This window comes from Vreelandella gomseomensis (genome assembly GCF_031451645.1).
Lineage (GTDB): Bacteria > Pseudomonadota > Gammaproteobacteria > Pseudomonadales > Halomonadaceae > Vreelandella > Vreelandella gomseomensis.
In genome coordinates this window covers 113,873-170,433 of record NZ_JARWAI010000004.1, presented here as the reverse complement: position 1 = coordinate 170,433, position 56,561 = coordinate 113,873, and the positions used below count along the sequence as shown (strand labels likewise).

The window sequence follows — 56,561 nt, the reverse complement described above, 5'->3', positions numbered from 1 at the left end:
TATCGACGCGCAGTATATCCGCGACGCTGCCGTTTTCCATTTCCAGCATGCGGGCAATAGCGCGCATGACCAGATGGGTTTCTTCCTTGACGTCTCCCCGGGCGGCCTCGCCGTTTGACAGGTCAGAAACGGTCAGTCCTGAAATGAACACGTAGCGATCATCAATCACCATATGGCTGCCGGGAAAACTCGGGGTAGGGAGTGTGGGGTCGTTGGTATACGTCGTCATATTCATCCTTTTATTGCACTTCTGTACTCTTTACGACTCGTCTGCCCGGAGTAGGTTCACGGCGATTGGCGCTGTTAAAATGACGCCGTTTACACTAGGCTTGCCGCTTTTGGCGAGCGGGGGACTCCATGAAGGTAATGCAGATTAATGAGCCGGCACAGCGCGATGCCTGCCTGGCGAAACTGTGCGCAGAAGTTTATGGTCAAGCGGCCGGCCTGACGCCGCTCGTCGTGTTCACCGGTACCCGCAATGTGCTGTTGCCCCAAGAAGCCGCACGGCTGCTCGCCGCTGTGGATGGCGATGGCGTTCCCCAGGCGTTGGCGCTACTGGTGCTCGATGAGCAGGGGGAAGGCATGACGTTGACCCACGCATGCGATCTGAATGCCTCCGAGGCCAAGGCCTGGCTGGTGAGCGAGCTGACCCTCAAGGCACCGCTGAGAGTCGAGGTGGATGACGCCGAGCAGGAAGCTTTTTACCAGCGCTGTGCCATCAAGCGCTGGTTCGATGATGGCAATGGCAAACGCATTGGCCTGAGTGCGCGGCATCCGGCGCAGACGGCTGATGAGCTGGCAGCGACGCTTGCCATGGACGAAGCGCTGATCCTGCGCCGTTTCAAGCACGACCCGGCGGCGTTTGAAGACGCCAAGCAACGCTTTGTCGATGGCCTGGCGCAGTTTCCCGAGACGCTGTAACCGCCCCAGGGGCTATTTCTTGGCCAGCTCGCGCATGGCGGTTTCCAGGCCTTCCATGGTCATGGGGTACATGCGGTCGTCGATGATCTCGCGGATAAGCTGCGTCGAGTAGGTATACTCCCAGGCCCTTGGGGGCATGGGGTTAAGCCATGCCAGGCGGGGAAACGTTTCGCATAAACGCTTCAGCCACACGCCGCCCGCTTCGTCGTTAAAGTGCTCTACGCTACCGCCGGGGTGGGTGACCTCATAGGGCGACATGGCCGCGTCACCGACAATCACGACCTGGTAATCCCCGCCGTAGGTATGCAGGACGTCCATGGTGGGGATTCGTTCGCTGCTGCGGCGCATATTGTTCCGCCAAACCCCTTCGTAAAGGCAGTTGTGAAAGTAGTAGTGCTCAAGGTGCTTGAACTCGGAGCGGGCCGCCGAAAACAGCTCTTCACAGACGCGAATATGGTCGTCCATCGAGCCGCCCACATCCAAAAACAGCAGCACCTTCACCGCGTTGTGGCGTTCAGGGCGCATCTGCACGTTGAGCAGCCCGGCGTCCTTGGCGGTTTCGCGAATGGTGCTATCCACGTCGAATTCTTCGAGCGCGCCCTGGCGGGCAAACTTGCGCAGGCGGCGCAGCGCCATTTTGATATTACGCGTGCCCAGCTCCAGCGAGTCGTCGTAGTCGCGAAAGCGCCGCTCGTCCCATACCTTGGTGGCGCGCCGGTGGCGTGAACCGTCCTGACCGATGCGAATGCCTTCCGGGTTGTAGCCGTAGGCGCCAAAGGGGCTGGTGCCGCCGGTGCCAATCCATTTATTACCGCCTGCGTGGCGCTCTTTCTGCTCTTCCAGGCGTTTCTTGAACGTCTCAATGAGCTCTTCCAGGCCGCCCAGGGATTCGATCTTGGCTTTTTCTTCCTCCGTCAGCTGCTTCTCGAACTCACGGCGCAGCCAGTCGTCGGGGATCAGCGCTTCAATGGCGGCGTCCATGTCCTCGAGGCCTTTAAACCAGGCAGCGAAGGCCCGGTCAAAGCGGTCTAAATGGCGCTCGTCCTTGACCATCACCGTTCGGGCCACCTGATAAAACGCTTCCATATCGGCAAATACCACGCCGCGCTCGACCACGGCGTGAAGGTCCAGCAGCTCGCGCAGCGAGACCGGCACGCCTGAGCGTTTTAATGTTTCAAACAAGCCGATGAACATGGCTTAGCGGCCTCTGCCTTTCTGGCGGCGCATCATGAACGCCAGGCGCTCCAGCAGTTGGGTATCCTGCTCGTTTTTGACCAGGGCACCGGCCATGGGCGGCAGTGCTTTTGACGGGTCGCGGTCATACAGCGCTTCCTGAGCCAGTTCATCCGCCATCAACAGTTTCAGCCAGTCCACCAGTTCCGAGGTTGAAGGCTTTTTCTTGAGTCCCGGGGCGTCACGCAGGTCGAAAAAGACTTCCAGGGCTTCGCTGACCAGCCGGGGAGCGATGTCCGGAAAGTGCACATCGACAATGGCCTGCATGGTCTCGCGGTCGGGGAATTCGATGTAGTGAAAAAAGCAGCGGCGCAGGAACGCATCCGGCAGCTCCTTTTCGTTGTTGGAGGTGATGACGATGATCGGGCGATACTCGGCGCGGATGGTTTCGCCGGTCTCGTAAACGTGAAACTCCATCCGATCCAGCTCCTGGAGCAGGTCGTTGGGGAATTCGATATCGGCCTTGTCGATCTCGTCGATCAGCAACACCACCCGCTCGCCGGTACTGAACGCTTCCCAAAGCTTGCCGGGCTTGATGTAGTTGGCGACATTCTCTACGCCTTCAACACCCAACTGCGAGTCACGCAGGCGGCTCACGGCATCGTACTCATAAAGCCCCTGGGCCGCCTTGGTGCTGGATTTGATATGCCAGGTGATCAACTGGGTACCGAGCGATTCGGCGAGTTCTTCGGCCAGCAGGGTTTTGCCGGTGCCCGGTTCGCCCTTGATCAACAGTGGACGCTCTAGCATCACGGCGGCGTTCACCGCTTGCTTGAGCGCATCGGTTGCGATGTAGGAAGAGGTGGAGTCAAACGCCATGGGAGAGCCTCGGCTTGTCGAAAGCAGGGTTATAAAAGGGTAAACGGATTCAAACAAGTGTACGTGAGGGGCACCCCAAGGCCAATGGCTGGTTTAGCGTAATTGGTAAAGTTACACTTGCTTGAGTAACTTAGTGAGTCGGCAACTGTCATAGTTGCCATAATAGGGACAATGACAGCGTCTAACGAGAGGTTACGCCATGCATGCCAACGTAAAGCAACTGCGTTTACAAACCAAGGCGCTCTTAGCGGCGACACAGCGTGGAGAAACCGTCGACATCACTTATCGCGGCAAGCCTTGTGCTCGACTGGTGGGTCTCGATGAGAGCGGTCAGGAAAAGCGTCCAGCCCGTAACCCTGCCTTCGGGTTATGGGCGGATCAGGACTCCTCGAACGGCAACGATGTTGAGTCACAGGTTCGGCGTCTACGTGCGCCGCGTACGTTCGAGGTGGGTGAGTGATGCTGGTCGACACCGACGTACTGATCTGGAATCTGCGCGGTAATACGGCGGCGGCGGAATGCCTGGATGATTTACCGGGCTTCTCGCTGTCCGCAGTGAGTTATATGGAGTTAGTGCAGGGCATGCGCAACAAGCAGGAACTCAATCAACTGCGTCAAGCGCTGCATTATTGGCAGGCAAAAATAGTCCATTTGGACGAAGGCACCTCGTCGCGTGCCACCTTCCTGGTCGAAAGTTATGCGCTTAGACATAACATGCAAATGGCGGATGCGCTCATCGCCGCGACGGCTATGGAGCTGGGCGTGCCCTTACTAACCGCTAATGATCGTCATTACCGCCATATCGATGGTTTGGCGTTAGACATCTTTCGTCCAGCTTAAATGGGTTAACTCTCATCCGACTCTATCGGTCACCCCTGCCAATTCGGCGGCACGATGCCTTGGCGCTGCATTTGCCGGTAGATCGTGGGCCGTGAAACCCCTAGCGCGCGAGCCACGGCGCTTATATTCCAGTGCTGTGCCTTAAGCATTTCCAGCAATGTGTGATCGGTGTCGCCATGAGCGTCTGCAGGCTTGTGAGAGCTTTGCTGGGTAATGCGTTGGCTAAGGCATTGCTCGGGCAGATCGTGAACGGTGATTTCGTCGCTTTCCGAGGTGGCCAGGGCAAACGCCAGCGCATTTTTTAGCTGGCGGATATTGCCCGGCCAGGCGTAGGCGAGCAGGGCGCTGATGGCATCGGCCCTTAGCCTGGGTGAGGGGCTACCGCGTTCCCTGACCACGTCGTTAAACACCTGGCGAATCACGTAGAGCTTATCGGCACGTTCACGCAGCGCGGGCAGGCGCAGTTGAGCCCCGTTTAGGCGGTAGTAGAGGTCTTCGCGGAACTCGCCCTGCTGAATCATCGCATCGATATTGCGGTGGGTGGCGGTAATGACCCGAATATCGACCTTCACGGGCGTATTGGCACCCAGCGGCATGACCTCCCGTTCTGCCAGTACGCGCAGCAGCCGGGTTTGTAGGGCCAGCGGCATATCGCCGATTTCATCCAGAAACAGCGTGCCGCCGTGGGCCTGGGGAATTAGCCCGCGCATGCCTTTGGCGCGCCCGCCGGTAAAGGCGCCGGGTTCGTAACCAAACAGCTCGCTTTCAATCAGCGCTTCGGGGATAGCGGCACAGTTCACCGCAATAAACGGATAGTTTGCACGGTTACCGCTTTCGTGGAGGGCGCGGGCAATGACCTCTTTGCCGGTGCCGGTTTCTCCGCTAATCAGTACATTGACGCTGGTTTCATTACGCAGCCGTTCAGCGAGTTTCTGTACCTTGCGCATGGCAGGGTCATCCGCGCCTAAGCGTGCCAGCGATTCTGGCAGTGAGGCACTGGCCGGTTTGGCCGGCTGGCTCGAGCGGGGGCGCTTGGGTTCCAACAGGCTGATAAAATATATGGTGTTGCTGGCGCGGGCCCGGAAGGCGCGAATCTGGTCGTCGGTGGCGCTGTTGATGCTCAAGACATCGGTAATTTCGCACTCGAATAATTCGCCTAGCATGGGCGTAGGATCCGCCGACCAGGGTGGCCAGCGACGCTGGTGTTCGGCGATCAACTCACGGCCTATCGCATTGGCGGCAATCACTTGCCCGTTCTCTTCAATGGCGATGAGCCCGCGTCCGTTAACGTGTACAAACTCCCGCGAGGTATCCAGACGCACCATCAGACAGTCTCGATAGCGCTGTAAAAAGTAAGCGTCTTCAATCATGCGTGCGTAGAGCGTCACCAGCGAGAGACTGAAATTCTGGCTTTCACGCTGAGTAGGCGATTGCAGTGCGGATATATCCAGCACGGCCATTACATTGCCCTGGGGGTCGGCGATGGGTGCGGCGGTGCAGGTGAGCGAAATATGCGAGGCGTCGAAGTGTTCCTGGCGGTGACAGATGATGGCCTGGCGGTCGTGCAGGCAGGTGCCTACGGCGCAGGTGCCTGCAAAGCGCTCGTCCCAGTCAGCGCCCAAGTAGAGCCCGGCCTTGCGCAATTGCTGATCCTGGCGTGGATCGCCGCGAAACTCGACCGTGATACCGCGTTGGTCGGTTAGCAGCAGGACATAGCCAAGCTGGGAAATTTGTCCATAAAGCTGCTCTACCCCCGCCCGGGCTACGTGCAGCAATTCATCCACCGATTCACGGTGTTCCAGCAATGTCTGTTGTGGCACGACGCGCGCGGGCCGTGGTTGGGTCGGGTCCAACTGGTATTCGTTCAAGCAGCGCAGCCAAGAATGGCGAATCATTTCCTGGGCGGGTGTATAAGGCGAATCCAGGCCTTCGCCGAGCTGAAACACATGCTCAATATGCTGGCGCTGAACGGATCGTAGCTGCGCAGGCAGGGGCGAGTCGGTCGGCATGGTATTCCTCACGTCGCGCTTTGTTGTTGTCCTTCCAGACTATGCGCTTTGGGTAAGGTGTCAACGCGCCTGAATTACCCCGTTAGTCGCGGGTTACACCTGTAACGTCCGGGTGTAAAGGGTGTGACAGGTGTACACCGTTGTGGTGTTTTATGACGGCCTATTATATGTCTATTTATCAGTATCTTAGATGGTCTTTAAGTGACTTGGCACGGCGGGTGCTTAGGAATTGTTGAATCATGGCTGATTCAACAATAACAAACCTGATCTGGAGTACCGATATGACACAGCCAACCGCCACGGCCATTGTTCAAGCATGGCTGACTAACTTTGACACCGCCCTGCAAGCCAAGAATATTCAACAAGTCATCTCGCTGTTTGGTGATGAGTGCTATTGGCGCGATTTCCTTACCTTTACCTGGAATTTAAAAACCTGTGAAGGTAAAGACGAGATTCAGGCCATGCTGAACGCTACGTTGGATAATACGCGCCCGGCCAACTGGCAACTCGAAGGCGAAGCAACCCAAAATGGCGATATCGTTGAGGCGTGGTTCACCTTTGAGACTGCGGTCGCCAGCGGCAAAGGCTACCTGCGGCTGAAAGAGGGGAAGTGCTGGACATTGCTCACCACGATGCAGTCCCTGCACGACTTCCCTGAACCCCGTAATCACAACCGCCCCAAAGGCGCTGAGCACGGCGCCAATAAGCAGCGTGAAACCTGGCTGGAAGCACGACAGCGCGAAGAAGCGGAACTTGGTTACACACAGCAGCCTTACTGCGTGATTATTGGAGGCGGCCAGGGCGGTATTGGTCTAGGCGCGCGGCTAAAGCAGATGGGCGTGCCGACCATTATTATCGAGCGCAACGAACGTGCCGGGGACTCCTGGCGAAATCGTTATAAGTCGCTCTGCCTGCATGATCCCGTCTGGTACGACCACCTTCCCTATATTCCTTTCCCTGAAAACTGGCCGGTGTTTGCCCCCAAAGACAAGGTGGGCGATTGGCTGGAGATGTACACAAAGGTGATGGAGCTCAATTATTGGAGTTCCACTGAGTGTCAGAATGCACACTTCGACGAAACCGCAGGCGAGTGGGTGGTGAACGTGAAGCGCAACGGCGAAGCGATCACTTTGCGACCCAAGCAGCTCGTCATGGCCACCGGGATGTCGGGGATGCCCAATGTGCCGACATTTACCGGTGCAGAAAGCTTTGAAGGCGAGCAGCAGCACTCCAGTCAGCACCCAGGGCCGGATGCTTACGCGGGCAAGAAGTGCGTGATTGTAGGCTCGAATAACTCCGCCCACGATATTGCCGCGGCACTTTGGGAGCACGACGCCGATGTCACCATGCTGCAACGCTCATCCACCCACGTCGTTAAGTCGGATTCGTTGATGGAAGAGGTGTTGGGGCCGCTCTACTCCGAGGAGGCGGTGGCCAGTGGCTTGACCCATGACAAGGCTGATCTGATTTTTGCTTCGATTCCCTACAAGGTGCTGCCGGACTTTCAGCGCCCGGCGTTTGAGGCGATCAAACAGCGCGACGCCGAGTTTTATCAGAAGCTAGAAGATGCGGGCTTTATGCTCGATTTTGGTGACGACGACTCGGGTCTGTTCTTGAAGTACCTGCGCCGGGGCTCGGGTTACTACATCGATGTGGGCGCCTGTGATCTGGTGGCCAACGGCGATATCAAGCTGCGCAGCGGCGTAGGGATAGAGCGCATCAACCCGCACTCCATCACGCTTACCGATGGCAGTGAGCTAGCGGCAGATTTGATCGTTTATGCCACCGGCTATGGCTCCATGAACGGCTGGGCAGCCAGACTTATCTCCCAGGAGGTGGCGGATAAAGTCGGCAAGTGCTGGGGCTTGGGCTCCGACACCACCAAAGACCCCGGCCCCTGGGAGGGTGAGCTGCGCAACATGTGGAAACCCACCCAGCAGGAGGCACTGTGGTTCCATGGTGGCAATCTGCACCAGTCGCGGCACTACTCACACTATTTGGCGCTGCAGTTAAAGGCACGAATGGAGGGGCTGGAAACGCCTGTCTACGGTCTGCAGCCGGTTCACCATACGTCTTAAAACAGGAAGGGTAACCCATGAGTCAGTCAAGCATGCAGGCAGCGGTATGGTATGCAGCAAAAGATTTACGCGTTGAGCAAGTGCCGGTTCCCACTATCAGCGACCCCCATGAAGTGAAGGTGAAAGTGGCTGCCTGTGGTATTTGCGGCAGTGATCTGCACGAGTATGCCGCCGGGCCCATTTTTATTCCGGTAGGTAAGCCGCACCCGATCAGTGGCGAGCAGGCGCCGATCATTATGGGCCATGAGTTCGCTGGGGAAGTGGTAGAGGTCGGCGAGAAAGTCACGCGGGTGAAGGTAGGCGACCGCGTGGCCATTGAGCCGATTCTCTCGCCCAACAAGGATGGCGCTTACCAGATGGAGCGCTATAACCTGACGCCCTTGCTCGGTTTTCATGGTCTATCCGGCGGTGGCGGTGGCTTTTCCGAGTTTACCGTGATGGGTGAGCATATGGTGCACAAACTACCGGATGATCTCAGCTTCGAGCAGGGTGCACTGGTCGAGCCTGCGGCGGTCGCGCTGCATGCGGTGCGTCAAAGCTGCCTGAAAGCGGGGGATAGTGCGGCCGTGTTTGGTGCTGGGCCGATTGGCTTGATGACCATCGAGGCGCTTAAGGCCGCAGGGGCCGCGCAGATTTATGCAGTGGAAGTGGCGCCGTCTCGCAAGGCCAAAGCTGAAGCGCTAGGTGCCACTGTGGTTGATCCGCAGCAAGAGGATGTCGTCGCCAAATTACAAGCCTTGAGCGGTGACGGGGTGGACGTGGCGTTTGAAGTGACCGGCATTCCTACCGTGCTGAATCAGGCGCTGCACAGCACCCACGAAGGGGGTGAAGTGGTAGTGGTGAGTATCTGGGAAGGAGAGGCCAGCTTTCAGCCTAATGATCTGGTCATCAAAGAGCGCACCATGAAGGGCATTATTGCCTATCGCCATGTTTACCCCGCGGTAATGGCATTGATGCAGCGGGGCTACTTCCGCGCCGAGGATATGGTCACTCAGCGTATTCCACTGGCGGATATCGTGGAGGAGAGCTTTGAGACGCTGCTAAGCGATAAAGCCCAGGTAAAAAACATCGTGACACCTTAGCCACTTTGGGGATTGCCAAGCGCTCACAAACTCGCATGATGCTTTGTGATGCACGAAGGCTAAAAATTGCGCAATGGTGGTGCAGTTTATTTGCTGCAGTGCGAGCGAGAGTAATGAGAATCAAGCAATATTATATTAAATCACTGTTTTATTTGGTTTTTTAAAAAGGTGGCACGCAGATCGCAACACATACGGCAAAGGGTGACTGAATAGAGAAACAACAGCTCAGGCAGTTTGCTTCTCTTCCTTCTTCACCTACATCGCTGCTGACTTTCAGCGATACACCGAGTGAGCTGGCGTGCTCCACCTGGGTCCCCTTCGGGGGACTTTTTTTATGCCTGTCGTTTAGCGGAAACGCCATATTTCGTCCTTGTTTTTATAAAAAAATTTTACCCGACGTTTGGAAACGCTGTTCGTACCTGCCAACGCCCAGCTTTCGCTGGGCGATTTCGTAGGCATTCACCCATCAGCGGGTCAGGTTGGTGGGCCGCTGGTCGGTCACCACGATATTGTCCTCGATCCGAATGCCGCCGCAGGGCAGGCAGTGATCGACCAGCGTCCAGTTGATGGGTAGTCCCTGCTGGCGCAGCGGGGTCAGCAGCATGGGTATAAAATACAGACCGGGTTCGATGGTCACGACCATGTCGCGTTCGAGCGTGCGGGTAAGGCGCAATGCTGGATGCGCGCTGGGTGGCGGGGCCGGGGAGCCGTCCGGCTGGTGTAGCCCGGCGACATCGTGCACCTGTAGACCCAGCGAGTGGCCAAGGCCATGGGGGCAGAAGGCGCGGGTGACGCCCTCGGCCACCGCCTGGTCACTGCTGCCCCGAAACAGGTCGTGGGTGACGAGAATGTCGCCCAGCTGACGGTGCATCTGCTCGTGCAGGTCGACGAAGTCAGCGCCTGTCGCAACGCCGCTGACCAGTCCATCCTTCAGCCCGTGCAGGGCGTGAACCAATTCAGCGAAAAACGCGGGGGCATCCGGTCCGGCATGGGTGCGGGTAATGTCCGCGCAGTAGCCGCGAAAGCGTCGCCCCGCATCCACCAGCAGGCTGTGGCGCTGCTTGGGTGGGCTCAGGTCGTAGTGTTGATAGTGAAGCACGCCCGCGTGGTCGTTCAGGCCGATAATGTTCTGGTAGGGCACGGCGGATTCGCGCTGACGGCTGCCGGCCAGGTAGGCGAGCTGGATATCCAGCTCGCCCGAGGCGCCAAGGAACGCCGCCTGGGCGGCTTCGTGGCCGGCCATGGCAAGCCGGTTGGCTTCGCGCAGACAGGCGATCTCGTAGGCGGATTTGGTGATGCGCAGCTCGTCGAGACCGTGCACTAGCGCGTCCGGGTTGCGCTGGGCATGCTGGTGGGCGTCGGGCAACTGTGTGGTATCGCCGATTATGGCGGCGTGGCCTTCCAGCGCTGGCTGACGCTTGTCGCTGCAGAGGTGAATATCAAACTCGGATACCCATGGCTCTTCCGGTAGCTGGGTGGGCAGGTGCCAAAAGTCGGTCGGCGCATAAAGGTAAAGCTGGGGCCGCTGATGGGGGCGAATGACCAGCCAGCTATGCTGTACGTCGGCCAGCGGCACCCAGTGCATGAAGTGGCCGTAGGTCTGAAAAGCCGGCGTCTGGTCGTCGCCAAAGAAGGCGTTGGCGTGGCCGCTGTAGATCGCCAGGCAATCGAGCCTGTGTTCTTCGAGCAAGGCCGCATAGTCGCGTTGCAAGCGTGACAGGTGCTCTTGCTGCAGCTGATGGAGTTGCGTTGACATGCAGGATTCCTAGTAAGTACGAGCCGGTGTAAGTTCGTTCCAGAAGCTATCCAGTTCCGCGTGGTGTTGGCCTTGATGGCGATACAGGCGCAGTTCCATGGGCACGTCCCAACGGCTATCGCCCGCACGCACCAGGCTGCCCTGGCGTAGCTCGGTGGCCACGTTGCGTTCGGGTAGCCAGCTCATCCCGTAGCCGAGCAGCACCAGTTCCTTGATACCCGCCGCATAGAGGTTTTCGCTCTGGGCGTTTAAATAGCTGCTCTGGGGTAATCGCGCCAGGTGGGCGGTCACCGCTGAACCCAGCAGGCCTCGTTGTGGATAGGCGAGCCAGGGAAGTGGCTGCTGGCGGCTGCCTGGCAATAACGCTCTTGGCGCCGAGTGATCGTCAACACCGGTCACCGGAATCAGGCGTTCATGGCCGATCACACGGTAGGTGCAGGAACTGGTGTCGATGTCCAGGTCGCAGCGCCCAATCGGCCAGTAGCAAATCGCCAGGTCGCATTCGCCGCGCTGGAGCGCCTGGAAATAGTCGCTGGCCACCCAGCCAGTGGCGCGCAGATAGGGTTGAACACGCTCCTGCCAGCCGGTTGTGGCCAGCCACTCGGGTAGAAATTGCCCCAACAGGCTCTGTGGGGCGGCCACCATGATGCGTCGTTTCTGCCCCGCGCTGATTTCCCGAACGCGGTCTCGCGTCAGGCGAACGCGGTCAGTTACCTGCTCGCACAGCAGCAAGAACTCGTCTCCCGCCGGGGTCAAGGAAAGCGGCAGTGTTTGCCGGTTGATCAGCGTCACGCCCATTTCCTCTTCCAGCAGCTTGATACGCCGGGAAAAAGTAGGTTGGGTGACGTTCTGTTCATCGGCAGCGCGGGAGAAGTGTCGCGTTCTGGCCAGGGCGATAAAGTCTTCTAGCCAGCGAATTTCCATGCCTTACCTCTCCGTGCATAGCGCCATCTAAGGTCCGACGACCGCCTCATAGGCGGCCTTCTTCAACAGCGTGGCATGCAACACGCGTGCCGTCATCCTGTGTCTGCAGGATAGGAATTTCCTGTTTGCAGCGCGCATTGGCATGGGGGCAACGGCCATGAAACACACAGCCGCTGGGCAGATTCACCGGTGTAGGTACTTCGCCGGAGAGCCGGATGTGCTGGGGGCGGTCGTCTTCAAGGCGTGGAATCGCCGACAGCAACGCCTGAGTATAAGGATGGCGTGGCTTGGCGAATAATGTCGAGGTGGTAGCAATTTCGCATACCGTGCCCAGGTACATGACGGCAACGCGGGTCCCGAAATGCTCGACGACTGCCAGGTCGTGGGTGATGAACAGATAGGTCAGGTTGCGCTCTTGCTGGGCTTCCATCAGCAGGTTGAGTACCTGCGCCTGAATGGAGACGTCCAGCGCGGAAATGGGCTCATCGGCGACGATAAACTCGGGGTCAACGGCCAGGGCGCGGGCAATGGCAATACGCTGACGCTGGCCGCCGGAAAATTCGTGGCCGAAGCGCTTGCCCCAGTCCGGGTCAATGCCCACCGACCGCATGACGTCTTCAACCTTCTGTTCAATTTTTTCACGGTCCCAGTCGGGGTGGTGAAGACGCAGCGGCTCCTCCAGCGTTTGCTGGATGGTCATGCGCGGGTTGAGCGATGCATAGGGATTCTGGAAGATCATCTGCATGCGCTTGCGGTAGGGCAGCAGCTGCCGCGAGCTCAGGTTGTCAATGCGCTCGCCTGCGTAGCGAACTTCACCCTCGGAAGGGGTGATCAACCCCATCACCATGCGCGCGACGGTGGACTTGCCGCAGCCGGACTCGCCCACTACGCAGAGTGCTTCGCCGCGCTTGATATCGAGATCCACGCCGTTGATGGCGTGCACGTATTCCTGGTGGCGAACCAGCTTGCCACCCTTGAAGCGAAGCTGTTCAAGAAAATCGCCCGACAACGAAAAGCGCTTTTTCAAGCCGCGAATCTGCAGCAGCGAGTCGGCGCTTTTTTCGTTCTGACCGGGCTTATGGTCGTCATGGCTGGCCGCGATGGCCTCGGCGGGCGAACTCATGAGGTTTCCTCCTTCACGCGGCGGTCTTCGAGCATTTCAGCGACCATGTGACAGGCCACGCGGGTGTTGCCGGACTCGACAAAGCCTGGAACCTGCTCGGTGCAGGCGGGGCGGGGCTTTCCGTCTGCGCGATTGATAAAGTTACAGCGCGGGTGAAACGCGCACCCGCTGGGCAGGTTTGAAAGCGATGGCATGCTGCCGCGGATTTGATTGAGCTTTTCGCCGGGGGTGGCCATCTGCGGCAGGGCGTTGATCAGCCCTTGGGTGTAGGGGTGTTGCGGGTCGTTGATGATCTCCCGCGTGGGCCCTTGTTCGATCACACGGCCGGCGTACATGACCAGCATGCGTTGAGTCACCTGGCTGACCACACCCAGGTCGTGGGTGATCAGAATCAAGCCGACGTTGTGCTGCTCGCAGAGCTCCAGAAGCAACGCCATGATTTCGGCCTGAATGGTCACGTCCAGCGCGGTGGTCGGCTCGTCGGCGATGATGATATCCGGGTCCAGCAGTAGCGCGATGGCGATGATCACCCGCTGGCGCATGCCGCCGGAAAGCTCGTGGGGGTACTGATCCAGGCGGGTTTCCGGCGATGGGATCTGTACCTGGCGCAGTTTATCCAGACAAATCGCGCGCGCCTCCTTGCCGGAAATACGCCGGTGAGCCTTCAGGCACTCGACCATCTGTTCACCGATGGAGAGCACCGGGTTCAGCGTCATCATCGGGTCCTGGAAAATCATCGAGATGCGGTTGCCACGTACCTTGCGCAGGCCACGCTCGGACATGGTGTTGAGCGTCTTGCCCTCGAAGTTGATGCTGCCCCCGGCAATAAAGCCAGGCTTGGCAATCAGGTTGAGCAGTGAAAACGCGGCCACGGATTTACCGGCGCCAGATTCGCCGACAATGCCTAAGCGCTCGCCACGTTCAAGAGTAAAGTTCACGTCGCGCAGTGCGCGCACTTCGCCCTGGCGCAGGCCGAAGCGCACGTCCAGATTTGTCACTTCCAGTAGTGCCATGGTGTCCTCAGCCTTTGTAGAGTCGCGGGTTCATAACGTCACGGAGCCAGTCGCCCAGCAGGTTGATGGACAAGACCAGTACCACCAGTAACGCCCCGGGAATGAGCGTGATCCACCACGAACCCGACTGGATATAGTCGAACCCGGATTTGATCAGCGAACCAAGCGACGGGTGGGTTTCGGGCATACCCAGGCCGAGAAACGACAGGGCGGCTTCTGAAATGATGGCGTTGGCAATCTGTACCGTCGAAATGACGAAGATCGGCGACAGGGTGTTGGGCAGCACATGGCGGAACATGATGCGTTTGCTTCTGAGTCCCATTACGCGGGCGGCGTCGACGTATTCCTTGTTCTTCTCGGCGAGCACCGAGGCGCGCACGGTACGCGCATATTGGGGCCACTCGGCAAGGCCGATAATCAGCACCAGCAGCGGCACAGCATAGGCGCTGAAGGTCTCACCACCGAAAATGGCCTTGACCAGCGCGCCGACGATAATCGCGACCATCAGGGTCGAGAACGACAGCTGGATATCGGCGAGACGCATCAGGAAAGCATCGATACGGCCACCCAGATAGCCGGCGAGCAGGCCAAAACAGACGCCGATCAGCGCCTGAAGAGCCACGGCGCCAAAACCGATAATCAGCGACACGCGCGCGCCGTACAGAATCGTCGAGAGCATATCCCGGCCCTGGGCGTCGGTGCCCAGCAGGTACTGGGCGTCGCTACCCTCGACCCAGAACGGCGGCAGTTCCGAGGCGAGAATATCGATTTGTGCCAGGTCATAGGGGTTCATGGGCGAAAGCCACGGCGCGAGTATGGCGACGGCGACCAGCGCGATGAATACCACCAGACTGACCTGAGCGACCATGTCGCGTTTGAAGCTGTAAAACAGATACGAGTCGCGGAAGCGTTCCCAGCGGCTGGGAAGCGCGGAAGAAGATGCATTCATGCGGGCTTTCCGGTGAGTTTGATGGTGGGGTTAACCAGGCCATAAATCAGGTCGACGATCGTATTGGTGATCACGAATATCAGGCCCACGATCATGAGATAGGTCACGATGAGCGGAATATCAGAACGCTCGATGGCATCCAGGAACATCAGCCCCATGCCGGGCCACTGGAAGACGGTTTCGGTCAGGATGGTGTAGGCGACCAGCGTACCAATCTGCACGCCGCCGACGGTGATGACCGGTAGCATGGTATTTTTCAAGGCGTGCAGAAAATAGATGCGACGCATGGAAATGCCCTTGGCCCGCGCAAACTTGACGTAGTCCGACTGCATCACCTCGAGCATTTCGGCACGGATCAGGCGAATAAACAGCGGCAGCATGATGGAGGCCAGTGAAACGGCGGGGAGCACCAGGTAGGTCAGCCCCTCCAGGCTTGCAAAGTTGGTTTCCCAGGTGCCAAACACGGGGACCGGATCACCTCGGCCGTAAGCAGGCATGCCACCCTCGGTGGATATCACGCCGTTGAGCCAACTGCCCCAGGCAGTATCGACGGGAAAAGGGGTCCAACTGACGCCGATGGCAAACAGTTGAATCAGCATGATCGCGGTAAGAAATACCGGGATCGAGATGCCGACAATCGAGACGCCCATGAAAAAGCGGGAAAGCCAGGCGCGAGGTTTGATGGCGCTATAAACGCCAATCGGCACCGACAGGGTGATGATCAAAAAGGTAGCCGCGGCCACGAGCTCCAGCGTCGCCGGTAGGTGGCGCGCAATGACCTCGGTGGTAGGCTGGTTGAAGACGTACGAATAGCCGAAATCGAACTGCGCTGCGTTGATTGCAAAGCGCGCGTACTGCACCAGGAAAGGGTCGTTGAGCCCAAGCTCTTCACGCAGTTCGGCACGCTGGCTCTCCGGTACCGACTGGCCGACCATCTGCTGAATCGGGTCGCCCAGGTTATCTTGTATAGCGAAGGCAATGATGCTGATGACAAACATCACCAGCAGCGCATGGAAAAGGCGCTTAACCAAAAAGGCGATCATGAGAACGTTTCCGTCAGTAAAACAGGTAGGGCTCGCCCCGAAGCGGATAACCTCGGGGCGAGCTTGTCGGATGACGCTGGGTTAATGCACTGGAGGCCTTATTCGGCGTCCATGACCAGATCACCCAGGTAGGGGAAGTTCATCACGTTGACCACCGGCTCGATGTTGACGTGATTGGCCGACGCCCAGGCCAGGTCCTGCCAGTGCAGCGGGAGAATCGCGGCTTCGTCGTACAGTGTTTGCTCGACTTCCTGAAGCATGGCCGCACGCTTGGCGCGATCCACTTCCACGTTGGCCTCGGCCACCAGTGCATCAAGCTCTGGATTGCAGTAGTTACCTGCATTGTACTGTCCGGCGCCGGTGTCCGGATCCGGGCAGGCCGTCAAGTATTCGTGGAAATTGGCGCTGTCTTCGGTGTCTGCGTGCCAGCCAATCAGCATCATGTCGGCGGCGCGGTCATCGTACTCGCCCCAGTATTGTGCTTTGGGAAGCGTGCTCAGATCCACGTTGACGTTGATGCGAGCCAGCATCGCTGCCACGGCCTGGGCAATCTTGGCATCGTTCACGTAGCGGTTGTTGGGCGCCATCATGGTGATGTCAAAGCCGTCGGCGTAGCCCGCTTCTTCCATCAGGGCCTTAGCGCGTTCTAGATCGTAGCGTTTCTCAAGATCTTCGACGTGGCCGGCGTAACCTTCCGGTGAGAACTGCGCAGCGGGCGTGGCAAAGCCTTTCATCAATCGGTCGGCAATCGCTTCCTGGTTAACCGCATAGGCAAATGCCTGACGCACACGCGGATCCTGGAATGCTTCGACGCGATCCTGGTTCATGTGGAAGAAGATGATTCGCGTGCCCGACATCGTTACGAGCTGGGCGTCTTCGCTTTCGCGAACGCGTTCCAGGTCATTGGGCGGTACCGGGGCGATGAAATCAACGTCGCCGGAAAGCAGTGCCGCCACGCGGGTAGCGTTTTCACTGATGGGCGTGAGGATTATGTTATCGACATTGCCCGGTGATTCGGTGTCCCAATAGTTAGGGTTGCGCTCGAACTCGGTACGAACACCCTGCTGACGATCGGCGACGGTATAAGGGCCGGTGCCTGAAACGTTACGTGAGGCAAAGGAGTTGCCGTTTTTGACGATTTCGTCTTTCGGGTCACCGTCCTCGGCTTCTCCTGAATAGAAGGCGCTATCCATGGGGAAGACGTAAGTCGCCAGGTTCAACAGCAGCGGGTAGGGTGTCTTGGTGGTGATTTCTACCGTGTAGTCGTCAACGGCAGTGACGCTTTCGATGGGGTCAAAAATCGCTTTGAAGTCAGGACTGCGCTGGAGACGCTCGATAGTCCAGACGACATCGTCGGCAGTGAAGGCGTTTCCGCTGTGAAATTCAACCCCTTCGCGAAGCGACATACGCATGGTGGTGTCGTCGATGCGTTCCCAGTCAGAGGCCAGGCGCGGCTCGAATTCAAGCGCATCATTCCAGCGCACGAGCGGGTCGTGGGTCATGTGCGACAGCTGCAGGATCCCGCCCGACAGCTGTTCGTGAATATCCAGCGATACCGGGTCGGCATCGTAGGCCATACGCAGCGTGTTCTCGGCCTGTGCGGCAGTGGACAGTAGGGCTGTGCTGGCAAGCGTTGCGCCAATCACGGAAGCTAGTAGCGTTTTTTTAAACGTCATCATTATTCCTAATCGTTGTTCCCAAGAAGGATTATTGTTTGTTCGCTTTGCTGCTCTGCCACGCACCCTTGATGCTTCAGGCGGCGCATAACGGCAACAAAACAGACACGGTCAGCTCGAAAGCTATGCGTCTAACATAGTGAGAGGCGATAGCCTTCCACAATCGAAATAATGACTGGCCTCATTCATCTGCCGAATGAGGCGGGTTGTGCGGGAGGCGCAGGGGTGGGGAATACGACTAAAGAAGGGGCGGGCAGGCGCGACAGTGAAAGCGTCGAGAATCAACCGAACCGCTGGTGAAGCCAAGCATTGATGGTATCGGATTCATACATCCATTCTTCGCGGCCATCCGCGTGGCGGATCTTCAGGCAGGGCACCTTGACGCGGCCGCCGCCTTCCTGCAGCGCTTTTTTATGCTCGGGGTCAAGCTGGGCGTCGCGTTTTTCGATGGAAAGCCCCAGCCGGGCCATTTCCTTGCGCACCTTGATGCAGAACGGGCATGTGCGGAATTGATACAGTGCCAGGTCTTTGCAGGCTTCATCGACCTGGGCCTGCTCTTCTGGGGTGCGCGTGACCGACTGGGGCGTCGAGAGCTTTTCCGACACCATCATGATAGGAGCCAGTATGACGCGGAGGCCGCGGAAAAAGTAGCGAATCAAGGTGCGCATCAAGGTAACCCTCGTCGTGTGGATGCTTACCCGCAGGGTAAGACGGTGGAAAAAGTCAGCGTCCGGGCTGAGCGGGCATCGTGCAATATCTCACAGACGTTGTCACTTGAGGATCGTTCCCCGGGTGCGTTACCGCGTCGCATCACGCGGTCCAGCAAGCCGGTTCGTGAATACGTTTTGCGCGTGGGTGGATTAGCCACGTATCAAGACAGGTGAGCGAAAAGACGGAGCGTGCTAGGCTTGCGGGCTGTTTTGAGGCATGTTGAGAGGCGTAGCGATGCACCTGCATATTATCGGAATTTGCGGCACTTTCATGGGCAGCCTGGCGCTGCTGGCCCGCGAGTTGGGGCATCAGGTGAGCGGTTCTGATGCCAACGTCTACCCGCCGATGAGCACCCAGCTTGAAGAAGCGGGCATCCGTTTGATGGAGGGGTATCGCGGCAGCCATCTTCAGCCGGCTCCCGATCTGGTGGTGGTGGGTAATGCGCTATCCCGCGGCAACGCTGAGGTGGAGGCGCTCCTGAATAGCGGCATCGCCTACACCTCCGGCGCACAGTGGCTGGCCGAGGACGTGCTGCCGGGGCGGCGGGTGATCGCCGTGGCCGGCACCCATGGCAAAACCACCACCGCGAGCCTGCTTGCCTGGCTGCTGGAAAGCGCAGGGCTATCGCCGGGGTTCCTGATTGGCGGCGTGCCGCGCAACTTTAATATCTCGGCCCGGCTGGGGTCGGCTGACGCGCCTTTCGTGGTGGAAGCTGACGAGTACGATACGGCATTTTTCGATAAGCGCTCCAAGTTCGTTCACTATCGCCCGCATATCGCCGTGCTCAACAACCTGGAATACGACCACGCGGATATTTTCCCTGACCTGGCGGCCATTGAGCGTCAATTTCATCATCTGGTGCGTACCGTGCCAAGCCAGGGGCGTTTGCTGGTGGCTGATGGCCAGCCCGCACTGGAACGCGTGCTGGCCCAAGGAGTGTGGACCCCGGTGGATTACCTGGGCGACCACCCGGACAGCGCCTGGCAACTGCGCCTCGAGCGTCCGGATGCCAGCCGTTTTCAGGTGATTTATCGCGACCCGGAAAGCAAGCGTGAAGAAGACGGCGTGGTCGAGTGGGCGTTGACCGGCGAGTACAATGCCCGCAACGCGCTGGCCGCCCTGGCCGCGGCCTGGCACTGCGGCGTTGATATGGCGCGGGGCTGTGCTGCCCTGGCGCGCTTCGAAACGCCGCGCCGCCGTCAGGAAGTCCTTGGCGAGGTCAACGGGATCCAGGTAATCGATGATTTTGCCCATCATCCCACGGCCATTGCCGCGACCCTTCAGGGCCTGCGGGCCGCGACCCCCAGGGGGCGGCTGCTGGCGGTCATCGAGCCGCGTTCCAATACCATGCGGCTGGGCACCATGCACGAACGCCTGGCGGAAAGCGTGGCCGAGGCTGATGCGGTGTTCTGGTTTCAGCCGCCCTCTGTGGATTGGTCCATGGAAACGCTGGTCGACGCCCAGGCGCACGCAACCCTGTTTGACGATATCGACCGTCTGGTCGAGTCCGTGGCCATGCAAGCGTCACCCCAGGACCGTATCGTGGTGATGTCCAACGGCAGCTTTGAAGGCGTGCACGAGCGCCTGCTAAGCGCCTTGGCCGCCAAGGAGGAGGTGTGATGACGAACGCAAAAGGCACGGCCTTCAAGCCGCCGGTGACCGTGGCGCTGACCGGGGCCTCGGGTGCCCAGTACGGCCTGAGGCTGATCGAGCTGCTGGTGGCGGCCGAGCACGAGGTGTGGGTAATGATTTCCAAGGCGGCGCATATGGTGATCGCCACCGAAACTGAGGTTCGGCTGCCGGCTCAGCCCGAGCGACTCGCGGAGGCGTTGGGCGAGCGAACCGGCGCGGCGCCTGGGCAGATACGCTGCTTCGGGCGCGAGGACTGGATGGCGCCGGTCGCCTCGGGGTCAGGGGCGGCGTCCGCCATGGTGATCTGCCCGTGCTCTACAGGGTCGCTCTCGGCGGTGGCGACGGGCGCCAGCAACAACCTGATCGAGCGCGCCGCCGATGTGGCCATCAAGGAGCGCCGCACCCTGGTCATGGTGCCCCGCGAAAGCCCGTTTTCGCCGATCCACCTGGAGCACATGCTGACCCTCAGCCGGCTGGGCGTGGTCATTCTGCCTGCCGCCCCGGGGTTCTATCACCGCCCGCAACGCATTGATGACCTGATTGATTTTATTGTCGCGCGGATTCTCAATCAGTTAGGAATTGACCACCAACTGATGCCCCGCTGGGGAGAGGATCAGGCGCCTACTTCAACTACCAAGGATGGATAGCCAATGATGTCATGGGCCACGCTCTCGGTTTTTGTGCCGACGTTTTTGCTGGTCTCGTTAACGCCGGGGATGTGTATGACGCTGGCGATGGTGCTGGGCATGACCCAGGGGGTCAAGCGCACGCTATGGATGATGATCGGTGAATTGATTGGGGTCGGTCTGGTGGCCGCGGCCGCCGGCGCCGGGGTGGCCGCTCTGATGCTGCGCCAGCCGGGGCTGTTTATCGCCTTCAAGTGGGTGGGCGGTGCTTACCTGGCCTACCTGGGCATCATGATGTGGCGTTCCCGTGGGCGCATGGCCATTCCAAGCGAGCTCGATACCGGGCCACCGGCAGGACGCTGGCAGCTGGCTATCCAGGGGTTCGTCACGGCGGTCGCCAATCCCAAGGGGTGGGCGTTCTTCATGGTCTTGCTGCCGCCTTTTCTGGATAGCGGTCGTCCACTCGGCCAACAGCTTGCCGTGCTGATCGGGGTTATTTTGACCATCGAGTTTGCCAGCATGCTGGTTTACGCCACCGGCGGTAAAACGCTGCGCCGCGTGCTGGGTAAAAGCGGCAACGTGCGGCTGTTGAACCGTATCGCGGGGACCTTGATGATCGGCGTTGGCATCTGGCTGGCGCTTGGTTAGCGCCCCGCCTGGGCATTGCCCCGGTTTTCCAGGCGCTGCAGGTAGTGCTCGAAACTTTCCTTGGGGCAAGGCAGGCAGGCCGCAATGCGGGCTTCGAGCTGGCCGGTTTCAACCAGCACGCGCCGAGATAAAGCGCGCTGAAGGCGATCACGAACCAGCAGTGCGCCGCTTTCGCTGGTGTCGGGCAGCACCAGCCAGAAAGTCGCGCTGTCGGCGCGTCCTAGCAGGTCGTGATCGCGGCAGCAGCTGTAGACCTCGGTACACAGGGCGTTCAGCAGGGCCTGGGCAGCACGCGAACCGAACTGTTCTTCGGCCATGTCACGCTGGGGGAGGTGAATCACCAGGACGGCCAGGCGCTGGTTGAGCATGTCGGCACGCTGATGTTCACTGTGTAGGCGCTCCTTCAGCGTATCGAGATGGTAGGCATCGCACTCGCTGTCATTGGGGTCGGTGGCGCGCAAAAGCGCCCGGCGTCGGGCATGCTCCCAGCGCGGCAGCGCCAGCAGCAGTATCAGGGCGACATAGCCCATGATCAGCGTCGGCGGGGCCTGGTCAAGCGAGGGCAGCAGCCACCAAAGTGGAATCAGTACAAGGTGCAGGGCCACGGCGGCGGCCAGCGGCAGCAGCAGAAAAGCAGCGGTCATCGGCAGGCCCACCCATAGCAGCGGCGTCTCGGGCTGATAGTAGAGCGCGGCAATCACGCTGCCGTAAGCACACGCCAGCAGTACCACCCGGGGCAGGTGAGACCGGATATCCTGGCCCAGATGGAGCAGGTAGGCCGTCAACAGCAACAGGCTCATGAAACACGGCACCACCAGATCGCGATACTCGCCCATGGCGTACAGCCAGATGGCATAGCTGCTCATCAAGGCGATGCTTGCCAGGTAGGCAAGTGTCATCAGCTGCCTGGGGAAGTGGTGCGGCGTCATGGCTGCTCCCGAACCACGCTTGTTTGCCACCGACAGAGTGATGCGAGCGTCGAGGCATTCAGCGGTACGTCCATCAATTCGACAGGATCGATGCTGATGTTGTCAGGCAGGGCGTTGAGCACCGACCGATAGCGCTCCTGAGCCTCGGGCGCGGAGCGCGACAGCATCAAGGTAGCCAGCGTGGTGCCGTCAAGTCGGTAGACGTTCTCGAAGTCGTGGGTCAGCTCGCAGAGTTTCTTGGCGGTGGGCCACAGCTGGTGGCGTTTCATGCGCAGGATCAGCAGCTCGCCGTAAATGCCTTCGCGGGCGCAGCGCGTCTGTTCGCGCTGAATATCGCGAACCAGCTGTTCGCCGGCCCACAGGTTCAAGCCGGGGATCAGCCGCAGTCGCTGGCGAATGGCGCCGTTCATGTCGATGAGCTGCTGGGCGCGTGCCAATGCCAGCACGCATAGAATGGTCAGCGAGATGATCATCAGCAGCCAGGCCGGCGTCGAAAGCTGCGGCGCGATCAGTATCGCGCTGAGCAGACCGGCACTGATGTTGAAGGCAGCTACCCAGCTCATTTGCGGCAGCATGAACAGCGCAGCCCACGCCCAGATCAACAGGCCATGGCGTTCCGGGGCGACGGCGATCAGCCCCAGCAGCAGAGCGCCTGGAAGTAACTGCCACGGTCGACCGCGCGAATAGCGATGGCTGAAGTCGAGCAGCAGGGCAGTGATGAACAGCCAGCCTACCGAAAGCCACAGTACCAGTGCCGCAGGCGGGGATGCCGCCGGTGTCCATAAGGCAAGTGCCACGGCGGCTGCCAGCAAGTTGATCCTCAGCAGTCGTATTTTGTATTTATTTGGCATGGTGGCTTACTATCAACCCTATGAGTGACGCGTCGCGTGATGGTGAGCACAAAAGGTGTAAAATGATCATCATTGACGTGACAAACAGTGTTAAATAGCCCTCTAGTATAGCGCTAAAGCGGCTTAGTATACTGCCCCACTGGTAACCCGATTGTCACGCTGCTGAACGGATGACCACCGAGCAACCCATGGAGATCGCATGAGCGTTACAACATCGTTAGACGACGATGCAAAGCTGTCCCTGCAGGCCGGCGACGTCGCGGCCTATATGCAAGCGTTGGGCAAAGCCGCCCGCCAGGCGGCGAGCCAATTGCGCCGCGCTGACTCAGGCCAGAAAAATCGCGCCCTGATCGCCATGGCGAGTCACCTGGATGCCGCCCGTCCGGATCTGCTGGCGGCCAACGCCGGTGACCTGGCTCGCGGTCAGGAAAACGGCCTGGACGCGGCGCTTCTCGACCGCCTGGCCTTGAGCGATGCGCGTATCGACGCCATGATCGAAGGACTTGAGCAAGTGGCGGCGCTACCCGACCCGGTGGGCGAAATCAACGATATGCGCTATCGCCCGAGCGGTATTCAAGTGGGCAAGATGCGTGTTCCGCTGGGGGTGATCGGAATTATCTACGAGTCGCGTCCCAACGTGACCATGGAAGCCGCCAGTCTGTGCCTCAAGGCGGGTAATGCGTGTGTCTTGAGGGGGGGATCCGAAGCACGAGACTCCAATGCGGCGATCAGCCTTTGCATTCAAGCGGGGTTGGTTGACGCGGGCCTGCCGCCAGGCAGCGTGCAGGTGGTCGCCACCAGCGACCGTGAGGCAGTCGGGGCGATGATCACCATGCCGGAGTATATCGATGTGATCATTCCGCGAGGTGGCAAGTCGCTGATCGAGCGCATTTCCCGCGAGGCCAAGGTGCCGGTCATCAAGCACCTGGACGGCGTTTGTCACGTCTATGTGCATAGCCTGGCGGATCCAGCGAAGGCATTGGCGATTGCCGTCAACGCCAAGACGCACCGGTACGGCACCTGCAACACCATGGAAACGCTGCTGGTCGATGCGGCCGTTGCCGATCTGCTGCTGCCGGAGCTGGCGCGCCGCTATGCCGAGCACGACGTCGAGCTGCGCGGCTGCGCGCAAACCCAGGCGTTGCTGCCCCAGGCGTTGCCGGCCAGCGAAGAGGACTGGGGCGCCGAATACCTGGCGCCGATACTCGCGATCAAGGTGGTGAACGATATCGACGAAGCCATCGCGCATATCGAGCGCTACGGGTCGCACCACACCGATGCGATTGTGACCGAAGACTACTCGCTGGCCCGCCGATTCATGGCCGAGGTAGACTCGAGCTCCGTCGTCGTCAATGCCTCGACCCGTTTTGCAGATGGCTTTGAGTACGGTCTGGGCGCGGAAATCGGCATCTCCACGGATAAGCTGCACGCCCGAGGGCCGGTAGGTCTTGAAGGCTTGACCACCCAGAAGTATGTGGTCATGGGTGACGGCCAGGTGCGTGAATGACCCGACCGGCTCGCATTGCCATGCTCGGCGGCACCTTTGATCCCGTCCATAACGGTCATCTGCGCAGCGCGTTGGAACTGCGCGATGCGCTAGGGCTGGACGCCGTGCATATGATACCGGCCCCTCAGCCGCCGCTGCGTGACACCCCCCAGGTATCGCCCCGCCAGCGCCTGGCGCTGCTCGAGACGGCAATTGCCGATACGCCGGGCCTTAAGGCCGATGCTCGCGAGCTGGAGCGTGACGGTCCTTCCTACAGCGTGGACACGCTGCGTTCGCTGCGTGACGAATACGGCGAGCAGGCGCGACTGGTCATGGCGATTGGCTGGGACGCGTTCCTGCGCCTTGATCAATGGCGTGCCCCCGAGCAGCTGTTTGCTTATGCCCATCTGGTGGTGATTGCACGTCCCGGCCATGAAGAGACACCGTCATCGTCACTTGTGGAACTGCTGGGCGAACGCGAAGTCGATAGCGTGTCCCGGTTGATGGCCAAGCCTCATGGTCGCCTATTGCATGTAACGCTACCCTCGGCGATGGCCATTTCAGCGACCCATATCCGTCAGTGGCTGGGCGAGGGCAAGAGTATTCGCTATCTGGTGCCCGAGGCGGTTGAAAACGCCATTTTACATGAAGGGCTGTATCAGCGCTGGCAGTCCGTCTATTAGTCGTTACAATGGCCCGCTTCATAAGCGCATTACACGGGGTTTTCGTTAGGAGATATGCACATCGATACATTAAAGAGCGTAGCGCTTGATGCGCTGGAAGAACTGAAGGCCCGCGATATCGCTCAGTTAGACGTCGCCGGACTGACCGACGTTGCCGACATCATGTTGATTGCGAGCGGCACCTCAACTCGCCACGTGGCGGCCCTTGCCCAGAACGTGGTTGAAAGGGCCAAAGCGGCCGGGCTGGCGCCTCGTGGCGTCGAAGGCGGCGACAACGCCGACTGGGTGCTGGTCGATCTGAGCGACGTGATTGTTCATATCATGCTGCCTGAGGCCCGTGCTCTGTATGACCTGGAACGTCTGTGGGCCGACCTGCCCAGCGACACTGGCCTGCGCGAGCTTTCCGAGACTGACGAGCAGGCCAGCATGTCATGAAGATCCGCCTGTTGGCGGTGGGCACCAAGATGCCCGCCTGGGTGGAAGAGGGTGTCGACACCTACCGCAAGCGCTTGCCCAGGGACTTCAGTCTGGAGATCGAAGAGATAGCGCTTGGCCAGCGGGGCAAGAATGCCGATATTGCCAGGGCGCGCGAGCAGGAAGCGGAACGCATCCGCTGTAAGCTGCGCGGCAACGAACATGTGGTCGCGCTGGAGGTAAACGGCCATGCCTGGACCACCGAGCAGCTCGCCAGGCAAGCCGACGGCTGGCGGCTGCAGGGCCAGGATGTCGTGCTGCTGGTCGGCGGCCCCGACGGGCTCGACTCCGGCCTGTCGGCGGTGGCGCAACAGCGCTGGTCGCTATCGCCGCTGACCTTGCCGCATCCGCTGGTTCGCATCATGCTCGCCGAGCAGCTTTATCGCGCCTGGACGCTGCTGGTCGGTCACCCCTACCATCGCTGATGGTTTCGCCGCCATATGCGATTGGGCGCCCGCCATTGAATGAATGAGAGTCAGTCACCGCTATGCCACAGCGCGCCGACAAGCTTAAGAACACCGAGCAGGAACTGCGGATTTTTCGTGCGCGTGCGCTACTGGCCATGGTGGTCGTCGTTGCCTTGACGAGCCTGCTGGTGGGGCGGCTGGCGTACTTGCAGGTGGTTCAGCACGATGTCTACAGCACTCGGTCCGAAAAGAATCGTGTGCGCGTCGAGCCCCTGCCACCAAACCGGGGGCTGATATACGACCGCAACGGCGAGCTGCTGGCCGAAAACCGCCCGACCTATAACTTGACGCTGGTACGCGAGCGCGCCGACGACGTCGACGAAACCCTCGAGCTGCTGGTTGAGCTTCTCGACCTCAACGACGAAGAAACCAGTACCTTCTATGAGCGGTCCCAACAGTGGCAGCGCCCCTTTCAGCCGGTGCTGCTGGCCAGTGATCTGAGCGAGGAGCAAATCGCCCGTGTGGCTATCAACCGTCACCGGCTCCCGGGCGTTGAGGTGGAAGCCCAACTGCTGCGCTATTACCCGGATGCTGAAATCATGGCCCACACGCTGGGTTACGTGGGACGTATCAACGCCGAAGAACTCGCCAACCTGGATGCCACCCGCTACGCCGGTACGCACTTTATCGGTAAGACGGGTGTCGAGCGTTTCTACGAAGACGACCTTCACGGTCAGGCGGGCCTGCGCAAGGTGGAAACCAACGCCCGGGGGCGCGTTTTGCGTGAATTGGGGCGCATCGACCCGGTGCCGGGCAAGGATCTGACGCTGACGTTGGACAAATCCTTGCAGCGGTTGGCCTACGAACTGATGGACGGTCGTCGCGGCTCAATTGTCGCTATCGAGCCCGATAGTGGTGAGATACTGGCCATGGTGTCCACGCCCGGGTTCGACAGCAATCAGTTCGTCACCGGCATCGACAGGGCCTCATACCAGGCCCTCCAGGAAAATCTCGATCTGCCGTTGTTCAATCGTGCCATTCGCGGGCATTATCCCCCGGGTTCCACCATCAAACCGTTTCTCGCGCTGGGCGGGCTTGCTGAGGGGGCGATCACGCCAGATACCACCATCAACGACCCCGGCTATTACCAGTTACCCAATGATTCACGCCGCTATCGCAACTGGCTGCGCTGGGGCCATGGTCGAGTGGATCTGGAGCGTTCGCTGGCAGTGTCCAACAACACCTATTACTACTCGCTGGCCCATGAGATGGGCATCGATAGCCTCCATGAGCAGATGAGCAACTTTGGCTTTGGCCGGCGCGTTGCCCACGATGTGCAGGGCGAAAGCTCAGGATTGATGCCGTCCCGCGAGTGGAAGCGTGAGCGCTTCAACCAGCCTTGGTACCCGGGGGAGACGCTGTCGGTGGGCATCGGTCAAGGTTACTGGCAGGTCACCCCGCTGCAGTTAGCGACCGCTACCGCTACGCTTGCCAATCGCGGAGAGTGGGTCAAGCCGCGCATTGCTCGCCAGATTGGCGACTCAACTCTTGAGCGGGATTTGCCTGATACGCCAGAGGATATCAATCTGGCCCAGGAGGATTGGTGGGACAGCGTCTTTAGCGGCATGGAGAAAGTGGTAAGCGGAAGTGAAGGCACCGCTCGGCGAACCGGGCGGGGGCTGGAGTACCGTATGGGCGGCAAGTCGGGTACCGCCCAGGTGTTCTCCCTCGGCCAGGATCAGCGTTACGACGCCGATGAGCTGGAAGAGCGCCTGCGGGATCATGCCCTGTTCATTGCCTTTGCCCCCATCGAAGACCCGCAGATTGCCGTGGCGGTGATTGTCGAAAATGCCGGGGGCGGCAGTACCCATGCGGCGCACCTGGCCAGGGCCATGACCGATGAGTGGCTGCTCGACGACGAGGCCCCGGAAGTCGACGAAGTACGCGAGACCCTGGAAACCGACACCAGCAACGTGGAGGGTAACTGATCATGCCATGGCAGGCCTTGGCCCGTTCAATGCGCGGTCGACCGGTGCGCCCCAGCGGCGGTATTCCCAAGCGGCGTAGTATCTGGGAGCGCATTCATCTGGATCCCTGGCTGCTCGGCCTGCTGCTGGTGCTGATGGGGGGCGGACTGCTGGTGATCTACAGCGCCTCGGGGCAGAGCATGAATGTGGTCATTGCCCAGGCCATTCGCTTTGCCGTCGCGCTATTTGCCATGCTGGTCGTGGCGCAGTTTTCGCCGATTTTCTTTTTGCGCTGGGCGCCCGTGGTTTACGGCATCGGGGTGCTGATGCTGCTGGCGGTGGAGCTGGTGGGTGATATCGGCATGGGCGCTCAGCGCTGGCTGGAGATTCCCGGTGTCATCCGCTTTCAGCCGTCGGAGATGATGAAACTGGCGGTGCCGATCATGGTGGCGGCGTACCTGTACCGCTGCGAGCTGCCACCCAAGTTGAAGGATATCGTGATCTGCGCGGTGATTATTGGTCTGCCCGTGTCGCTCATCGCCGCCCAGCCGGATTTGGGAACCTCGTTGCTTGTGGCCAGTGCGGCGATTATCGTCGTGTTGCTGGCCGGCTTGTCCTGGCGGCTGATCGGCCTTGTCGTTGCCCTGCTGGCGGCGGGGTGTCCGCTGCTGTGGATGAACCTGCATAACTACCAGCGGCAGCGCGTGCTGACCTTTCTCAACCCTGAAAGTGACCCGCTGGGGGCGGGCTGGAACATCATCCAGTCGACGACGGCAATTGGCAGCGGTGGTGTGTTCGGCAAGGGCTGGCTGCAGGGCACCCAGTCCCAGCTGGAGTTCCTACCCGAGCCGCATACCGATTTCATCGTCGCGGTGCTCGGAGAAGAGCTGGGTCTCATTGGCATGGTGGTGGTGATTTTTCTTTACCTGCTGATTGTCGGGCGTGGACTTTGGCTGGCCAGCCAGTCGCAGAATACTTTCGGTCGTTTGGTCGCCGGCAGTATTATTCTGACGTTTTTTATCTATGTATTCGTCAATATCGGTATGGTGAGCGGCATACTGCCCGTGGTGGGAGTTCCTTTGCCGCTGGTCAGCTTCGGGGGAACCTCGAGCGTGACCTTGCTGGTGGGGTTCGGTATTCTCATGTCGATTCATGCGCATCGTCGGCTACTTCCACGCTAGCGATGGCGCAAGCATAACAGTGCGCATTCCACAGGAGCAGCGAGCGAATGAGTAAAGCCATAAGGATGGCAGGTGTCGGCATACTGGGCGCCTTGATTGGCAGCCTGACGCTTCCCCTCATGGCTGAGGAGGGCAGTGGCGTTTTTAATCCCGACGACTACCCTCAGGCGCAGCGTCTCGTGAAAGGGCTTGAAGCCAAGGGAGTGCCTGCGGAATGGGCAAATCACCAGCTGCGCCAGGCCAAGCTTCGTCAGTCGGTGCTGGATGCCATGGCAGGGGCAGCCGAGCGGCACCTCGCGTGGCATGAGTATCGGGACATCTTCATTACCGACCAGCGCATTGAAGAAGGCGTGGCGTTCCAGCAGGCCCATGACGATGCGCTGGCCAAGGCCGAAGCCGTGTATGGCGTCCCGCGTGACATCATCACCGCCATTATCGGCGTCGAAACCTATTACGGGCGCTATCGCGGCAGCCACCCGGTGCTGGACTCACTGGCGACGCTGGCCTTCGAGCACCCGACGCGAGGCGAGTTTTTTACCCGTGAGCTTGCCGCCTTCCTACAGATCGCTCATGAGCAGCAGGTCGACCCCGCTACGCTATCGGGCTCCTACGCCGGCGCCATGGGCTATCCGCAGTTCATTCCGACAAGCTATCAGGCCTATGCCGTGGACTTCGACGACGACGGCCTGCGCGATCTGTGGAATAACCCGGTCGACGCGATCGGTAGCGTGGCCAACTATTTTGCGGAGCACGGCTGGCAGGAAGACGGCGCTATTTACTATTCCGCCGAAGGGCCGGCGTCAGCGCCTGAGGGTCTTGCGGTGAACCAGATCACGCCGCCCGGCACCTCGTTGAACACGTTGAAAAAAGCGGGCATCACGCCGGGTATGTCGCTGGAGGAGGGAGTGGCGGTATCGCCGCTGGTGCTAACCCAAGACGACGGTACACTTTCCTATCGGCTTGGTTTGCATAATTTTTACGTGATTACTCGCTACAATCACAGCCATCTTTATGCCATGGCGGTGACCGAACTGGCCGAGGCAATAGGGGATGCAACATCACAGGCACAGGGTGAGAGTGACTTATGAAGCATGACGCTAGTGTCTATCAGCGCCTTGGCGGCGCCGTCTTGGTGCTGGCACTGATCAGCGGCTGTGCCAGCCAGCAGCCGAGTGGGGTGGGCCAGTCGAGCGGCGACCGTTCCGCAGGAGCAATGGAGACAAAACAGAGTAATGACCGGGATACGGCCGGTGGGCGGTACGCGATGAGTGGTGATGCCTATCCACTCGATCCGCCGGATGTCTCTGACGTGCCGGATGCTCAACCTCGTGATGAACCTTATTCCCGTGCGGGCAATCGTCCAACCTACGAAGTATGGGGCAAGACCTACCATGTACTGCCGGATGCGGATGGCTACAGCAAGCGCGGACTGGCCTCATGGTACGGTAAGAAATTTCACGGCTATGCCACCTCGAACGGTGAAATCTACGACATGTACAAGATGTCGGCGGCGCACCGTTCCCTCCCGCTGCCCACCTACGCCCGAGTGACCAACCAGCGCAATGGACAGTCAGTGATCGTCAGGGTCAACGACCGCGGGCCTTTCCACAGCGACCGTGAAATTGATCTGTCCTATGCCGCCGCAGCGCGTCTGGATATCCTGGACGAAGGTACCGGCGAGGTAAAGGTGGAAGCGATTAATCCTGCTCAATGGCGGGCGCAGCGTTCAGGCGGCCGCTTGTCGGCACCAGAGCCTGAAACGTCCCCAACGCAGGCATCCCCGGCGCGCAGCAGCGAAGCTGAATCGGGGGCGGAAAACGACGCCTCAACGGTGTATCTGCAAATTGCCGCGCTGGGTGACGCCCGGACCGCCGAGCAGCTGCAAGCACGCTTGAGCGACGAACTAGCACATCAGGTAAGGGTTCAGGCCCGTGATGATGTGTATCGTGTTCAGGTGGGCCCGGTTGCGGCCGACCAGGAGGCTGAAGCCCGTAAAGCATTGCACGATGCGGGCTTTACCGATGTGTTTATCGTGCGATAATTGCGCACCATTTTTTATGTCGACGCGTACTGCGGGTCGTGTCCTTTTCAAGTTAACGAGACTGTTACCATGAGTGTGTTGAATACCCTTTTTTCTTCCGCCCGACTGTGCGTTTTGGCCGCCGCGCTGGTGATCACTCCTTCCGTCGATGCCCAGGAGGTGCCGCAGCCGCAAACCCTCATACCGGCGCCTCCCCAGTTGGCTGCCAAATCATGGATCCTGATGGATGCTGACAGCGGTGAGGTGCTGGCCGAGCATGAAGCTGATAAGCGCCTGCCACCGGCCAGTTTGACCAAGCTGATGACCGCCTATCTGGTGGAGCGCGAACTTGACCGCGGCAGCATTGCCCTCGACGACCAGGTTAGCATCAGCGAGAACGCCTGGCGCACTGGGGGCTCCAAGATGTTTGTGGAAGTCGGCGATCAGGTGGCCGTTGAAGACTTGCTGCACGGTATCGTCATCGTCTCCGGGAACGATGCCAGCGTGGCCATGGCCGAGCACCTGGCAGGAGGTGAAGCGCCGTTCGCTGATTTGATGAACCAGCACGCGGCGCGTCTGGGAATGAACAACTCGAACTTCGAAAACCCCACCGGGCTTCCAGGAGAAAACCATTACTCCTCGGCGCGTGACATGGCGTTGCTGACACAGCACATTGTCAACGACTACCCCGAGCATTACGCGATCTATTCCCAGCGTAGCTTTACCTACGGTGGCATCGAACAGCCCAACCGTAATCGCCTGCTATGGCGTGACCCTTCGGTTGACGGCTTGAAGACTGGCTGGACGTCAGAGGCTGGTTATTGCCTGGTGTCGTCGGCCAAGCGTGACGATATGCGGCTGATCTCGGTGGTCATGGGCACCGATTCTGAAGAAGCCCGCGCCCAGGAAACCCAGAAGCTACTCAGTTACGGCTTCCGCTTTTTTGAAACCATGAACCTCTACGACCGTGGCGCCGTGCTGGCAACGCCGCGGGTCTGGGGTGGTGATATCAACGAAGTCCGCGTCGGTGTCGATGAGAAAGTCACCATGACGTTGCCGCGCAACCGCAGCGACGAGCTGCGTGCGCGATTGAACCTTAACGCCGATCTCCAGGCACCCCTGACTGTGGGCGACGAAGTCGGCACGCTGGAGATTCACATGGGTGACCGCGTCGTTGGTGAACGGCGCCTGGTTGCCCTGGAAGACGTCGAAGAAGGCGGCTTTTTCAAGAAGCTTCTTGATCAGGTGCGGCGTTTCTTCTCCAACCTGATCAGTGATTTTACTGACTAGGTAGCGACTGTCTTACTGTCGTGGATAGACCTACCATTTGCCAAATCAGTGAGTGTGACATGTCAACAAAAGGTGGACAGAAAGGCTTTCGCGACCTGCGTCAGCCGGCGACGCAAGAGCCGCCCAAGATCAACTTCCCGTGCCCCTACCCGATCAAGGTGGTGGGGGATGCCACCGAGGATTTTCCGGCGCGGGTCTGTCAGGTGATCATTCGCCATGCGCCTGATTTCGATGAAACGACCATGCAGGTCATTGATAGTCGCAACGGGCGTTTTCAATCGGTGCGTGTCACCATTACGGCCACCGGGGAGCAGCAGCTAAGCCAGCTGTTCGACGAGCTGAAAGCCACTGGCCTTGTGCACATGGTGGTGTAATGGCCGCCCCGCCCATCGAGCTGCACGTGCTGGGTCGAAAGCCCTATCTGCCGGTCTGGCAGGCAATGCGCTCGTTGACCGACCAGCGCGACGCCGATACGCCCGACCAGTTCTGGCTGGTCGAGCACGACCCGGTGTTTACCCAGGGACAAGCCGGCAAGCCCGAGCATATCCTGATGCCGGGTGATATTCCGGTGGTGCAGACCGACCGGGGCGGACAGGTGACCTACCATGGCCCCGGTCAGGTGGTGCTGTACCCGCTGCTGGATGTTCGTCGGACGAAGCTCGGTGTACGCACGCTGGTCACCGCCCTCGAAGACGCCGTGATCGAGGTGCTGGCAAGTTACGGCGTGACGGCGAGGGCGCGGCCTGATGCGCCGGGGGTCTATGTGAGTGATGATGCCGGCGAGGCCAAGATCGCCTCACTGGGGTTACGCATTCGCCGCGGGGCGAGCTTCCACGGTGTGGCGCTCAATGTGGACGGGGATCTGTCGCCTTTTGCCTGCATCAATCCTTGCGGCTACGCGGGCATGCCGATGACGCGTCTGGCGGACTGGGTATCGCTGCCAGGTGATCATCAGGTAGGTGAGCAGCTTGCCAAGGCGCTGGCGGGGAAGCTAAAGCGGTCGTTAGTAGCGGGCGTTGAACGGCCACCGCTAACCGAGTAGCGGTGGCAGGGCAATGCAGTTATCCGACGTTGAGCGCCGGGATCAAGTTGGGATCCGGTTCCTGACCAGGCACCTTGGCCGGTGACGCCAGCCCCAGGTTGTTCTTTTCAAACACCCGGTCGGCACGGTAGCTCGAGCGAACCAGCGGGCCCGACGGCACTTCCATGAAGCCTTTCTCAAGGCCGATTTCGCGGTAGCGATCAAATTCCTCAGGTGTCACCCAGCGCTCCACCGGCAGGTGGTTCTTGGTCGGGCGCAGGTATTGTCCCAGCGTCACGATATCGACGCCGATCTCGCGGAGGTCGTCAAACGTCTGCAGGATCTCTTCGTCGGTTTCACCCAGGCCGAGCATCAGGCTGGTCTTGGTGATCACGCCGGGACGATGGCGTTTTGCATGGGCCAGCACATCCAGCGTCTTGCGGTAGCCCGCCCGGGGGTCGCGCACCCGGCTGGTCAGCCGCTCCACCGTTTCGACGTTCTGGGCAAAGACTTCAAGACCGGAATCGGCTACTTGCTCGATCGCTGCTGGCGCACCGTCGAAATCCGGGGTCAGTGCTTCCACCACCACGTGAGGCGTACGCGCCTTGATGGCGCGAATGCAGTTGGCGTAGTGGCCGGCGCCGCCGTCGTCCAGATCGTCGCGGTCGACCGAGGTCAGCACGATGTAGCGAAGGCCCATCAGCTCAACCGATTTCGCCGTGTTTTCAGGCTCCTCGTGATCAAGCCAGCCTTGCGGGTTGCCGGTGTCGACCGCGCAGAAACGGCAGGCACGCGTACATACCGACCCCATCAGCATGATCGTCGCCGTGCCGTTGCTCCAGCACTCGCCCATGTTCGGGCAGTGGGATTCGGCGCACACCGTGCTCAGCCGGTGGGTGGCGACGTTCTTCTTGACCGCCTCAAAGCGCTCGCCACCGGGGATCTGAGCGCGCAGCCATTTAGGCTTGCGATCTAAAGAAGGGGCCTCAGCCTCGGCCTTGCGCTGCTTCATGCCATCTTTGATCACCGTCATGCCGTGCTCGTTGCGGAATTTTTCACCGCTGGGGACACGTGGCGAGGTGTTATTGCTCATAGCGAGAGAGCCTCTCTACTGGGCGGCAGACAACGTCATCTGGCGGGTAAGCCTTGTCTGACGGCATGCCGATTGATACGCAGGTAGTAAGGCTTAATGTAACATAATTTGCCTTTTGCACGACACCGCCGCCTAGTTGCCTGTCATCGGCAGGCAGGCGACTCCATGACTGGGCAGCGGGCTCGGCGGTGACCGAAAATGTTCACGGTGCTCGGCCAGGTGATTACGCACAAAACGCAGGAAGAGCTCGGTGACCGGCGAGGGGTAGCGCTCGCGAGCATACACCGTGCACCAGGAGCGGCGAATGGGAAAATCGGGCAGTGCCAATTCGGTGAGTAATCCCTGCTCGATTTCCAGCTTGACCGCCAGGCGGGGCAGTACGGCGACGCCCAGCTGCGCCATGACCCCTTGCTTGATGGCTTCGTTGGTGCCCATCTCGATGCAGTGGGCAAGCGCAACGTCCTTGTGGCCGGCGAGCTGCTCGAACGCATTGCGCACCCCAGAGCCGGGTTCGCGCATCAGCACGTAGTGGCGGGCAAAATCGCTCAGAGAGGGGTTGGGCATCGAGAGTAGCGGGTGATGGGGCCATACCACGGCAATCAGCTCGTTCTCCAGAATAGGCATCACCACCAGGCGGTCATCCTCGGGCACCATGGCCATGATCACCAGGTCATCGCGCTGTTCGCCCAGGCGCTCGAGGGCCTGGCGGCGGTTGCAGACATGCAGCCGCACGTTGATGTCCGGATAGTGGGCGCGGAATCTGGCCAGCAGGTAGGGCACCACGTATTGGGCGGAGGACACCGCAGTCAAGTTCAGCTCGCCTGAAAGCTTGCCGTTCTGTTCGCCCAGGGTCATCTGCAGACGCGAGAGCTGGCCGAAAATTTCTCGTGTGGAGTCCGAGAGGGTCTCGGCGGCAGGCAGTACATGCAGCGTTTTGCCGCTGTATTTGAACAAGGGTTGCCCCAGGGCCTGTTCCAGCTGGCGAATCTGGGCGCTGACTGCGGGCTGGGTCAGCCCCAGCTCTGCTGCTGCGCGGGAGTAGGAGCGCTGCACGAGCACCGCCTGAAAGACCTGGAGCTGGCGAAACGTGAGGCGGTTTAGCAACGACATGGCGATCCTTGATCCATTGAGGGCGGCATAAAAGGCGACTGCTCGGTGAGAACGTTTTCGACGGCCGATGGTTCAGGGCTGTGGCAACCGAGCACCGGCCATAGGTTATACCAATGAGTCTGCAATAGGCATCGACGTGTCGCAGCGAGTGTCCTAAACTATATTGCGTTGCAGCATCATTGCTTTCGGGTTCGATGCTTCCGCATTAACCCAATGGGAGACTCTATGAACTTCTTCGCTAACCCTCTAATGCCAACTCAAGCTCGCCCGTCGGCAAGCCAAGAGGACGCGACGGCATCCGTGAGCGATGCCATGGCCTCGCTGTTCGACCCTTTCGGGTTTGGTCGTGCCGCCTTTGACTACTGGCGAGACAGCGTTGAACGTAGCGTGCTTTACCTGGATGTGATGCGCGAGCGCGGCAATCAATACCTGGCCCACATGGAACAGACCAAGCCCAGCGTGTTGGGGTTTGAAACCGAAGTGCTGGTGGATGGCCGCACCTTGCCCCAGCCCACCAACTACGAACTATTGCGCGTCATACCGCCCAAGGGGGTAGAAACTGATCCGCTTAGTCGCCCCTTTGTGGTGGTGGATCCGCGTGCCGGGCACGGGCCGGGTATCGGCGGCTTCAAACCCGACAGCGAATTGGGAGTGGCGTTGAGGGCAGGTCATCCCTGTTACTTCATCGGTTTCCTGCCGTTTCCTGAACCGGGGCAGACCGTCGAGGATGTGGTCGAGTCGGAAGTGGCGTTTCTGCGCCATGTGATCGAGCGCCACCCCGAAACCACGGAAAAGCCCATGGTCGTCGGCAACTGTCAGGCCGGGTGGCAGCTGATGATGGCGGCCGCCCTGGAGCCTGATGTCTTCGGCCCGATTCTGATCGCCGGTGCCCCGCTGTCCTACTGGGCAGGCGAGCACGGCAAGGCACCGATGCGCTATACCGGCGGAATGACCGGCGGCAGCTGGGTGACGGCATTGACCAGTGATCTGGGCAATGGCCTGTTCGACGGCGCCTGGCTGGTGCAGAACTTCGAGCGCCTCAATCCGGCTAATACCTATTGGAAGAAGCAGTACCACCTGTTTGCCAACGTGGATACCGAGTCTAATCGCTACCTCGAATTCGAGCGCTGGTGGGGCGGCCATGTGGTGCTGGGCGGCGAAGAAATCCAGTACATCGTCGATAACCTGTTTGTCGGCAATCGCCTGTCGACCGCCCAACTGGTAACCCGCGACGGTCGCCGCATCGATCTACGCAACGTGCGTTCACCGGTGGTGGTGTTCTGCTCGCGCGGCGACGATATTACCCCGCCGCCCCAAGCGCTGGGCTGGATTCGCGATCTGTACGAAGACGAAAACGATATTATCGCCAACGAGCAGACCATCGTTTACTGTCAGCACGATACTACCGGTCACCTGGGCATCTTCGTGTCGAGCAGCGTGTCGCGCAAGGAACATACCGAGTTCACGGCCAACATGGACTACATCGATGTGATGCCGCCGGGACTCTATGAGACCACGATCACCCATGCCGATGATCACGACGAAGGCGAGCTGATCGAGCGCGACTACCTGCTTGAGTTTACCCCCCGCGATTTCGACGAGCTGGACCGTGAGGTCATGCACAAGCCGGAGGACGACCGCCGGTTTGCTACGGTGGCGCGCATTTCCGAAATCAATCTTGGCCTGTACCGTTTGTATATGCAGCCCTGGTTGCAGGCGGTCATGACGCCGGAAGCCGCCCGCTTGATTCGTCGTATGCACCCCATCCGGTTGGGTTACAAGCTACTGTCGGACCGCAACCCCATGACCGTGCCGTTGCCGGTCATGGCCGACCGGATTCGCCTATCGCGTCACCCAGTGGGCGAGGACAACCTGTTCAAGGCCGTGGAAACCATGACGTCGGATCAAATCGTCACCGGGCTCAACGCCTTTCGTGATGCGCGGGATAGCGCCACCGAACGGCTGTTCATGGATATCTACGGCCAACCCCTCTTGCAGGCGGCCGTCGGTCTCTATGGTGACGCGCACGTACACCGCCGTCGTCCCGGCGCTGAGCCCGAGCACCGTCGCTTTATAGAGCAGCGCCAGGAGGAACTGCGCGCCAAGATTGCCAAGGGTGGCTCCCACGAAGCCGTCATGCGGGCGCTGATTTATATCCTGGGCGGCGCGCCGGCCACCGACGAGCGCAACTTCAAGCGGCTACGCGCATCACGGGCGGCTCTTGAGCCCAATGCCAAGCTGTGCGACTTCAAGCGGTTGGTGCGTGAGCAGTTCTTTATCCTGAAGCTGGACCGCGAGCAGGCGCTCAACGCCTTGCCTGCTCTGTTGAAGGGGCAAAGCAACGACGAGATCGACGCGCATATGTCGCATCTCGAAGATGTGCTGTCGGCGAGCGGTGAGCTGTCGGAGCATGTCGCATCACGCCTGACCCAGGTCGGCGAGCTGTTCGATCAGGCCCGCCCGGCTGTCCAGCAGCAGGTGGCGTCAAGCCCGCAAGCCCCGCAGCAGGCGGCCAAGGACGTGGCCGAGAAGCCCGCGGCCAAGCCTGCAACGGCGAGTACCAAAAAAGCCACACCAGCTAAACGCAAGACCCCGCCCGAAGGCGAGTGATGGCGTTGCGCGAGCTCTGCACCCCTGCCGGTCGGCGGGGGTGTTTGCGTTCTGGACTGAGGAATTTTGGGTTGCCGTTGCGCTAGCGGCAGTCTAGTGTCTAGCAACGCCTTGATTGAAAAGCCTGATGCTCGTCACCACCAACGCGACGGTATCCTTGTGCTCACCACTGGCGCTTCGCAATGGGCTGGGGTAGGGTAGGCGCATTTTTCCGACCGCGCGGCTTGTGATGGCTGTGGCGGCAACGTATTCATTGCACCGTCAGCGTGTGCACTAAGAAAGTGGAGCACTATGGGCAAGTCACTGGTCATCGTCGAGTCGCCCGCCAAAGCGAAGACGATCAATAAATACCTCGGCAACGATTTCATCGTAAAGTCGAGCGTGGGTCACATCCGTGACCTGCCGACCAGCGGCTCAGGTAAGGCAGCCTCTGACCCCAAGGAGCGCGCTCGCCAAGCCGCGGCAACACGCAAGATGTCGGCGGACGAGAAAGCCGAGTACAAAAAGCTCAAGGCGCAGGACCAACTGATTCGGCGAATGGGCATCGACCCGAATAACGGCTGGGAAGCGAACTATGAAGTGCTGCCCGGCAAGGAAAAGGTCGTGGCCGAGCTTAAAAAGCTCGCCGAAAAAGCCGACGCCGTTTATCTGGCAACGGATTTGGATCGCGAGGGTGAAGCGATTGCCTGGCACCTGCGCGAAACCATCGGTGGAGACGACAGTCGCTACAAGCGAGTGGTGTTCAACGAGATCACCATGAACGCCATTCAGGATGCCTTCAAGGCACCGGGCGCCTTGAATATTCCGCGAGTCGAAGCCCAGCAGGCCAGGCGTTTCCTGGACCGGGTGGTTGGCTTCATGCTGTCGCCGCTGCTCTGGGCCAAGATCGCCCGGGGGCTGTCGGCGGGTCGCGTTCAGTCCGTGGCGGTACGTTTGATTGTCGAACGCGAGCGCGAAATTCGTGCGTTCATCCCCGAGGAGTTCTGGGACGTGCATGCCGATCTGGCCTCGCCGGAGGGCGACCAGGTGCGCTTTGCCCTGGTGCGCCAGGATGGCAAGGCGTTTCGCCCGACGTCGGAAAAAGACACGCTGGAACGTATCGAACAGCTCAGAAAAGCCAAGCTGTCGATTACCTCCCGGGAAGATAAGCCAACCAGCTCAAAGCCGACGGCGCCGTTTATCACCTCGACGCTGCAGCAGGCAGCCAGCGGGCGCCTGGGCTTTTCAGTGAAAAAGACCATGACCATGGCCCAGCGGCTTTATGAGGCGGGCTACATTACCTACATGCGTACCGATTCCACCAACCTGTCGAAAGACGCGGTGGAAAACGCGCGCAGCTTTATCGGCGAAGAGTACGGGCCGCGCTATCTGCCCGACACGCCCAATCGCTACAGCAGCAAGGAAAGCGCTCAGGAAGCCCACGAGGCCATTCGTCCCTCAAGCGTAGACCGCCAGGCAACCGACCTGGTGGGCATGGAGCGTGATGCCGAGCGTTTGTACGAGCTGATCTGGCGCCAGTTCGTCGCCTGCCAGATGACGCCCGCCGAGTACCTTTCCAGCACTCTGAGCGTTGAAGTGGACGGCTACGAGTTGCGGGCCAAAGGGCGCGTGCTCAAGTTCGACGGCTATACCCGGGTCATGAAGCCCAGCGGTAAAAATGAAGATCAGCGCCTGCCCGATCTCCCCATCGGCACGTCGATGACCCTGGAAGCGCTCGACCCGCAGCAGCACTTCACCAAGCCGCCCGCGCGCTACACCGAAGCGAGCCTGGTCAAGGAGCTCGAAAAGCAGGGGATCGGGCGTCCCTCGACCTACGCCTCGATCATCTCGACGATCCAGGATCGTGGCTACGTGCAGCTGGCGAATCGCCGCTTCTATGCCGAAAAGCTCGGCGACATCGTTACCGAGCGATTGAAGGAGTCCTTCCCGGATCTGATGGACTTCTCGTTTACGGCCCGCATGGAAGATAGCCTCGATGAAGTGGCCGAAGGCGAGCGCAACTGGCGGGGCCTGCTGGATGAGTTCTACGCTGAATTCCGCGACGAGCTCGTCCAGGCGGAAAGCGAAGAAGGCATGCGCCCCAACCAGCCGGTGCCCACCGATATCGACTGCCCCAGCTGCGGCCGCAAAATGCAGATCCGCACGGCGTCCACGGGTGTTTTCCTGGGCTGCAGTGGCTACAACCTGCCGCCCAAGGAGCGCTGCAAGACCACTATCGACCTGATTCCCGGCGAGGAAGCGGTGGCTGCCGATGCCGATGAAGCCGCCGAGACCGACGCCCTGCGCGCCAAGCGCCGCTGCCCGACATGCGGGACGGCGATGGACAACTATCTGATTGACGAAACTCGCAAGCTGCATATCTGCGGCAACAGTCCGGATTGTGAAGGCTACGAGGTCGAAACTGGCAAGTTCAAGATCAAGGGCTACGACGGGCCGCTGATCGAATGCGACAAGTGCGGTGCCGACATGCAGCTTAAATCGGGCCGCTTCGGCAAGTATTTCGGCTGTACCAACAGCGAGTGTAAAAATACGCGCAAGCTGTTAAGAAGTGGCGAAGTGGCGCCGCCCAAAATGGATCCTATTGCAATGCCGGAGCTTGCCTGCCAGAAGGTCGACGATCACTACGTGCTGCGCGACGGTGCGAGCGGGTTGTTCCTGGCGGCGAGCAAATTCCCCAAGAACCGCGAAACGCGCCCGCCGCTGGTCAAGGAGCTCAAGGCGCATGCCGACGAGCTGCCCGAGAAGTACCACTACATCCTCAATGCGCCCAGTGAAGATCCGGATGGACGCCCGGCGCAGATCCGTTACTCGCGCAAGTTCAAAGAGCAGTACGTGATGACCGATGAAGAGGGCAAGGCCACCGGCTGGAAGGCAACCTATGAAGGCGGCAAGTGGCACGTGGAGGACAAGCGCAAAAAATGAGTGATCAATCGCGCACCAACCAGTTGCTCTATCAGGCTGAGCTGCTGGCGGTTTCGACCGCCGAAGATGACGAACACGCCACCGCGCGACGCATGGCGCAGGAAGAAGGCGCGCTCGCCCTGTTTGAGCTGGCGCTAACCTCTTTGTTGCGTGAAGTGACGGAGCATGCCCGCTTGTCACAGCACGAATGGCGTTATCTACTGTCCGACGACGGTCCGGCCATGGCCGAGCTTCAGCGCCTGCGCGATCTCGTCCATCAGCCGGACAGCTGGCTGTTCTGGCTAGTAGAGCAACTGAACAGTCTGCACAGCAGCGACGGTGCGGCCAAGCGACGTGCAGCCAATCCGTCGATGATTGCGGTGAGCGATCAGGCCAGCCTTGGGGATCAGCTCGTGACGCAGCTCAACGCCGCCAAGCGTGAAGTGGCCGCGCTGCGCGAAACCAGCCAGGAGTGGTAACGCAGTAGCGGGCCAGGCCGTGTGAAGCGCGTAGCTGGCAAAAGAGGGGCCTGAAAGACGTGGGCCGGTAAGAGAAGGGCAAGAAGGAAACGACAATGCGCTATAACCAAGTGAAAGATTTGATCGCCTGGGTCGAGGCCTATCATGGTCGCCTCGCCAGTCAGTACAGCGCTCGGGCCGCCGATTGCGAAAGCGAGCGTCTGCAGATGGTGCTCAGCTACCTGGCCGATCATGAAACCCGTATGCAGGCCGGGCTGCGCGCTATTTTCGATGAAAGCCACGAAAAGCGCGAGGTGCTGGAGACGTGGTTCGACGATCCCAGCGATTTTCCCCAGCCGCCCGAGCTCCAGCAACTGGCCGATAAGCCGCTGGGTAACTCCATCGAGGCGGTCATGGAATCGGCGGTCGAGGCGCATCGCACCCTGGAAGCGCTCTATCGCCACCGGGTCAACCGGGCCGTGATCGAACCCGAGGCCGAGTTTTTCAACGCCTTGGCGGAAGGTCACAATGCCGAGCTGCGGCGCATAGTAGCGAGCATCGAAGAGCTGCAGGGCGTTTAATAGGATAACGCCTATTGGAGGCAGCCTTGATGTACGGTATAAAGTTTCTGCCACGGCAATATGCCGTTACCCATTTCCTGTGTGAGAGCCTTGCATGAAGCCGTTTACCCGTCGCCATTTCCTGGCCTTGGCCATGGGGTTTCCTGCGGCTGCCAGTGCGGCAGCCAAGGTTACGCTAGCGTCTGAAGCCTTCCCTGACCTGGTGGCGGATCAGCTGCAGCGCGCTGCAAGGCCGCGCGAGCCCGGTGAGCAGTGGGTGCTGATTGACGATAAGGCAGCGACACTCACCGTTTATCGTGGCAATAGCGTGGTCGAGGCGTTCCGTCCGGTTTCCCTCGGTCGCGGAGGCGCACGCACCCAGCGGCTGCGTGGTGGCAACGCCACGCCGCTGGGTGAGTTCCGCATCAATCGTTTCAATCACGACAGCAAGTGGCACATCTTCATGGGGGTCAATTACCCGACCCCGACCCATGCGCGCATGGCGTTACAAGACGGCACCTACTCTCAGGCCGATTACGATGCCTACTTCGATTACTACCGACGTCACCGGCAGCCCCCTCAGGATACCGTGCTGGGCGGCGCCATTGGCATTCATGGCCTGGGCGAGGCCGATCCAGAGATTCATGGCCGCTATCACTGGACGCAAGGCTGTGTCGCGGTGACCAATTCGCAAATCGAGCGCCTTACCGAGCTGGTCGAGGTTGGCACCCGCGTGGTGATCCGCTAAGCTGGTGTTGCAGAAGGAAGTTCGAGGCTTTACACGAGTGGCTATAGACAAGCGTTGTGGACTATTATAAAACAGCGTTTGGCTCACGTGCTTTGCGGCACAAGTCACTGTCAAGAACCTGCACCGCAGGTAGACAAATTCAGACTCGTTTCGTAGCCTGATGTTTGTCATACCCTTAAACGTTGTACCCAAGGAAGATCCAAGGAGAACACGATGACTTTTAAGACAACTCTGAAGATGTCTGCTGCTGCCGCTTCACTGGCCATCCTGGCTGGTTGTGCGTCTACCGGCGCACTGGAAGAAGTTCGCATGACAGCTGAATCAGCACAAGCTGATGCCGCTGAAGCACGTAGCATGGCTTCTCAAGCTCTGAACACTGCCAACCAGGCTCAGCGCGACGCGCAAGCAGCCCTGCAGATGTCCGAGCAGAACCGTGCTGAAATGGAGCGCATGTTCGAGCGTTCCATGCAGAAGTAATATGACTTAGCAGTTGTGAGAGCCAAGTTCTTCACAACGACTAGGCATGCAAAAAACCCCGCTTCGGCGGGGTTTTTTGTGGCTGGCGTTTGCTGGCCGATGCGTTGGCAATGAGAGGCTTACGCCTCGTCATCGTCACTGGATGCCTTGGTCAGTTCAAGCTCTTCAAAGATGCCCTGCTCAAGGGGGGAAGGCTCCTCCGGCTCAGGGGCAGGCGCCTGAGGGCCGTACAGAGCGATAAACTCACCGTTGGGCGACTCTACCGCATGCCTTATCTGGGCGTAGTCAACCGGCACCTTGTCGTCGGTGAGTTCGGAAACACGCTTGAGGGCTTCTAGCAGCGGCTCGAAATCATCCAGGTTTTCTTCGAGCTGCGGGTAGGACTGCACAAACAGCGTGCCGTCAGACGCCCAGCCAGCCTTGAACGGCGCGTCAATCAGGTTCACGGGGGTGCCGCTTGGGACCCGCTCGTAGAGCGATTCGATATCTTCCGGGTACATGCGGATACAGCCCCGGCTGACGCGCATTCCCACGCCGTCCGGGCGGTTGGTACCATGAATCAGGTAGCTTGGCAGGCCGAGCAGAATCGCGTGGCGGCCAAGCGGATTGTCGGGACCTGCGGGTACCACCGAGGGGGCAGGTTCGCCACGTTCGGCGGCTTCCCGCCGCATGGAGGCGGGTGGCGACCAGGCCGGATCCTTCACCTTGATGGTGGTTTTGGTCTTGCCGACCGGCGTGGCAAATTCCTCGCGACCTACGCTCACTGGATATGTCTCGACGATGCCAGGCTTGTCGGCAGGGTAGTAGTAGAGACGCAGTTCCGACAGGTTGATCACAATACCTTCGCGTTCAACCGGCGGCAGAATGTAGCGGGACGGAATGACGACTTCCGTGCCTTCCCCCGGCACCCAGATACTGACATCGGGGTTGGCCATGCGAATTTCTTCGTAACCGATATTGTGCCGCCGCGCGATATCGATCAGCGTGTCTTCAGGATTCTCGACAGTGACGGTATAGCGCTCACCAATCACATCGCCTTCTTCGGGCAGGCGAAACTCGCCGCGAGGAAGGTTGTTGGGCGACTTCACCGCTACCAACTCGGCGCTTTCAATGGCCGTTTCGCTGACTTCGAGGGTAGTGTCGTTCGACGACTCGTCGTCCGATTGCGCCATCACAGGCGCCGACAGGCTCGCCGCTAGCAGCACCGCAAGGCTGGTAGGGCCCCAGCAGAAAAGAGTATGACGAATGTTCATGGGTGTTCCTAATCAGTGAATACATCGCTGGTTCTGGCGATGGCAATAGGCGCAGTTTGCCGCAACCCTTACGCGGCCGCCACTTTTTGATTGAGTGTGGTTAACAGTGACTCGATATGCTCAAACCGCTGGTCGATCGTTTCCATGTCAAATTCGAAGCGTAACGTATCCGAGCCGTCAAGCCGGTAGTGTTGGGGCGACGTCTGGATGAGCGTCACCAGGGTATAGGGATCCACCTGGGTGTGGGTATCGAAGATGATGCGGCCACGTTTCTCGCCTGCTTCCAGGCGCTTGATGCCGAGCTGCTCGGCACGCTGACGCAGCCGCGTCTGGCGGATGAGGTGCTTGACCGGCGCGGGCAGGAGGCCAAAACGGTCGATCAATTCTACCTGCAGCTCCTTGAGCTCGGTGTCGCTTTGGGTATTGGCGATGCGCTTGTACATCACCAGCCGCTGCTGGACATCATGGATATAATCGTCGGGAATCAGCGCCGGCAGGTTGAGGCTGATTTCGACGCCGCTATCGAAGGGGGCGTCGATATTGGGTGTCTTGCCCGCGCGAATGGCCTTCACCGCACGATCCAGCATTTCCATGTACAGGGTATAGCCAATGGTTTCCATTTGGCCGCTTTGCTCGTCGCCCAGCAGCTCCCCCGCGCCGCGGATTTCCATGTCGTGGCTTGCCAGGGTGAAGCCGGCACCCAGGTCGTCGGAGGCGCTGATCGCGTCCAGGCGTTTTTTGGCATCGCGTGTCATCACCTTGGGCGTCGGCGTCAGCAGGTATGCGTAAGCCTGGTGGTGGCTGCGACCCACCCGCCCGCGCAGCTGGTGCAGCTGGGCCAGGCCAAATTTGTCGGCCCGCTCGATGATGATGGTGTTGGCGCTGGGCACGTCGATACCGGTTTCGATAATGGTCGAGCAGACCAGTACGTTGAAGCGCCGGTGATAAAAATCGGACATCACCCGCTCGAGGCTGCGCTCGGGCAGTTGTCCGTGAGCGACCGCCACGCGGGCTTCCGGCACCAGGGTGCGAATGCGCTCGGCGGCATTCTCGATGGTCTTGACCTCGTTATGCAGGAAGTATACCTGGCCGCCGCGCAGGATTTCCCTCAACAGAGCTTCCTTGATCACGCCGTCCTGATGCTGCTGGACAAAGGTCTTGACCGACAGGCGTCGCGCCGGCGGCGTGGCGATGATCGACAGGTCGCGAATGCCGCTCATCGCCATGTTCAAGGTCCGGGGGATCGGCGTGGCCGTCAGCGTGAGAATATCGACTTCGGCTCGCAGGGTCTTGAGTTTCTCTTTCTGGGCAACGCCAAAGCGGTGCTCCTCATCGATGATCAGCAACCCCATCTTGGGCAGCGCGACGCTGTTGGCCAGCAGCTTATGGGTGCCGATGACGATATCGGTCTGGCCGTTTTTGATGTCGTCGAGCGTCTTGCTCATCTCCTTGCCATGGGTAAAACGCGAAATAAGGCCGATATTGACCGCCGTGTCGGCGAAGCGGTCGCGGAAGTTCTCGAAGTGCTGGCGTGCCAGCAGAGTGGTGGGCACCAGCACAACGACCTGACGCCCCGACTGCACGGCCAGAAAGGCGGCGCGCATGGCGACTTCGGTCTTGCCGAACCCAACGTCGCCACAGACGACGCGATCCATGGGCTGGGGCGAGGTCATGTCATTGATGACCGCCTCGATGGCCGCCTGCTGGTCGGGGGTCTCTTCGAACGGGAAGTTGCCCGCAAAACGGGCGTAATCATCGCTGGGCGCTTCGTACACCACGCCTTCCTGTGCTTCGCGACGGGCATAGATGTCGAGCAGTTCCGCTGCGGTGTCGCGAATTTTCTCGGCGGCTTTTTTGCGGGCTTTTTCCCACTGGTCAGAGCCGAGCTTGTGCAGCGGAGCCAGTTCGTCATCGGCACCACTGTAGCGGGAAATCAGATGAAGGCTATCCACCGGGACATAAAGCTTGGCCCCGTCGGCGTATTCCAGCGCCAGAAACTCGTTGGCCTGGCCGCCGGCCTCCAGCGCTTCGAGGCCGATGTAGCGACCCACGCCGTGGGCCTGGTGTACCACCGGGGCGCCTTTGCGCAGTTCTGAAAGATGGCGAACGGCAAACTCGTTATCGTCGGTGGCCTTTTCACGGCGGCGGCTCTGGCGTACCACGTCGCCGAACAGCTCCGTTTCGCTGATCACCGCCAGGGGTGGTTCGGTCAGCCACAGGCCGCTGTCGATCAGTCCTTCGGTAATCGCAATGGGCTGATCGCCCTCGAGAAACGCCTTAAAGCTGTCGACGTGGGGAATCTTCAGCGACAGCGGCGTCAGCAGTTCCTCCAGGGCTTCGCGTCGCCCCCGGGACTCGGCCACCAGCAGAACGCGGGAGGCGTCCTCGCGCTGGAGAAAATCGGCCAGCTCGCCGAGCGGGCGCTTGGCGCGAGGATTTACCGCTAAGGGCGGCAGTGCCTGGGCCATGGGCGCTAGCGCATGGCGCTGGTCGGGGTCGTCGGTCAGCTCGACTCTCGGGCGCTGCTTGATCGCCGCGAACACGTCGCTGACCGGGAAGAAGGCGCGGTGGGGCGGCAGCAGCGGCCGCGTGGGGTCGACGCCCAGGTTGGCGTAGCGGCTTTCAATTGCCTGCCAGTGCTGTTCGGCCGCCTGATAGACCTCGGGTAGCATGGCGACCCGCGTGTCCTTGGTGAGGTGGTCGAACAGGGACGCTGTCTGTTCGAAAAACAGCGGCAAATAGTGTTCGAGTCCCGGCGAGGGGATGCCCTTGAGGGCATCGTTGTACAGCGGGCACTGACGCGGATCGACATCGAAAAGTGTCTCGAACTGCTCGCGGAAGCAGGCAATCGACGACCGGCTCAGCGAGTACTCGTGGGCGGGCAGCAGTTCGATGGCGTCGAGCTTGTCGGTAGAGCGTTGGCTGCCCGGGTCAAAATGCCGCAGGGTATCGATTTCGTCGTCGAACAGGTCGATCCGGATGGGCGCGTCCATGCCCATGGCAAACAGGTCGATCAGGGCGCCGCGCATGGCGTATTCGCCGGGTTCATAGACGGTTTCCACCGCTCGGTAGCCGGCCCGGGAGAGGGCCTCGCGGAACGGTTCGCGGTCGAGTTTGTCGCCCACGCTCAGGGTCAGCACGCGCCCGGCAATGTAGTCGACCGGCGGCAGGCGCTGCATCAGCGTATTGATGGGCACCAGAACAAGTCCCCGCACGCCGTCCTGCAGCTGTCTCAGCGTGCGCAGTCGTGCCGACACGATATCCTGATGGGGTGAAAAGCTGTCATAGGGCAGCGTTTCCCAATCGGGGAAGGGCAGTACCGGCACATCGCTGTAAAACGACAGGTCTTGCTCCAGACGCTGGGCGCTGGCGGTGCTTGGGGTGATCACCAGCAGTGGGGCGTCAGCGGCGAGCCGAGCCAGGGCCAATGCGGCGGCGCTTCCGGGGGGCGACGTCCAGTAAAGCGTGTCGCGCGCGCCCTCGGGCTGGGGCGGAGCAAGTAAAGAAAAAGTGGGCATAATAAAGATGTCGTTCTGCGCTGAAACGGAGCCTAGATCATACACGATCATCGCTTTCAGGCAGAACCAGCGCGCTTGTAGTCAGGCGGCCATTTGTGTAATCCCCCTACATCGTCTGCGACTATCCAGGCATTGCGGCCTATTAAGCGGCTAAGGATAATACACTTGAAAATTATTCATTACTTAATGAGGCCGCACGTGAGTCAGCAAACGCTCGATAACGTTTTTCAAGAATGGCAAAGCAACGAAGCTCTGGCGGAGCAGATGATTCCCTTGATTGGTCGTCTATACCGTCAGCACAATGTTGTGGCGACCATGTACGGGCGTTCGTTGATCAATCAGTCGGTCATCCGCATCCTCAAGGATCACCGTTTCGTGCGCAAGATCGAAGGCACGGAACTGTCTGTCGAGGATACTTACCCGATCGTCAAAACCCTTTGCGAGCTTAACCTCGGCCCGGCTCACGTCGACGTCGGCAAGCTGGCGGTCATGCTCAAACGCCAGGGCGGTGGCGATGTCGATGCTTTTCTGCGCAAGGAGCTTCACCAGATCGTCGACGGCTACCAGCCGGGCGCGAGCAAGGGCGAGCCCAAGGACGTGGTGCTTTACGGGTTTGGCCGCATCGGCCGTCTGCTGGCTCGGGTGCTGATCGAGAAAGCCGGCGGTGGCAACCTTTTGCAGCTTCGCGCCATTGTCGTGCGCGGGCGGGGTGATGTGGCCAAGGATCTCGAGAAGCGCGCCAGCCTGCTACGCCGCGACTCGGTTCACGGGCCTTTCGACGGCACTATCGTGGTCGACGCCGAGGCGCGCACCCTGACGGTCAACGGCAATGTGGTTCAGGTGATCTACGCCGATAGCCCCAGCGAAATCGACTACACCGATTACGGCATCGATAATGCGGTCATCGTCGATAATACCGGCATGTGGCGCGACGAAGCGGGTCTTGGCCAGCACGTGGCATGCCCCGGCGCCTCCAAGGCCCTGCTGACTGCGCCTGGCAAGGGTGACATCAAGAACATCGTGTACGGCATCAACCACGAGGCGATCACCGAGCAGGATCGCATCGTCTCGGCGGCGTCTTGCACCACCAATGCCATCGTTCCCGTACTGAAGGCGCTCAACGACGAGTACGGCGTCGTGACCGGTCACGTGGAAACCGTCCACGCCTACACCAACGACCAGAACCTGATCGACAACTATCACAAGGGCGATCGTCGCGGCCGCAGTGCGGCGCTCAACATGGTGTTGACCGAAACCGGCGCGGCCAAGGCGGCCGCCAAAGCGTTACCGGAGCTTGAGGGCAAGCTGACGGGCAATGCGATTCGCGTGCCCATTCCCAACGTGTCCATGGCGATTCTCAACCTGACTCTGGACAAGACCACCGATGCCGCTGCGCTCAACGACTATCTGCGTCGCATGTCGATCGATTCGGCCTACCAGAAACAGATTGACTTCGTGGATTCGCCTGAGGTGGTGTCGTCTGATTTCGTCGGTAACCGCCACGCCGGGATCGTCGATGCCAAGGCCACCATCGCGAACGGCCACAGTGCCGTGGTCTACGTCTGGTACGACAACGAGTTTGGCTACAGCTGTCAGGTGATTCGCATTCTGCAGCAAATGTCGAACGTGAGCTTTCTCAAGCTACCCAATCAGGCAGGTTGATCGTTACTTTTTTATTTATTGTACAAGAATCGTCCTACGCCACCGCAAGGTGGCGTTTTTGTTCGTATATGGGGACGAAAAACATGTCCACATATACGTCTATAGCACTTTGGGCGACACCAGTTGATGTAGTCATTAGGCTCGCTTGTCTTTATAATACGGTAGATTTTTCGGGGTGGTTCAAGCGTGCTTGAACCTGACTGGTAACAATCTGAACAGAAAACAACAATTCACTGAGCAGACACAAGCATTCGAACCCCTTACCTTCGTATATCCGATCCATCAACTGGGCGAGACTATGATCGAAGTCAAAAAAGGCCTGGATCTCCCCATCACGGGAGCGCCCGAGCAGCGTATCGACGATGCGCGTCCTGTGCGCCACGTGGCAATCCTGGGTACTGACTACGTCGGCATGAAGCCGACAATGGAAGTTCAGGAAGGGGACAAGGTCAAACTGGGCCAACTGCTCTTCACCGACAAGAAAACCGACGGCGTGCGCTTCACGGCACCCGCAGGTGGTGAAGTGCTCGCAATCAACCGTGGCGAAAAGCGTCGTCTGTTATCGGTAGTGATCAAGGTCGACGAGCAGGAGGAGGCGGTCAGCTTTGCCTCTCACGAGCGTGCTTCGTTAGGCCAGCTTGACCGCCAGGTCGTGGTCGATCAGCTGGTAGAATCCGGGCTCTGGACGGCGCTGCGCACGCGCCCGTTCTCGCGGACGCCAGCCATTGACAGCGTACCCGCCGATATCTTTGTCACCGCGGTGGATACCCATCCGCTCAGCGCTGACCCGGCACTGATCATCAATGAAAATACCCAGGCATTTGAAGACGGCCTCAAGGTGCTAACCCGCCTGACCGAGGGCAACGTTTTTCTGTGTACGGGTGCCAACGCCTCCGTTCCCGGCGGCGATGTAGAGGGTGTTACCACCGAAAGCTTCGCCGGGCCTCACCCGGCAGGCCTGGTAGGCACGCATATCCATCACCTGTCGCCGGTCGCGCTGCACAAGAAGGTATGGCATATTGGCTATCAGGATGTCATCGCCTTTGGCAAGCTGTTTGCCGAAGGTAAGCTGGATGTCAGTCGTGTTGTCGCCATCGGTGGCCCGCGGGCCGAGAATCCGCGCCTGGTGCGTACCCGCTTGGGTGCCAGTACCGATGAACTCTTGGCGGGCGATGTAATCCAACCGGAAGACACCCGCGTTATTTCTGGATCAGTCTTTTCAGGTTTTACCGCTGAAGGAAAGCTGACCTATCTGGGACGTTTCGACAATCAGATCAGTTTGCTTGAAGAGGGTAACAAGCGCTCCTTCATGGGCTGGTTGTCGCCAGGCGCCAATCGCCATTCCGTGCTGGGTATCTACCTTTCCAAGATCAAGGGCCTGAGAAACTACGCCCCTACCACATCGACTAACGGGTCGGAGCGTGCCATGGTGCCGGTAGGCGTCTACGAAACCGTGATGCCACTGGATATCATGCCAACGCAACTGCTGCGTTCGCTGATCGTGGGCGACATTGAGGTTGCCATGCAGTTAGGGTGTCTGGAGCTGGATGAAGAGGACCTCGCGCTGTGTACCTACGTTTGCCCCGGCAAATACGAGTACGGTCCCATTCTGCGTGACAATCTCACCATGATCGAGAAAGAGGCCTGATGATGGGAATTCGACAAACACTCGATAACGTCGAGCCGCACTTCCATAAAGGCGGTAAGTACGAAAAGTTTTACCCGCTTTATGAAGCCGTAGATACGATTTTCTACTCGCCCCCCAGCGTGGCCAAAACCACTGCCCACGTGCGCGATGGTATTGACCTCAAGCGCATCATGATCACCGTTTGGATGTGTACCTTCCCGGCGATGTTCTTTGGCATGTGGAACGCGGGCTGGCAAGCCAATACGGCGATCGAGGCAGGCTATGCATCGATGGGTGGCTGGCGCGAAGCCATCATGATGACCCTGGCAGGTGGACACGACCCAAGCAGCCTATGGGCCAACTTCGTGTTGGGGGCGACTTACTTCCTGCCCATCTACCTGGTGACCTTTGCGGTCGGCGGGTTCTGGGAGGTGTTGTTCGCCATCAAGCGCGGCCACGAAGTCAATGAAGGCTTCTTCGTCACGTCGGTGCTGTTCGCACTGATTCTTCCCGCGACCATCCCGCTCTGGCAGGTGGCGCTGGGTATTACCTTCGGCGTGGTGATCGGCAAGGAAATCTTCGGCGGTACCGGCAAGAACTTCTTGAACCCCGCGCTGACCGGCCGGGCATTCCTTTACTTCGCCTACCCGGCGCAGATATCCGGCGATTCCGTCTGGGTCGCTGCCGACGGTTACACCGGCGCGACGGCGCTGTCTATGGCCTTCCAGGAAGGCATGGGCTCCCTGGCCGATACCTTTAGCTGGTGGGATGCCTTCCTCGGTTTTGTGCCGGGCTCGGTCGGTGAAGTTTCCACGCTTGCGATCTTCATCGGTGCGGCGGTGTTGCTGTGGACGCGTATCGCGTCCTGGCGAATCATGCTGGGTGTGTTCCTTGGCATGGTCATCACCAGTTCGCTTTTCAACTTGATGGGCTCTGACACCAACCCGATGTTTGCGATGCCTTGGTACTGGCACCTGGTGGTTGGCGGCTTTGCCTTCGGCATGGTGTTCATGGCGACCGATCCGGTATCCGCCTCAATGACCAACCAGGGTCGTCTGGTATTTGGTGCCTTGATCGGGGTGATGACGGTATTGATCCGCGTGGTGAACCCGGCGTTCCCGGAAGGCATCATGCTGGCAATCCTGTTTGCTAACCTCTTTGCACCGCTGATTGACCATTTCTTCGTCCAGGCCAATATCAAGCGTCGTGTCAAGCGCACGGGCGTACCGGCCGAGGAGACTGCCTAATGGCACAAGGTAACAACTCCATCAAGAAAGTCCTGATTGTGGCGTTTTCGTTGTGCATCGTGTGCTCCGTCATTGTCTCGACGGCGGCGGTCGCGTTGCGCCCCATGCAGCAACTCAACCAGGAGCTTGACCGCAAGACCAACATCTTGAACGTGGCCAAGCTGTATGAACCCGGCATGGACGTCGAGGAGACCTTCAACGAGAAAATTACCGCTCGTGTGGTCGACATGGAGAGCGGTGACTACACTGATCAATTTGATCCAGACACCTTTAACAGCTTCGAAGCCGCGCGGGATCCTGCGACCGGCCGCACGCTATCGGGTGACAAGGACATTGCCGGCCTCAGCCGTGTTGAAAACTATTCAACCGTGTACCTGATTGGCAATGAAAACGATCCGGATCAGATCGTTCTGCCCATTCGGGGTCAGGGGCTCTGGGGCCTGATGCGGGGCTTCCTGGCCGTGGAAGGTGACGGCAACACCATCGTCAGTATCACCTACTATGAGCATAGTGAAACGCCCGGGCTTGGCGCCGAGGTGAATAATCCGCGCTGGCAGTCACAGTGGGAAGGCAAGAAAATTTACGACGAAGAAGGCAATCTTTCGCCGGAAATTCACCTGACCAAGGGCGGCGCCAGCAGCAAATACGAAGTTGACGCGCTTTCGGGCGCAACATTGACCAGTAACGGCGTGACCAACATGCTGCAGTTCTGGCTCAGTGAAGAAGCCTTCGGCCCGTATTTGGCGCAATTCCGCAGTGGTACTTCCCCGGAAGATGCCAACGATACGGATACCAACTTCGCAGACGTTGAGGGGGCCTGATCATGGCGGACGTAAATGCAAAAGGCGTGTTGACCGCGCCTATCTTCAAGAATAACCCCATTGCACTGCAGATATTGGGAATCTGTTCGGCACTGGCGGTAACGACCAGTATGAGTGTGTCACTGGTGATGGCACTGGCGGTTATTTTCGTAACGGCATTTTCCAACCTGTTCGTATCGTTGATACGGAATCATATTCCGTCTTCAATACGGATCATTGTTCAGATGACCATCATTGCCTCGCTGGTTATCGTGGTGGATCAGATTCTCAAAGCCTATGCGTATGAAATGTCCAAACAGCTGTCGGTGTTCGTAGGCCTGATCATCACCAACTGCATCGTCATGGGGCGTGCAGAAGGGTTTGCGATGTCCAACACGCCCGGCATGTCCTTCCTCGACGGTATCGGTAACGGTCTTGGCTACGGCTTTGTGCTGATGGTCGTTGGCTTCTTCCGTGAACTGCTGGGCTCAGGCAGCGTGTTTGGCTTCACCGTGCTGCCGACCGTTCAGGACGGTGGCTGGTACGTCGGCAACGGCTTGCTGCTCCTTCCGCCTTCTGCGTTCTTCATCATCGGGCTGTTGATTTGGGTGCTGCGTTCACTCAATCCCGAGCAGGTTGAGGAGAACGAGTTCAAGATGAAGGAAAACACTCAGCCGAAGGAGGCCGTGTAACATGGAACACTATCTGAGCCTTTTCGTTGCTTCGGTCTTCGTCGAGAACATGGCGTTGGCCTTTTTCCTCGGCATGTGTACCTTCCTGGCGGTTTCCAAGAAGGTATCGTCGGCGATTGGTCTGGGCATTGCGGTTATTGTCGTACTCACCGTCACGGTGCCGGTCAACAACCTGGTGTTCACCTACCTGTTGCAGGAAGGAGCGCTTACCTGGACTGGCATCAGCGGTGCCGAGAACATTGACCTCTCGTTCCTGGGCCTTCTGAGCTACATCGGCGTCATCGCTGCCCTTGTCCAGATCATGGAAATGTTCCTGGATAAGTACGTGCCTTCGCTGTACAACGCGCTGGGCGTGTTCCTGCCGCTGATCACGGTGAATTGCGCCATCCTGGGTGGCGTACTGTTCATGGTCGAGCGTAGCTACAACTTTGGTGAATCGGTTGTCTATGGGTTCGGTGCCGGTACCGGTTGGGCGCTGGCGATTGCGGCCCTTGCAGGTATCCGTGAAAAGCTCAAGTACAGCGATGTGCCAGGCGGCTTGCAGGGCCTGGGCATCACCTTTATCACCGTAGGGTTGATGTCATTGGGCTTTATGTCCTTCTCAGGCATTCAGCTTTAATCGGAGCCGGTTTTCTCGGCGCTGCCAAGGTAGCGCCGGGGCAAAGAAAACCCTTCAGCAATAGGAAACCGACATGGTTGATACAGCTGTCATCTTGCTCGGTGTTGTCATGTTCACGGTCATCGTCATCAGCTTGACGGCGATCATTCTGGCAGCGCGCAGCAAGCTTGTGAGTAGTGGGGACGTGACCATTGAGGTCAACGAAGACCCGGAACATACCCTGAAAACCCAGGCGGGCGGTAAGCTGCTGAACACCCTGGCGGCCAACGGTATCTTTCTTTCTTCAGCGTGCGGCGGCGGCGGTTCCTGCGCCCAGTGCAAGTGCCGGGTAGAAGAGGGCGGCGGTTCCATCCTGCCCACCGAAGAATCGCACTTCACCATGCGCGAGAAGAAGGAAGGCTGGCGCCTGTCCTGCCAGGTGCCCGTCAAGCAGGACATGAAGATCGAAGTGCCTGAAGAGGTGTTCGGCGTCAAGAAGTGGGAATGCGAGGTCATCGACAACCCCAACGTCGCTACCTTTATCAAGGAGCTGAACCTGAAGCTTCCCGAAGGCGAAGAAGTTGCTTTCCGTGCCGGCGGTTACGTCCAGCTCGTGGCGCCGCCCTACGATATCAAGTTTTCCGACTTCGATATTGAGGAAGAATACCGGGGCGATTGGGAAAAGTTCGATCTCTTCAAGGTGGCCCACAAGAACGATGAGGAAATCATTCGCGCTTATTCAATGGCGAACTACCCTGATGAGAAGGGTATCCTCAAGTTCAACATTCGTATCGCGACACCGCCTCCCGGCACCAGCCATCCCCCGGGCTTGATGTCTACCTATGTCTTCAACTTGAAGCCGGGTGACAAGGTTACCGTGATGGGGCCGTTTGGTGAGTTCTTCGCCAAGGATACCGACGCCGAGATGATCTTTATCGGCGGTGGTGCCGGTATGGCACCGATGCGCAGCCATATCTTCGACCAGCTCAAGCGGTTGAAAACCGATCGTAAAATTTCATTCTGGTACGGTGCGCGCTCATGGCGTGAAACCTTCTACAATGAAGAATACGATCAACTGGCCGAAGAGTTCCCCAACTTTGATTGGCACCTGGCACTGTCCGACCCGTTGCCCGAAGACAACTGGGAAGGGCCGACGGGCTTCATTCACAACGTACTCTACGAAAACTATCTCAAGGACCATCCGGCCCCTGAAGATTGCGAGTACTACATGTGTGGGCCGCCCATGATGAACGCCTCGGTGATCAAGCTGTTGCTTGACCTGGGTGTGGAGCCGGAAAACATCATGCTGGATGATTTCGGCGGATAATCTCCACCATCGAGTCGTTACGGGGCTGGCCACTGGCTGGCCCCGTTGTTTTTCGCGCCAGGTATTGAGGCACTAATCCGGCTTTTTACTGTCCATGGGGTAGCCCCATCGAGAGGAGGTAATTATGGCCATCTGGCTACTGGTTTTTGGATTCATGGCGTTGATCATGATCGTCATGGCAGTGGGGGTCATCATGGGCCGTAAGCCCATTGCCGGTTCCTGCGGTGGTCTAAATCAGATCGGCATGAAGGACGGCTGCGATATCTGCGGCGGCAAAGATGACGTTTGCGAGGAAGAAAACCGCAAGCGCGGTAGTGCGCGTCGTCGCAGCGATGAGAGCCGTGGCGCAGACCTGGGTTATAACGCCGCCCGTCGCTAATCGCTAACTCACTTTAATGACTATGAAACGCCGTGGCATTCCCGCGGCGTTTTGCTGTGTGGTGAGTTAACGCTCATCCAGCAACGACTGGGCCCGTGCTTGCCAGCTG

At 59.5% G+C, this 56,561-nt stretch carries 52 protein-coding genes (2 of these 52 running past the window's edge); 33 read left to right on the top strand and 19 right to left on the bottom strand.

The features are described 5' to 3' along the window. Positions 1–229 carry the 5' portion of a RidA family protein gene (locus QC815_RS06630; RefSeq protein WP_230447966.1) on the bottom strand. 170 nt of this gene lie to the left of the window's left edge, so 229 of the gene's 399 nt are visible here — the first part of the coding sequence; it begins with the start codon at positions 227–229; its stop codon lies off the left edge, out of view. A 128-nt stretch (positions 230–357) separates the two neighbouring features. On the opposite strand from QC815_RS06630, the gene QC815_RS06625 reads away from it, so the two are divergent. Beyond that, the gene (locus QC815_RS06625; protein ID WP_230447967.1) at positions 358–921 is read left to right on the top strand and encodes a hypothetical protein; all 564 of its coding nucleotides are present in this window, start codon (positions 358–360) and stop codon (positions 919–921) included. A gap of 12 nt (positions 922–933) precedes the next feature. On the opposite strand, the gene QC815_RS06620 is transcribed toward QC815_RS06625, so the two are convergent. Then, positions 934–2,115, bottom strand: coding sequence for a vWA domain-containing protein (locus QC815_RS06620; RefSeq protein ID WP_309767618.1), 1,182 nt, complete (start codon positions 2,113–2,115; stop codon positions 934–936). 3 nt (positions 2,116–2,118) lie between these two features. Beyond that, complete coding sequence (locus tag QC815_RS06615) at positions 2,119–2,973, bottom strand: AAA family ATPase (protein WP_230447969.1); 855 nt, start codon at positions 2,971–2,973, stop codon at positions 2,119–2,121. A gap of 199 nt (positions 2,974–3,172) precedes the next feature. On the opposite strand from QC815_RS06615, the gene QC815_RS06610 reads away from it, so the two are divergent. Next, positions 3,173–3,433 carry a type II toxin-antitoxin system Phd/YefM family antitoxin gene (locus QC815_RS06610; protein ID WP_230447970.1) on the top strand — a complete coding sequence of 87 codons (261 nt, stop codon included), beginning with the start codon at positions 3,173–3,175 and terminating at the stop codon, positions 3,431–3,433. After that, on the top strand, positions 3,433–3,813 hold the full coding sequence (locus tag QC815_RS06605; RefSeq protein ID WP_309767615.1) for a type II toxin-antitoxin system VapC family toxin: 381 nt from the start codon (positions 3,433–3,435) through the stop codon (positions 3,811–3,813). Before QC815_RS06610 ends, QC815_RS06605 begins: the two co-directional genes overlap by 1 nt. Before the next feature lie 29 nt (positions 3,814–3,842). On the opposite strand, the gene QC815_RS06600 is transcribed toward QC815_RS06605, so the two are convergent. Further along, the gene (locus QC815_RS06600) at positions 3,843–5,822 is read right to left on the bottom strand and encodes a sigma-54-dependent Fis family transcriptional regulator (RefSeq protein WP_309767613.1); all 1,980 of its coding nucleotides are present in this window, start codon (positions 5,820–5,822) and stop codon (positions 3,843–3,845) included. A gap of 281 nt (positions 5,823–6,103) precedes the next feature. On the opposite strand from QC815_RS06600, the gene QC815_RS06595 reads away from it, so the two are divergent. Together QC815_RS06595 and QC815_RS06590 are read left to right on the top strand one after the other, a co-directional pair. Continuing rightward, complete coding sequence (locus tag QC815_RS06595) at positions 6,104–7,900, top strand: NAD(P)-binding domain-containing protein (protein ID WP_309767611.1); 1,797 nt, start codon at positions 6,104–6,106, stop codon at positions 7,898–7,900. Positions 7,901–7,917: 17 nt separating this feature from the next. Further along, positions 7,918–8,982 carry a 2,3-butanediol dehydrogenase gene (locus tag QC815_RS06590; protein ID WP_309767607.1) on the top strand — a complete coding sequence of 355 codons (1,065 nt, stop codon included), beginning with the start codon at positions 7,918–7,920 and terminating at the stop codon, positions 8,980–8,982. Between the two features lie 466 nt (positions 8,983–9,448). Here the strand turns inward: QC815_RS06590 and pepQ are convergent, their stop codons facing one another. From pepQ to QC815_RS06550, 8 genes are all read right to left on the bottom strand, one after another. Then, a complete protein-coding gene (pepQ, locus tag QC815_RS06585; protein WP_309767605.1) occupies positions 9,449–10,738 on the bottom strand; it encodes a Xaa-Pro dipeptidase in 1,290 nt (429 codons plus the stop codon). A 9-nt stretch (positions 10,739–10,747) separates the two neighbouring features. Continuing rightward, on the bottom strand, positions 10,748–11,662 hold the full coding sequence (locus QC815_RS06580; protein WP_230447975.1) for a LysR family transcriptional regulator: 915 nt from the start codon (positions 11,660–11,662) through the stop codon (positions 10,748–10,750). 46 nt (positions 11,663–11,708) lie between these two features. Then, a complete protein-coding gene (locus QC815_RS06575) occupies positions 11,709–12,785 on the bottom strand; it encodes an ABC transporter ATP-binding protein (protein ID WP_309767602.1) in 1,077 nt (358 codons plus the stop codon). Beyond that, on the bottom strand, positions 12,782–13,798 hold the full coding sequence (locus tag QC815_RS06570) for an ABC transporter ATP-binding protein (RefSeq protein WP_309767599.1): 1,017 nt from the start codon (positions 13,796–13,798) through the stop codon (positions 12,782–12,784). The genes QC815_RS06575 and QC815_RS06570 overlap by 4 nt, the downstream gene beginning before the upstream one ends. A gap of 7 nt (positions 13,799–13,805) precedes the next feature. After that, a complete protein-coding gene (locus QC815_RS06565; RefSeq protein ID WP_309767597.1) occupies positions 13,806–14,747 on the bottom strand; it encodes an ABC transporter permease in 942 nt (313 codons plus the stop codon). Further along, positions 14,744–15,790, bottom strand: coding sequence for an ABC transporter permease (locus QC815_RS06560; protein ID WP_309767596.1), 1,047 nt, complete (start codon positions 15,788–15,790; stop codon positions 14,744–14,746). Before QC815_RS06560 ends, QC815_RS06565 begins: the two co-directional genes overlap by 4 nt. A 98-nt stretch (positions 15,791–15,888) precedes the next feature. Next, the gene (locus QC815_RS06555; RefSeq protein WP_230447978.1) at positions 15,889–17,466 is read right to left on the bottom strand and encodes an ABC transporter substrate-binding protein; all 1,578 of its coding nucleotides are present in this window, start codon (positions 17,464–17,466) and stop codon (positions 15,889–15,891) included. 281 nt (positions 17,467–17,747) lie between these two features. After that, positions 17,748–18,134, bottom strand: coding sequence for a glutaredoxin family protein (locus QC815_RS06550; protein WP_230447979.1), 387 nt, complete (start codon positions 18,132–18,134; stop codon positions 17,748–17,750). Positions 18,135–18,411: 277 nt separating this feature from the next. Between QC815_RS06550 and mpl the strand changes: the two genes are divergently transcribed. The 3 genes from mpl to QC815_RS06535 are packed head-to-tail and all read left to right on the top strand — an operon-like array spanning position 18,412 to position 21,083. Next, positions 18,412–19,797, top strand: coding sequence for a UDP-N-acetylmuramate:L-alanyl-gamma-D-glutamyl-meso-diaminopimelate ligase (mpl, locus tag QC815_RS06545; protein ID WP_309767594.1), 1,386 nt, complete (start codon positions 18,412–18,414; stop codon positions 19,795–19,797). Then, positions 19,797–20,456: a flavin prenyltransferase UbiX gene (locus QC815_RS06540; RefSeq protein WP_309767592.1), complete on the top strand. Its 660-nt coding sequence runs from the start codon at positions 19,797–19,799 to the stop codon at positions 20,454–20,456. The genes mpl and QC815_RS06540 overlap by 1 nt, the downstream gene beginning before the upstream one ends. A 3-nt stretch (positions 20,457–20,459) precedes the next feature. Further along, positions 20,460–21,083 carry a LysE family translocator gene (locus tag QC815_RS06535; RefSeq protein ID WP_230447982.1) on the top strand — a complete coding sequence of 208 codons (624 nt, stop codon included), beginning with the start codon at positions 20,460–20,462 and terminating at the stop codon, positions 21,081–21,083. On the opposite strand, the gene QC815_RS06530 is transcribed toward QC815_RS06535, so the two are convergent. Continuing rightward, entirely contained in the window at positions 21,080–22,012 is a 933-nt protein-coding gene (locus QC815_RS06530) for a diguanylate cyclase domain-containing protein (protein WP_230447983.1), read from the bottom strand. The genes QC815_RS06535 and QC815_RS06530 overlap by 4 nt on opposite strands. Further along, a complete protein-coding gene (locus QC815_RS06525) occupies positions 22,009–22,863 on the bottom strand; it encodes a hypothetical protein (RefSeq protein ID WP_230447984.1) in 855 nt (284 codons plus the stop codon). Before QC815_RS06525 ends, QC815_RS06530 begins: the two co-directional genes overlap by 4 nt. A gap of 199 nt (positions 22,864–23,062) precedes the next feature. Here QC815_RS06525 and QC815_RS06520 point away from each other — a divergent pair, with 199 nt between their 5' ends. From QC815_RS06520 to lipB, 11 genes are all read left to right on the top strand, one after another. Further along, on the top strand, positions 23,063–24,370 hold the full coding sequence (locus tag QC815_RS06520; RefSeq protein ID WP_230447985.1) for a glutamate-5-semialdehyde dehydrogenase: 1,308 nt from the start codon (positions 23,063–23,065) through the stop codon (positions 24,368–24,370). Next, entirely contained in the window at positions 24,367–25,032 is a 666-nt protein-coding gene (gene nadD, locus QC815_RS06515) for a nicotinate-nucleotide adenylyltransferase (protein WP_230447986.1), read from the top strand. The genes QC815_RS06520 and nadD overlap by 4 nt, the downstream gene beginning before the upstream one ends. Positions 25,033–25,086: 54 nt before the next feature. After that, positions 25,087–25,467: a ribosome silencing factor gene (gene rsfS / locus QC815_RS06510; protein ID WP_230447987.1), complete on the top strand. Its 381-nt coding sequence runs from the start codon at positions 25,087–25,089 to the stop codon at positions 25,465–25,467. Further along, positions 25,464–25,931 (top strand): 23S rRNA (pseudouridine(1915)-N(3))-methyltransferase RlmH, encoded by a 468-nt coding sequence (gene rlmH / locus QC815_RS06505; protein WP_309767585.1) that lies wholly within the window; start codon positions 25,464–25,466, stop codon positions 25,929–25,931. Before rsfS ends, rlmH begins: the two co-directional genes overlap by 4 nt. 62 nt (positions 25,932–25,993) lie before the next feature. Further along, entirely contained in the window at positions 25,994–27,901 is a 1,908-nt protein-coding gene (gene mrdA, locus QC815_RS06500; RefSeq protein WP_230447989.1) for a penicillin-binding protein 2, read from the top strand. 2 nt (positions 27,902–27,903) lie between these two features. Beyond that, positions 27,904–29,061: a rod shape-determining protein RodA gene (rodA, locus tag QC815_RS06495; RefSeq protein WP_230447990.1), complete on the top strand. Its 1,158-nt coding sequence runs from the start codon at positions 27,904–27,906 to the stop codon at positions 29,059–29,061. Between the two features lie 47 nt (positions 29,062–29,108). Next, positions 29,109–30,149 (top strand): lytic murein transglycosylase B, encoded by a 1,041-nt coding sequence (gene mltB, locus QC815_RS06490; protein WP_309767582.1) that lies wholly within the window; start codon positions 29,109–29,111, stop codon positions 30,147–30,149. Then, positions 30,146–31,102, top strand: coding sequence for a septal ring lytic transglycosylase RlpA family protein (locus QC815_RS06485; RefSeq protein WP_309767580.1), 957 nt, complete (start codon positions 30,146–30,148; stop codon positions 31,100–31,102). Before mltB ends, QC815_RS06485 begins: the two co-directional genes overlap by 4 nt. A 69-nt stretch (positions 31,103–31,171) precedes the next feature. Beyond that, the gene (locus tag QC815_RS06480; RefSeq protein WP_309767579.1) at positions 31,172–32,371 is read left to right on the top strand and encodes a D-alanyl-D-alanine carboxypeptidase family protein; all 1,200 of its coding nucleotides are present in this window, start codon (positions 31,172–31,174) and stop codon (positions 32,369–32,371) included. Positions 32,372–32,430: 59 nt separating this feature from the next. Beyond that, positions 32,431–32,745 (top strand): HP0495 family protein, encoded by a 315-nt coding sequence (locus tag QC815_RS06475; RefSeq protein WP_230447994.1) that lies wholly within the window; start codon positions 32,431–32,433, stop codon positions 32,743–32,745. Next, complete coding sequence (gene lipB / locus QC815_RS06470; protein ID WP_230447995.1) at positions 32,745–33,413, top strand: lipoyl(octanoyl) transferase LipB; 669 nt, start codon at positions 32,745–32,747, stop codon at positions 33,411–33,413. The genes QC815_RS06475 and lipB overlap by 1 nt, the downstream gene beginning before the upstream one ends. A 19-nt stretch (positions 33,414–33,432) precedes the next feature. Here the strand turns inward: lipB and lipA are convergent, their stop codons facing one another. Together lipA and QC815_RS06460 are read right to left on the bottom strand one after the other, a co-directional pair. Continuing rightward, positions 33,433–34,485 (bottom strand): lipoyl synthase, encoded by a 1,053-nt coding sequence (gene lipA / locus QC815_RS06465; RefSeq protein WP_230447996.1) that lies wholly within the window; start codon positions 34,483–34,485, stop codon positions 33,433–33,435. 132 nt (positions 34,486–34,617) lie between these two features. Next, a complete protein-coding gene (locus QC815_RS06460; protein WP_309767576.1) occupies positions 34,618–35,595 on the bottom strand; it encodes a LysR family transcriptional regulator in 978 nt (325 codons plus the stop codon). 225 nt (positions 35,596–35,820) lie between these two features. On the opposite strand from QC815_RS06460, the gene QC815_RS06455 reads away from it, so the two are divergent. From QC815_RS06455 to QC815_RS06430, 6 genes are all read left to right on the top strand, one after another. Beyond that, positions 35,821–38,205, top strand: coding sequence for a DUF3141 domain-containing protein (locus QC815_RS06455; protein ID WP_309767574.1), 2,385 nt, complete (start codon positions 35,821–35,823; stop codon positions 38,203–38,205). 291 nt (positions 38,206–38,496) lie between these two features. Further along, positions 38,497–41,127, top strand: a complete 2,631-nt coding sequence (gene topA / locus QC815_RS06450; RefSeq protein WP_309767572.1) for a type I DNA topoisomerase — start codon at positions 38,497–38,499, stop codon at positions 41,125–41,127. After that, positions 41,124–41,585: a DUF6586 family protein gene (locus QC815_RS06445; RefSeq protein WP_230448000.1), complete on the top strand. Its 462-nt coding sequence runs from the start codon at positions 41,124–41,126 to the stop codon at positions 41,583–41,585. Before topA ends, QC815_RS06445 begins: the two co-directional genes overlap by 4 nt. 95 nt (positions 41,586–41,680) lie before the next feature. Then, the gene (locus tag QC815_RS06440) at positions 41,681–42,145 is read left to right on the top strand and encodes a 2-hydroxyacyl-CoA dehydratase (RefSeq protein WP_230448001.1); all 465 of its coding nucleotides are present in this window, start codon (positions 41,681–41,683) and stop codon (positions 42,143–42,145) included. A 94-nt stretch (positions 42,146–42,239) separates the two neighbouring features. Further along, on the top strand, positions 42,240–42,872 hold the full coding sequence (locus QC815_RS06435) for a L,D-transpeptidase family protein (RefSeq protein WP_309767567.1): 633 nt from the start codon (positions 42,240–42,242) through the stop codon (positions 42,870–42,872). Positions 42,873–43,085: 213 nt separating this feature from the next. Beyond that, positions 43,086–43,349 carry an Lpp/OprI family alanine-zipper lipoprotein gene (locus QC815_RS06430; RefSeq protein WP_085919284.1) on the top strand — a complete coding sequence of 88 codons (264 nt, stop codon included), beginning with the start codon at positions 43,086–43,088 and terminating at the stop codon, positions 43,347–43,349. 119 nt (positions 43,350–43,468) lie between these two features. Here the strand turns inward: QC815_RS06430 and QC815_RS06425 are convergent, their stop codons facing one another. Together QC815_RS06425 and mfd are read right to left on the bottom strand one after the other, a co-directional pair. Continuing rightward, positions 43,469–44,602: a L,D-transpeptidase family protein gene (locus QC815_RS06425; RefSeq protein ID WP_309767564.1), complete on the bottom strand. Its 1,134-nt coding sequence runs from the start codon at positions 44,600–44,602 to the stop codon at positions 43,469–43,471. A 68-nt stretch (positions 44,603–44,670) separates the two neighbouring features. After that, the gene (gene mfd / locus QC815_RS06420) at positions 44,671–48,120 is read right to left on the bottom strand and encodes a transcription-repair coupling factor (protein WP_230448004.1); all 3,450 of its coding nucleotides are present in this window, start codon (positions 48,118–48,120) and stop codon (positions 44,671–44,673) included. 198 nt (positions 48,121–48,318) lie between these two features. Here mfd and QC815_RS06415 point away from each other — a divergent pair, with 198 nt between their 5' ends. The 8 genes from QC815_RS06415 to nqrM all read left to right on the top strand — a co-directional run bounded on the left by QC815_RS06415 (position 48,319) and on the right by nqrM (position 56,452). After that, positions 48,319–49,782: a glyceraldehyde-3-phosphate dehydrogenase gene (locus tag QC815_RS06415; protein ID WP_309767562.1), complete on the top strand. Its 1,464-nt coding sequence runs from the start codon at positions 48,319–48,321 to the stop codon at positions 49,780–49,782. Positions 49,783–50,080: 298 nt separating this feature from the next. Beyond that, a complete protein-coding gene (locus QC815_RS06410; RefSeq protein WP_309767560.1) occupies positions 50,081–51,430 on the top strand; it encodes a Na(+)-translocating NADH-quinone reductase subunit A in 1,350 nt (449 codons plus the stop codon). After that, positions 51,430–52,656, top strand: coding sequence for an NADH:ubiquinone reductase (Na(+)-transporting) subunit B (locus tag QC815_RS06405; RefSeq protein WP_309767557.1), 1,227 nt, complete (start codon positions 51,430–51,432; stop codon positions 52,654–52,656). The genes QC815_RS06410 and QC815_RS06405 overlap by 1 nt, the downstream gene beginning before the upstream one ends. Then, positions 52,656–53,477, top strand: a complete 822-nt coding sequence (locus QC815_RS06400; RefSeq protein WP_309767555.1) for a Na(+)-translocating NADH-quinone reductase subunit C — start codon at positions 52,656–52,658, stop codon at positions 53,475–53,477. Before QC815_RS06405 ends, QC815_RS06400 begins: the two co-directional genes overlap by 1 nt. A gap of 2 nt (positions 53,478–53,479) precedes the next feature. Then, positions 53,480–54,148, top strand: coding sequence for an NADH:ubiquinone reductase (Na(+)-transporting) subunit D (locus QC815_RS06395; RefSeq protein ID WP_066315185.1), 669 nt, complete (start codon positions 53,480–53,482; stop codon positions 54,146–54,148). Position 54,149: 1 nt separating this feature from the next. Continuing rightward, positions 54,150–54,767, top strand: a complete 618-nt coding sequence (nqrE, locus tag QC815_RS06390) for an NADH:ubiquinone reductase (Na(+)-transporting) subunit E (RefSeq protein ID WP_230448009.1) — start codon at positions 54,150–54,152, stop codon at positions 54,765–54,767. Positions 54,768–54,840: 73 nt separating this feature from the next. After that, the gene (gene nqrF / locus QC815_RS06385) at positions 54,841–56,073 is read left to right on the top strand and encodes an NADH:ubiquinone reductase (Na(+)-transporting) subunit F (protein WP_230448010.1); all 1,233 of its coding nucleotides are present in this window, start codon (positions 54,841–54,843) and stop codon (positions 56,071–56,073) included. Positions 56,074–56,197: 124 nt separating this feature from the next. Continuing rightward, positions 56,198–56,452 carry a (Na+)-NQR maturation NqrM gene (gene nqrM / locus QC815_RS06380; RefSeq protein WP_027335942.1) on the top strand — a complete coding sequence of 85 codons (255 nt, stop codon included), beginning with the start codon at positions 56,198–56,200 and terminating at the stop codon, positions 56,450–56,452. A 66-nt stretch (positions 56,453–56,518) separates the two neighbouring features. Here the strand turns inward: nqrM and QC815_RS06375 are convergent, their stop codons facing one another. Then, positions 56,519–56,561: the end of a PA2778 family cysteine peptidase gene (locus QC815_RS06375; RefSeq protein WP_309767553.1), read on the bottom strand. Its footprint extends 890 nt past the window's final position; 43 of the gene's 933 nt are visible here — the last part of the coding sequence; its start codon lies off the right edge, out of view; it ends in the stop codon at positions 56,519–56,521.

Excerpts from the sequence above, each read along its gene's own strand:
- QC815_RS06625 (WP_230447967.1), top strand. The coding sequence starts at position 358 with ATGAAGGTAATGCAGATTAATGAGCCGGCACAGCGCGATGCCTGCCTG.
- QC815_RS06620 (WP_309767618.1), bottom strand. The coding sequence starts at position 2,115 with ATGTTCATCGGCTTGTTTGAAACATTAAAACGCTCAGGCGTGCCGGTC.
- QC815_RS06615 (WP_230447969.1), bottom strand. The coding sequence starts at position 2,973 with ATGGCGTTTGACTCCACCTCTTCCTACATCGCAACCGATGCGCTCAAG.
- QC815_RS06610 (WP_230447970.1), top strand. The coding sequence starts at position 3,173 with ATGCATGCCAACGTAAAGCAACTGCGTTTACAAACCAAGGCGCTCTTA.
- QC815_RS06605 (WP_309767615.1), top strand. The coding sequence starts at position 3,433 with ATGCTGGTCGACACCGACGTACTGATCTGGAATCTGCGCGGTAATACG.
- QC815_RS06600 (WP_309767613.1), bottom strand. The coding sequence starts at position 5,822 with ATGCCGACCGACTCGCCCCTGCCTGCGCAGCTACGATCCGTTCAGCGC.
- QC815_RS06595 (WP_309767611.1), top strand. The coding sequence starts at position 6,104 with ATGACACAGCCAACCGCCACGGCCATTGTTCAAGCATGGCTGACTAAC.
- QC815_RS06590 (WP_309767607.1), top strand. The coding sequence starts at position 7,918 with ATGAGTCAGTCAAGCATGCAGGCAGCGGTATGGTATGCAGCAAAAGAT.
- pepQ (WP_309767605.1), bottom strand. The coding sequence starts at position 10,738 with ATGTCAACGCAACTCCATCAGCTGCAGCAAGAGCACCTGTCACGCTTG.
- QC815_RS06580 (WP_230447975.1), bottom strand. The coding sequence starts at position 11,662 with ATGGAAATTCGCTGGCTAGAAGACTTTATCGCCCTGGCCAGAACGCGA.
- QC815_RS06575 (WP_309767602.1), bottom strand. The coding sequence starts at position 12,785 with ATGAGTTCGCCCGCCGAGGCCATCGCGGCCAGCCATGACGACCATAAG.
- QC815_RS06570 (WP_309767599.1), bottom strand. The coding sequence starts at position 13,798 with ATGGCACTACTGGAAGTGACAAATCTGGACGTGCGCTTCGGCCTGCGC.
- QC815_RS06565 (WP_309767597.1), bottom strand. The coding sequence starts at position 14,747 with ATGAATGCATCTTCTTCCGCGCTTCCCAGCCGCTGGGAACGCTTCCGC.
- QC815_RS06560 (WP_309767596.1), bottom strand. The coding sequence starts at position 15,790 with ATGATCGCCTTTTTGGTTAAGCGCCTTTTCCATGCGCTGCTGGTGATG.
- QC815_RS06555 (WP_230447978.1), bottom strand. The coding sequence starts at position 17,466 with ATGACGTTTAAAAAAACGCTACTAGCTTCCGTGATTGGCGCAACGCTT.
- QC815_RS06550 (WP_230447979.1), bottom strand. The coding sequence starts at position 18,134 with ATGCGCACCTTGATTCGCTACTTTTTCCGCGGCCTCCGCGTCATACTG.
- mpl (WP_309767594.1), top strand. The coding sequence starts at position 18,412 with ATGCACCTGCATATTATCGGAATTTGCGGCACTTTCATGGGCAGCCTG.
- QC815_RS06540 (WP_309767592.1), top strand. The coding sequence starts at position 19,797 with ATGACGAACGCAAAAGGCACGGCCTTCAAGCCGCCGGTGACCGTGGCG.
- QC815_RS06535 (WP_230447982.1), top strand. The coding sequence starts at position 20,460 with ATGATGTCATGGGCCACGCTCTCGGTTTTTGTGCCGACGTTTTTGCTG.
- QC815_RS06530 (WP_230447983.1), bottom strand. The coding sequence starts at position 22,012 with ATGACGCCGCACCACTTCCCCAGGCAGCTGATGACACTTGCCTACCTG.
- QC815_RS06525 (WP_230447984.1), bottom strand. The coding sequence starts at position 22,863 with ATGCCAAATAAATACAAAATACGACTGCTGAGGATCAACTTGCTGGCA.
- QC815_RS06520 (WP_230447985.1), top strand. The coding sequence starts at position 23,063 with ATGAGCGTTACAACATCGTTAGACGACGATGCAAAGCTGTCCCTGCAG.
- nadD (WP_230447986.1), top strand. The coding sequence starts at position 24,367 with ATGACCCGACCGGCTCGCATTGCCATGCTCGGCGGCACCTTTGATCCC.
- rsfS (WP_230447987.1), top strand. The coding sequence starts at position 25,087 with ATGCACATCGATACATTAAAGAGCGTAGCGCTTGATGCGCTGGAAGAA.
- rlmH (WP_309767585.1), top strand. The coding sequence starts at position 25,464 with ATGAAGATCCGCCTGTTGGCGGTGGGCACCAAGATGCCCGCCTGGGTG.
- mrdA (WP_230447989.1), top strand. The coding sequence starts at position 25,994 with ATGCCACAGCGCGCCGACAAGCTTAAGAACACCGAGCAGGAACTGCGG.
- rodA (WP_230447990.1), top strand. The coding sequence starts at position 27,904 with ATGCCATGGCAGGCCTTGGCCCGTTCAATGCGCGGTCGACCGGTGCGC.
- mltB (WP_309767582.1), top strand. The coding sequence starts at position 29,109 with ATGAGTAAAGCCATAAGGATGGCAGGTGTCGGCATACTGGGCGCCTTG.
- QC815_RS06485 (WP_309767580.1), top strand. The coding sequence starts at position 30,146 with ATGAAGCATGACGCTAGTGTCTATCAGCGCCTTGGCGGCGCCGTCTTG.
- QC815_RS06480 (WP_309767579.1), top strand. The coding sequence starts at position 31,172 with ATGAGTGTGTTGAATACCCTTTTTTCTTCCGCCCGACTGTGCGTTTTG.
- QC815_RS06475 (WP_230447994.1), top strand. The coding sequence starts at position 32,431 with ATGTCAACAAAAGGTGGACAGAAAGGCTTTCGCGACCTGCGTCAGCCG.
- lipB (WP_230447995.1), top strand. The coding sequence starts at position 32,745 with ATGGCCGCCCCGCCCATCGAGCTGCACGTGCTGGGTCGAAAGCCCTAT.
- lipA (WP_230447996.1), bottom strand. The coding sequence starts at position 34,485 with ATGAGCAATAACACCTCGCCACGTGTCCCCAGCGGTGAAAAATTCCGC.
- QC815_RS06460 (WP_309767576.1), bottom strand. The coding sequence starts at position 35,595 with ATGTCGTTGCTAAACCGCCTCACGTTTCGCCAGCTCCAGGTCTTTCAG.
- QC815_RS06455 (WP_309767574.1), top strand. The coding sequence starts at position 35,821 with ATGAACTTCTTCGCTAACCCTCTAATGCCAACTCAAGCTCGCCCGTCG.
- topA (WP_309767572.1), top strand. The coding sequence starts at position 38,497 with ATGGGCAAGTCACTGGTCATCGTCGAGTCGCCCGCCAAAGCGAAGACG.
- QC815_RS06445 (WP_230448000.1), top strand. The coding sequence starts at position 41,124 with ATGAGTGATCAATCGCGCACCAACCAGTTGCTCTATCAGGCTGAGCTG.
- QC815_RS06440 (WP_230448001.1), top strand. The coding sequence starts at position 41,681 with ATGCGCTATAACCAAGTGAAAGATTTGATCGCCTGGGTCGAGGCCTAT.
- QC815_RS06435 (WP_309767567.1), top strand. The coding sequence starts at position 42,240 with ATGAAGCCGTTTACCCGTCGCCATTTCCTGGCCTTGGCCATGGGGTTT.
- QC815_RS06430 (WP_085919284.1), top strand. The coding sequence starts at position 43,086 with ATGACTTTTAAGACAACTCTGAAGATGTCTGCTGCTGCCGCTTCACTG.
- QC815_RS06425 (WP_309767564.1), bottom strand. The coding sequence starts at position 44,602 with ATGAACATTCGTCATACTCTTTTCTGCTGGGGCCCTACCAGCCTTGCG.
- mfd (WP_230448004.1), bottom strand. The coding sequence starts at position 48,120 with ATGCCCACTTTTTCTTTACTTGCTCCGCCCCAGCCCGAGGGCGCGCGC.
- QC815_RS06410 (WP_309767560.1), top strand. The coding sequence starts at position 50,081 with ATGATCGAAGTCAAAAAAGGCCTGGATCTCCCCATCACGGGAGCGCCC.
- QC815_RS06405 (WP_309767557.1), top strand. The coding sequence starts at position 51,430 with ATGATGGGAATTCGACAAACACTCGATAACGTCGAGCCGCACTTCCAT.
- QC815_RS06400 (WP_309767555.1), top strand. The coding sequence starts at position 52,656 with ATGGCACAAGGTAACAACTCCATCAAGAAAGTCCTGATTGTGGCGTTT.
- QC815_RS06395 (WP_066315185.1), top strand. The coding sequence starts at position 53,480 with ATGGCGGACGTAAATGCAAAAGGCGTGTTGACCGCGCCTATCTTCAAG.
- nqrE (WP_230448009.1), top strand. The coding sequence starts at position 54,150 with ATGGAACACTATCTGAGCCTTTTCGTTGCTTCGGTCTTCGTCGAGAAC.
- nqrF (WP_230448010.1), top strand. The coding sequence starts at position 54,841 with ATGGTTGATACAGCTGTCATCTTGCTCGGTGTTGTCATGTTCACGGTC.
- nqrM (WP_027335942.1), top strand. The coding sequence starts at position 56,198 with ATGGCCATCTGGCTACTGGTTTTTGGATTCATGGCGTTGATCATGATC.